This is a genomic window from uncultured Tenacibaculum sp. (genome assembly GCF_947498805.1).
In the GTDB taxonomy this organism is placed as follows: domain Bacteria; phylum Bacteroidota; class Bacteroidia; order Flavobacteriales; family Flavobacteriaceae; genus Polaribacter.
The window spans coordinates 1-57,671 of record NZ_CANMLT010000010.1 but is presented as its reverse complement, the minus strand read 5'-3'; the positions used below and the strand labels follow the sequence as shown (position 1 = coordinate 57,671).

Here is a 57,671-nt window from a genome sequence, read left to right as displayed (position 1 = left end):
AAGAAGTGGAGAAATTAGGTGCAGGAGAAATATTATTAACCTCCATGAATAGTGACGGAACTAAGGATGGGTTTGATCTCGATATAACCAAGGAAGTTAGTGAATTAGTGAACATTCCAGTGATAGCTTCTGGTGGTGCAGGGAAAGTAAAACACTTTGAAGAGGTTTTTACAAAAACTCAAGCCAGTGCGGGATTAGCAGCGAGTATTTTTCACTTTGGAGAGATTCCGATACCAAGATTAAAAGAAGCATTAAAAACAAACAACATACCGGTAAGATGAATATAGATTTTAACAAGGGAAACGAATTGATTCCTTTAGTAAATGGACTTGTTCCTGTAATTGTACAAGATAATACTACACTGCAAGTGTTAATGTTAGGGTACATGAACGAAGAGGCTTTTATAAAGACTCAAAAAGAAGGAAAAGTTACTTTTTATAGTAGAAGTAAAAATAGATTATGGACAAAAGGGGAAACCTCTGGGAACTATTTATTTGTGAAAGACATTTTATTGGATTGTGACAATGATACTCTTTTAATAAAAGCCGATCCGGTAGGACCAACATGTCATAAAGGTTTTACATCGTGTTTTGCTGAAGAAACATCTAAAGGTTTTGTATATAGTTTAGAAAGTACAATACACAATAGAATAGACAATAATATAGAAGATTCATATACCAATAAATTATTTAAGAGGGGAATAAACAAGGTTGCTCAAAAGGTAGGTGAAGAGGCTGTAGAATTAGTTATAGAGGCAAAAGATGATAATGAAGAATTGTTTAAAAATGAAGCAGCAGATTTATTGTACCACTATTTAATATTACTAAAAGCGAAAGGATATACCTTTAGTGATATTGAAGAAGTTTTAAAAAATAGAAGCTAATTAATACTCAACAGAAATTGAAGTATCATGGTACTTTTTAGAATTAATAAAGTAACTATACTCAAATAGCAATATTTTTTTATAGTTACTTTTAAAAACCTTAGAATAATAGTTTAATTCATCAATATTTTTAGCATTGTAAATAATTTCTTCTTTGTTATTATTTACATGACCCGAAATTGAAATTTGATATTGGTTTTTAGATTTAGAGCCTTTAAAACTAGTAGAAAAAGCAATTTCTTTAACTCTAAATACTTGTTCTTTACCATTGTATTTACCAGGAGATCTAAAAAATACATTTTGATACTTAGATTTTACATTTTTTAATTTCAATCCAGTGTTTTGACCGTAGGTAGTAGTAGCACAAATAAAAAAAACAAGTAGTATTAATAAATTTCTCATGACCTTCTAAGTTATTGATACTCTTTAAATTTAAGCATTTTTTTTGAGTTTCTAGGAACGAGAATGCTTGATGAAAAGGTTAAATTAAAAAACTATAGTGTTATTCAGAGAAGGTATTATTAGCTATTTTTGCAATATGAAAGAAGCCTTGGAACAATTATTCTCTGAATTTCAGAACAGTATTCAAAAGAACAATTTCGTAAAACTTACGCTGAGTAAACCAATTCGTAAAAGTGATGAATTGGCAAATGTATATGTTCGTCAGATAGAATTAAAGGGAGAGTTATATTTTCAATTCTTATACCGATACACTACAAATGATCAGGTAAAGAATTATACCTTATCTGAAAGTATGGAAGTTTTAGAAGAATTACTTTCTGAAAAGTTTAGAGCGGCTACCTTATTTACATTACAAAATGATTTGTTGGTATTTATTTCTAAAAAGAAAAAGGTTAGTTATAAGACATCGCACCCTAGCTTTAAGAATAAGTTACCTGAAACGCATGATAAGCAAAAGGTAAAGCGTGCAGAGAACAGTGCGTATTTGTTTCATTTAGGAATTACAGATAAAGAAGGGAAAGTTATTCCTAAAATGGCTGATAAATACAGACAAATCAATAAATATTTAGAAATAATAGAGACACAATTGAAGTCTGTAAAGCTTTCTAAACGTATTAATATTGTTGATATGGGATCTGGAAAAGGATATTTAACCTTTGCTTTATATGATTACTTAGTTAATAAAAAAGAACATAGCGTTCATGTTACTGGAATTGAATTGCGTGAAAGTTTGGTAAACTATTGTAATGATATTGCAAAGAAATGTGATTTTTCTGGATTAAAGTTTGTAGCACAATCTATTCAAGAGTATGACAATGACAAAATAGATATTTTAATAGCTTTACATGCCTGTGATACGGCTACCGATGATGCCATTTTTAAAGGACTATCAGCAAAGGCTGAATTAATCATTTGTGCACCTTGCTGTCATAAGCAAATTCGCCAGCAGGTAAAAGGGAAAGAGCAGGAGAGTCCATTATTAAAATACGGTATTTTTAAAGAACGTCAGTTTGAAATGGTTACGGATACCATTCGTGCTTTAATACTAGAAAGGCATCAATATAATACCAAGGTGTTTGAATTTATAAGTAACGAACATACCCGTAAAAACGTGATGCTAATAGGTACAAAATCTTCAAAAAATACGGATGTTGAAATGGTTGATTCTAAAATTTTAGAATTGAAAAAAGCATATCAAATCGAGGAACATTATTTGGAATCACTTCTTTAATCATTTGAAATATTCGATGATTTCGTTTCAAAAGTAATTTTTTTATCCTAACTTTAGGATAATGAAAGGGGCATTGTTGATAATATTTAAGGGGTTATTATTATCTAATCAAGAACTGGATTACTTAGCTACGATTTTTAAAAGAGAAACCTTTAAAAAAGGAGAACTCATTTTAAATTCAGAACAAGAAGTAAATCATCAGTATTATGTATTAGAGGGATGCTTACGTACTTTTTTTATTGATCCAAAAGGAAAAGAGCACACACTACAATTTGCGGTAAATGATTGGTGGATTAGTGATTATATAAGTTATTTTTTAGATGAGAAATCTCTATTGAATATTGAAGTCATTAAAGAGTCTACTGTGTTAAGAGTTGAAAAAAAAGACTTTGAGGAAGCATTGTTAAAAATACCTGCTATTGAACATCATATAAGAAAAAAGGTAGAGCGATTTATGGCTAAATCACAAAAAAGAACGCTGGCAGTACTCTCTCAAACCGCTAAGGAACGCTATATTAATTTTTCAAAATCATATGCAAATATAGAGCAGCATATCAAAAATTACCACATAGCTTCCTATTTAGGAATTACCACGCAAAGTTTAAGCAGGATTAGAAAAGAAATTTTAAAAGGTTAGTTTTAAATGGTATTATCCTTTTATTTGTTTTGAACCTTATTGATTAACTCTAAAGTTATATCAAATATGGGTTTTTCATACATTTTACTCTTTAACCAAGCATAAAAACTCATTACAAAAATATCTTCATGTTTGGCTCCAATAAAATCAAAAGAACTTTCAACTTTATCAAAAAACTCCGAAGAAATAGCCGTTGTTGGGTTTTTATAAATACTCTCAACTAGGCTTAAGTAATTGATAACACGCAGTTGATTTATGGATTTTAAATAATCGTAGTACTTTCTTTTAAAGCTTAGAAATCTAGATTCAAATAGATCAATATTACTTAATTCTAAATGTAATAAAATTTCAATAAGATTCTTTTTAATAGTCCATTCCATACCATTTTTCTCAATATACCATTGATCAGAATGATAAAATTTAGAGAATAATTGTTGTGCTTTTTTCAGTTGATTATTCTGAAAATAAAACATAATCAAACTTAAACGTATGTCTAACATCGTTTTAGGATCTATATTTTTTATGTTTACTAGACTTTCCAAAATAGCTATACCTTCCTGTTGTTTATTGGTATAGTTTTTATTTAGAGCTACGAGTAATTGATGATTGTATTTAAAATGATTATAGTATTTCTTTTTGTTTTGTAACATACACTCATGCATTAGATCAAGATAATGCATGGATTTAGCAAAGTTTTTATTTCTAAATAAGATGTTAGAAATTAAATATAGTATTCTAATATGATAATAAAGTTGTTTGTCGTTTTCCTTTTTTAAATTTTTATAAGTACTAAGAAGAAAAGATTCAACAGTTATAAAATCTTTATTCATAAATGCAGAAATACTTACTATGGTAATTAGCTGGTATAAAGACTTAAATGACATAGCATTGTCTATGCTAATGTTATGTTCTTTAAAGATCGTGTTGGTTATTTCTTGAAAATCTAAAGAACTACCACCTTCATAGTTAATTGTTTTAAGAGTCTGCCTAATTTTTGCATAGACAATGTTCAACTCTTCTTCAAGTAAATACTTTTTTTGGTTCTCTTTAAAATCATGAACAATAGCATCTATGTTGGCATTGGGAAGGGTATATGCATATTGAATTTTAGTATGGTATATTTCATTGAGTATGGTGTATAGCTGATATTCTTTAGCAATCCCTTCAGCCTTATCTAAAATTTTATAAGCGGTTTTGTAGTTTTTGTTGATCAAAAAGTCCCTCGCCGCAAGAATGTATTTTACAATTTGAATATCGGTAGAATTTTCTCCTTGTAGTTTATTATTTGCTATAAAATCAATTAAAGAATCTAGTAACCGTTGTTTTAGAGTGTAATAAGCGTCTTTTTTTTGACTTTTATATAAAGCATTACAAATAACCTCAGTGGAGCTTTCTCCTTTTGATATAAGCTTAAATAGCTGAATGTTTTTAGCATCTTTTCGTTTGTTTTTTTTCTCTAAGAAAAGAATGAACTTTTGTTGTTCATCTGAAGATAAAGTAGAAATTACTGTTTTTAAATCTATCATTATATCGTTAGCTATTTTTTTAATTTGATTAGTAAAATTAATGATTTATCATGTAATGTGTGTGATTATATCGTTGGTTTTTTTTAAATTTTGTTTTTTGTAAAAGCAATTTGCCTTGCATTTTTGCCATGTAATTAAAAATGAAAATTATGAACTATCAAACAAAAACATTTGAACATAATACAGAAGTTAAAAAGAAAAAAAATAAACCTAGCAAAGCTTTTGATCAAAAGCCAACATCAGCTTTTGTTGGAGCTTCATGGGCGGTATTGTTAATAGGAGTTTCAGCCTATTGTATTGGATTATGGAATGCAGAAATGGAGTTGAATGAAAAAGGATATTATTTTACAGTATTGCTATTTGCATTGTTTTCAGTTATTTCAATACAAAAAACAATTAGAGATAAACTGGAAGGAATACAGGTAACAGAAATTTATTACGGAATGAGTTGGTTTACCACCATAACTTCTATTGTGTTATTAGTAATAGGACTATGGAATGCAGATTTATTATTGAGTGAAAAAGGGTTTTATGGAATGTCTTTTACCTTAAGTCTTTTTGCTGCCATATCTGTACAAAAGAATACAAGAGATATTGCATATTTAAAAGAGAATAAAAACGAAGAAGAATAAATATTACACAAAGATAATAGGCATATGCGCTGTGACATATGCCTATTTAGGCTTTTAAAGAATTAAAATTAGAGCAAAAAATCAACTCTTTTTACGTTCGTAAATTGAAACTATAGTTGTACATTTACTAAAGCAATTTATTCTTATGAAACAGTCAAGAGCATTAGTAATTTCAGCATTTTTTGCCATATATGTTATTTGGGGATCTACCTATTTGTTAAATAAAATTGTAGTTTCAGAAGTGTCACCTTTATTATTAGCGGCAACAAGGTTTACGGCATCGGGAATCTTAATTATGTTAATAGCTAAAATACTAGGAGTATCTATAAGAATAAATAAAAGCGAATTAATGAATTCGGCCATAGCCGGATTTTTATTCTTGGTATATGGGAACGGAGTTTTTGTATGGGCTTTGAAATATTTAGATAGTGGTTTTGCGGCTTTGTTAGCCTCTACGCAGCCCTTATTTGTATTGTTGTTGATGAGACTTTTAGATGGAGAAAAAATGCAAAAACAATCTGTTATAGGTGTGCTTCTTGGTTTTGTAGGAATGTATCTATTGGTAAGTCAAAATGAAATAACAACTTCAGAAGGTACGGTATTGGGAATCTTTATGATTTTTACCTGTTTATTAAGTTGGAGCTACGGAAGTGTTTTTGTAGCCAAAGCAAATTTACCAAAGAATTTTTTCGTAAGTACGGGATATCAAATGCTTATTGCAGGAGTTTTGTTATTTATTAGTTCTATGTTGTTTCATGAAAAATGGACTTCTCCTTTAAGTTGGTCTTTTGAAGCGCAAACTTCTATGATACTGTTAATTATATTTGGAAGTATTGTAGCCTTTACAGCGTTTAATTATTTACTTAAAGTAGTATCTCCTGAAAAGGTTTCTACTTCGGCCTATGTGAATCCGATTGTAGCTTTAGTTTTAGGGTGGTATTTTTTAGGAGAAAAGTTAACTACACAATCTATTGTTGCTTCTATTGTACTATTATCAGGGGTTTATTTTATTACTTCAAGAAAGAGAATTTCTAAACTTAAAACAACGAAACCACAGAAAATATAGTGCCAATAAACTTGTGTTTATCGAATTCTAAATAAGTAGGTACGAATTCTAATTCATTGGGTTTTAATGGATGTTTCATAGCTAATTTTGAAGTAAATGAACTTTAAATATTAGTAAAATGGAACAGCAACCGAGCAAATTTTTAACCTGGATTAAAACATCTACAACTGCCAGAATGATGATGGTAGGTTTTCTAAGTTTTGTTTTAATAATCCCATTAATCTTTATAGAAGATTTAATCAGAGAACGTTCTTATCGGCAAGAAACAGTTGTAAACCAAATAAGTCGACAATGGGGAAATGAAGTGGTTATTTATGGGCCAGTTCTTAAGATACCCTATAGGGTATACACGGAAAAACTTATTACAAATGAGAAAACAAAACAAATAACAAGAGAAAAAGTAGCGCATATCGAATATGGTTATTTCTTTCCAGATAAATTAGACATAAACTCCAATATTAATCCAGAGAAAAAGAAGCGAGGAATTTATACAACTGCTGTTTTTAACAGTACTATATTATTAAATGGGAGATTTGATTCGTTAGATTTTAGTAAAAAAGAGGTTAAGAATAAAGACATATTATGGAACAAAAGTAAGGTGCTATTAAAAACGACTAATGTAAAAGGAGTAAGTAGTACTGTATCTGTGAAAATTAATGATAAAGCATATGATTTATCTTCAAATGGTGAGAATGCTAACAATTATTATAGTTTAGAGAGTAAAACCATACCTATTGAAGAAATTATAAAGCAAGATAAAACCATTGGGTTTTCAGTAGATTTTCAAGTAAGAGGAAGCAAAGAAGTACGTTTTATTCCAATAGGAAAAGAAACGATAGCAAGAATTACTTCAAATTGGAAAACAGCGAATTTTACAGGAGAATTTTTACCGTATAATTCAGATAAAATAAATAAGAATGGTTTTGATGCAAAATGGAAAATTCTTGATATCAATAGACCTTTTTCTCAAGAGCACTTTTCTGGGTTACCAAACTTTAATGAATTCGATTTTGGAGTGAATTTTAAAATCCCTGTAGATGAATATCAAAAAAGTGAACGATCTACTAAATATGGCTTTTTAGTTATTAGTTTAACCTTTCTAGTATTTTTTTTAATTCAAACGATAAGTAAAATTAATATGCATCCATTTCAGTATTTAATGATTGGATTGGCATTGGTCATGTTCTATACCTTATTGGTATCGATATCAGAGCATAGTGATTTCTTAAAAGCTTACGGAATATCAAGTATTGCTGTAATAGGATTGATTACGCTGTACGCAAAAAACATTTTAAAGAGTAACAAATTTATGCTACTTGTAGGAGGTGCATTATCTGTTTTATATGCTTTCATTTTTATCATAATCCAATTAGAAAGCTATGCGCTTTTAGTAGGAAGTGTGGGACTCTTTGCAATATTAGCAGTAGTAATGTATGTGTCGAGAAAGATAGATTGGTCTAACTAAAAGATAGGTAAGTTATTTACCACCAAACTACAAAAAACTTTATAAGCGTACCATTTTGCTTTTTTAACCAGCATAATGGTGCGTTTTGTTCATTTAAAAACACATCAAGTTTAGTATTAAAATTATCAAAATTTAGCCAATCTACATGGGTATAAGGCTCTAATAGCCAATTGTGTTTATTGGGTATATAGAATTTACAATTCGAAAATTGACGGAGCTCTTGGAGATTGATATAAAAACCACAAATACACTCATTATTAATTTGAGGTAATTCTTCCCCATATTTTTTTAAAGGCACAAACAACTGAGCTTTAAAATATACCTGTTGCTCAATGTTCTTTATAGCTAAATTTAAATTGTCAAGATACTTTTTACAATACTCAGAATAGAGTAGTGGTAGCTGCTTATCTTTTAGTTTTGTGAGTTTTTGAACAAAAGAATCACGTCTGTTTGGTCCAATCCAATGTTCAATTTCAGTAGTACCAACAGTGGTATCATATAAATAAAACTTATATATAATTTCTAAGTGAATAGGAGCATTGTTTTGTAATAACAAACAATCCAATTCACCCAAGGTAATTTTGTCATTTTGAATCTGTATGTTTTCCGCTAAAATCTCTATAGATGGATATTGTTGTAACTCATTTGAAACAAACCGTTCAACAAGTTTACCTAGTCGGAGTTTTTGTTTAATAACCGTTGTAAATGGAGCAGTTTCAGATCTAGGAGTTTCAAATTGAGTTAAATCAAAAACACCTTTTCCATGCCATAGAAAAGGTGTTTTTAAAAATCCTTCGTATTGTAATTGTAAGTCTTTTTGTTTTTGATGCATAAAAAGAATTACTCTTTAATTCCTAATTTATCCATTACTAATTTAGTAATATCAAAACGCTCATCAATATATCCAAATTGATTTCCTGTAGTAGTTAAAATTTGAGTATACCCATTAGCTTTTGCCACTTCTTCAATCGTCTCACCTAATTTTTTTAATAAAGGTCTCATATATTCGTCACGTTGAAGTTGCATCATTTTAGTTCCGTTTACTCGAAACTTCTGTAAATCGTCTTCTAGTCCTCTAAGTTCTTGCACTCTTGTTTGTTTATCTGCATCACTCAAAGTTTTTTCGTCAGTTTGAAAAGCCTTAATCTTTGCTTGATATTCTTGTGCTTTGATGTTAAATGATGAATCTAATTTTTTACCAGCAGTTTCAACTCTTCTTAAAACATTTTTCATTTGAGGCATTTTCCCAATAATTAAGTCACTGTTTACTGTACCTACTTTAGTTTGAGAAAAAGACAAAGTTGAAATTAGAATTGCTGCTAATAATATAATTTTTGATTTCATGTTTTTTATTGTTTTTCGCAAATATATAAAAGTGAGGGAGCTAAGCTATTTAAAATTCGTTAAAGTTTTTTTCAAAGTATGACCTTTATCATGTTTTAAAGACTTCTTTCTCAAGAAATTTGTTAGGTAATCTAAAAATAGAGAATTATGAAAATTAACAAGTTTCTTAGTATACTACTGGTTTTAGTAGCAACTACATCTTATGCACAATTAAGTATAGATGCAGAAATACGCCCAAGAGCTGAATATAGACATGGGTTTAAAACTTTAATAGCAGATAATGAAAATGCAGCATTGTTTGTATCGCAAAGAACAAGATTAAACACTACATATTCTATTGATAGATTAAACTTTTTTTTAAGTATTCAAGATGTTAGAGTTTGGGGAGATGTACCTCAGTTGAATATTGCAGATGCCAATGGTTTAGGGTTACATCAAGCATGGGCCGAAATTTTCTTAGATACCAATTACTCTTTAAAATTAGGACGCCAAGAAGTCATATATGACGATAGTAGAATCTTTGGTAATGTTGGGTGGGCACAGCAGGCTAGAAGTCATGATATGGCAATGTTAAAGTATAGAAAAGGAAGTTTTAAAACAGATATAGGTTTAGCCTTCAACCAGTCTAAAGAAAACATTACGGGTACTTTTTTAGAAACTCCAAGAACTTATAAAGCAATGCAATATGCATGGATTCATAAAGATTGGAAAGATTTTTCGGGAAGCTTTTTGTTCTTAAACAATGGTATGCAAACACCTGTGGGATTAAAGTATAGTCAAACAGTAGGAACCCACCTCAAAGCAAAAGTGAACCAATTTAATTTTATATCAAACCTATATTATCAATTTGGAAAAGATGCCGGAAATAGAGATTTAAGTGCTTACCTATTGAGTCTAGAAGCTTATTATAAAGTATCAGATAAAACAAAAGTAGGATTAGGGGCAGAACTAATTAGTGGAAATAAGAATGGTTCACCTGCAAATAATGAAAACAAGGCGTTTACTCCTTTTTATGGTACCAATCACAAGTTTAATGGTTTAATGGATTATTTCTATGTAGGAAACCATGGTAATAACGTGGGATTGCTGGATATCTATGCAAAAGCTAATTTTAAACTGAACCCTAAATCAAGCTTAGGAGCTTCATTACATAGTTTTTCAGCTGCAGAAGACATAAACAGTACGGTTTCAAAACAATTAGGAGCAGAATTAGATATAGTATACGGATATAAGTTTACAAAAGAGATAGGAATTAAGGTCGGTTATTCTCACTTATTCCCTTCAGAAGGAATGGAAGTGTTGAAAGGAAATTCAGATGATAATACAAATAATTGGGCTTGGGTAATGGTAACTATAAAACCAACCTTGTTTTCAACTAAAAAATAAAAAATATGGTATTCTCTAAAGGAAAAACGGTAGCAGATTATGTTACAGAAAACATTAAAACGGCACATGTATTTAAGAAATATGGAATTGACTTTTGTTGTGGAGGAAATGTTTCTGTAGAAGAAGCCTGTGCTCAGAAAAGAATTGATGTAAACCTTATTGAAAAGGAACTTTCCGAAGTGGATGCAGTTAAAGATTTGATTGAAGATTATGATAAATGGGAATTAGATTTCTTAATGATCTATATTGAAAATGTGCATCACACTTATGTAAGAGAAAATTTACCATTACTATCAGAATATGCAAATAAGGTCGCTAAGGTACACGGAAATAGACATCCAGAAGTTGTTGAAATAAATAAACTATTTCATGAGGTAGCAAATGAGTTATCTTCTCATTTGTTAAAAGAAGAACAGGTATTATTTCCATTTATTAAACAATTATTTGAAGCAAAAAAACAGGGTTTAATAGCTAAAACACCTTCATTTAGTACTGTAAATAATCCAATTCGAATGATGGAATATGAACATGAAAATGCAGGCAATATTTTTAAAGAAATAGCTCGATTAACAAATAATTATTTACCACCTGAAGGCGCTTGTAATACACATAAGGCATTGTATTCAAAATTAGAAGAGTTTGAACAAGACTTACATAAGCATATTCACTTAGAGAATAACATTTTACACCCTAAAGCAATCGAATTAGAAAGAAGCTTAAACGCTTCATAAAACAAAAATAAAGGACTTGAATTTTAATCGCGAAATATTACCAAATAGAAAGTCTAGATGGAGAAGAGTTGCGGTTCTGTTAATAGGAATAGTAACGGGTCTAGGTTTTTTTATGGCAAAAGAAGCTTCGTTAGTTTCTTATATGTCAGATGATCCTTTGGCATGTGTAAACTGCCACGTAATGACGCCTATGTACAATAGCTGGATGCATAGTTCGCATAGAGAACAAGCCTCTTGTAATGATTGTCATGTACCACATGATAATGTATTGAATAAATACTATTTCAAGGCTAAAGATGGTTTGTTTCACGCTTCAGTGTTTACCGCTAGAGCAGAACCAGAAGTGATGTTTATGAGAGAAGCATCACAGGAAGTGGTGCAAAACAATTGTATTAGATGTCATATGCAACAAGTGACTCAAGTAAAGTACGATGGGTGGCTTGAAAATCATAAAGAAAATAGAACAGAACGTAAATGTTGGTCTTGTCATCAAGAATTACCACATGGTACCGTACATGGAATTTCAACTATAAGAAATAACATTGCTCCAATTCCTACTGATAATGTAGAAACCGTAATACCAGAATGGCTTAATCAACAAATAAAAAAGTAACAAAACAAATGAAAAACAAAGTATTATTTATAGTAACTGTAGTAGTCGTTTTTCTATTAGGGCTACTAGCTTCAAGCATTGTGAATAGAAAAAATGAAGCTAAGTATAAATATGTACCACAGGTAGAAATTAGTGAAAATGAACCTCGAAATGAAGAATGGGGTAAAAATTTTCCAGCAGAATACCAATCTTTTTTACAAACAGAGAAAAGTGATTTTGAATCTTTTCAAGGAGGTTCAAAAATGAGAGATATGCTAGAGGAGGATACGCGTTTGGTGGTACTTTGGGCAGGATATGGTTTTTCAAAAGATTACAACCAAGGACGTGGGCATCAACATGCGATCACCGATCTGCAAAATACTTTAAGAACAGGTGGACCAAAAGGAAAAGGAGATGGTCCAATGCCAGCTACTTGTTGGACCTGTAAAAGTCCAGATGTTCCTAGAATGATGAATGAAGTAGGAATTACAGAGTTTTATAAAGGAAAATGGGCAGATAAAGGACATGAGGTGGTAAACCCGATTGGTTGTGCTGACTGTCACGATTCTAAAACAATGAAACTTACGATTACCAGACCTGCTTTGGTAGAAGCTTTTGAGGAGATGGGAAGAGACATTAATAAAGCAACCCATCAAGAAATGCGTTCATTGGTATGTGCACAATGTCATGTGGAGTATTATTTTGATAAAACAAAACAAGGAAAAGAAGGAGTTCCATATTTAACTTTTCCATGGAAAAATGGAATGTCTGTTGAAGCAATGGAAAAATACTATGACGATATCAACTTTAAAGATTGGACGCATAAGTTAAGTAAAGCACCAATGTTAAAAGCACAGCATCCTGGATACGAAACCTATTTAACGGGAGTACATGCAGATAGAGGGGTTTCTTGTGCCGATTGTCATATGCCTTATAAGAGTGAAGGAGGACAAAAGTTTACAGATCATCATATTCAATCTCCAATGAATAATGTAGCTAATTCATGTCAGGTTTGTCATAGAGAAGATGCAGATAAGCTAAAAGCAAACGTGTATGAACGTCAACAAAAATCTACAGAAGCAAGACTAAAATTAGAAGATGCTTTGGTAAGAATGCATGTGGAAGCAAAGAAGTGCTGGGATTTAGGTGCTACAGAAGAGCAAATGAAAGATATCTTAATGGATATTCGTCATGCACAATGGCGCTGGGATTATGCAGCTGCAGCTCATGGAGCATCGTTCCATTCACCGGTTGAAACAGGTAGAGTAATTGCTAGCGGTTTAGATAAAGCTACAGAAGGGCGTGTAAAATTAGCACGTTTATTAGCAGAATTAGGGTATAACAAGCCTGTAGAAATGCCAGATATTTCAACAAAAGAAAAGGCGCAAGAGTATATTGGTTTAGATGTAGAAAAGTTACACAAAGAAAAGGAAGAGTTTAAGCAAAACCTATTGCCAAAATGGTTAGAAGAGGCTAAGAAAAGAGAAGCTACTTACGGAAGTAAAAAGGTTTCAATGAATTAATTATTATTTCAGTACTAACACTTAAAAAGATAATTTTTAGAGAGCCTCTTTAAAAATTATCTTTTTTAAATAAGTAACATATGCAAAAACTATATAAAATATTATCATCATCTTCATTAGCGTTACTATTATTGCTCATTTTTGGTGCAGCCATGGGAGTTGCAACCTTTGTAGAAAACGACTATGGAACTGCTGTAGCTTGGGCCAGCATTTATGATGCTTGGTGGTTTGAAATAGTTATGTTGGGATTGGCAATAAGTTTCTTTTTGCATATTTTCAAGTACAATTTACTTGCCAAACGTAAATGGGCAATTTTTCTTTTTCATATAGCTTTTGTAATTGTTTTGTTAGGTGCAGGAATAACACGTTATACTTCCTATAGTGGTATTATGCGTATAAGAGAGGGAGCTACTTCTAATGTGATTATTTCTGATACGAAACTGTTAACAGGAACATTTGTAAAAGATAAAGCGCATATAAATATTCAAAAGAAGTTACAATTTTCACCCTTAGCCGATAATCATTTTGTAATCAATGAAATCTTAGGAAAACTTCCTGTTTCAATTGAATTTAAAGAATATGTAGCAGATGCTTCTCCTGAAGTAATTACAGACAGTATTAATGGAGTTGCATTGCTTAAAATGGTAACAACTACGGGAAATGGAAGGAATACAGTATATTTAAAGAAAGGTGAAATTGAAAGGGTAGGAGAACATCAGCATGAAGTTGGTTTTGAAGCTGATAAAGAAGGAATTATTAATATAATTGAAGAAAACGGAAAGTTTAAAATAAAAGCACCTCATCCAATTGATTTCTTTATCATGTCTAGTCAACAGGCAGGACGTATAAAACAAGATAGTTTGCAAGAAATTGCGTTACGAACCTTATTCAGATCGGGCGATTTTTCCTTTGTTCCAACTTCTTATCACCCTAAGGGAAAGTTTAAACTGATAAGTTCAATAGAAAACAAAACAGACAATGATGCTTCTTTAGATGATGCTTTAATTGTAAATGTAACAGTTGGAAGAGAAACTCAAGAAGTTAATTTGTTATACAGAGAAGGCTTTTTACCTATTAAACATCAAGTAGATTTTAAAGATGGAACAGAGGTAGTATTGTCTTATGGTGCAGGAGCTATACAAACTCCATTTTCAATAAAGTTAAACGATTTTCAATTAGAAAGATACCCTGGATCTTCCAGTCCTTCGGCATATGCTAGTGAAGTAACCGTAATAGACACAGAAGAAACCTTTGATTATAGAATCTTTATGAATAATGTATTAGATTATAAGGGATTCCGATTTTTTCAAGCGAGCTATGATACAGATGAGCGTGGAACGGTACTTTCTGTAAATCATGATTTTTTAGGGACCTGGATAACCTATATAGGGTATTTACTTATGGGAATTGGAATGTTTTTTACATTTTTTGGAAAAGCTTCACGTTTTCAACTCATTAACAAAAAGCTAAAAAAACTTAAAACAAACGTTGCTATAATATTACTTTTCTTTACGGTAAGCGCTTCAGCATTTGCTAACATGGAGCAAGACTCGATTCCAAAGAAAGTAACCATAGAAAAGTTAGTTTCTTCTTTAGAAATAGATAAACAACAATCAGAGGTATTTGGACGCTTATTGGTACAGGATTTAGATGGTCGTATTAAACCTATAAATACCTTAGCTTCTGAATGTATTCGAAAGATTTCACGAAAATCAAGTTTTAAATACCCAATGGGTGATAAAGTGATACAACTTGATGTAAATCAAGTATTCTTAGGAATGCATATGCTACCTCAAATATGGCAACGAATCCCTATTATAAAAGCAGATACAGATAAAGTTGGTAGTATATTGAAGAATATACCCGAAGGTAAAAACGGATTGTATGCTTTTATTAGTTTTTTAGATAAAGAAGGAAACTATTTGTTATCAAACGAAGTTGAAAATGCAAATAAGAAGAAACCTGCTGAACGCAATGAGTTTGATAAAGAAGTTTTAAAGATTGATGAGCGCTTTAATATTTTATACAATCTGTTTACAGGAAACTATTTGAAGATTTTTCCGAAGAAAGGAGATGAGAATAATACTTGGTATAGTTACAATCATCATTTTAATGATTTTACAGAAGAAGATGGACGCTTTGCACAGACTATTTTACAAAGTTATTTTAAGGATTTAGGCCAGAAGGATTTTAAAGAAGCTCTTCAAAAAATAGCATATATCAAAAAGTATCAAGAAGTATTATCAGCTGATATTATTCCCACAACTGGTAGAGTAGAAGCTGAATTATGGTATAATAAGGCGAACATTAACTTTTGGTTGTTTCAAGTGTTTTTTGTGGTAGGGCTGTTACTTTTAGTTTTGGCCATTATAAAGATGTTTATACATAAAAAGTCGATAAACCTCTTTTGGAATGCCTTAATTCTAATCACTTTAGTAGCATTTTTACTTTTTACATTTAATATCATTTTAAGATGGTATGTAGCCCAACATGCACCATGGAGTAATGGGTATGAAATGTTGATTTTTGTAGCTTGGTGTTTGTTGTTAAGTGGATTGATAACTTTTAGAAAATCAGACTTTGCATTGCCTTTAGCTACGCTATTTACAGGAGCCTTACTATTTGTGAGTTATTTAGATTGGTTAAACCCGGAGATTACAAACTTAATGCCTGTACTAAAATCATATTGGTTAAAAATTCACGTAGCCACCATTGTTAGTAGTTATGCTCCATTAGCATTATCGGCAGTTTTAGGAATTATGGCTTTGTTACTCATGCTATTCAAAACAACAAAGAATAAATCTATTATTGAATTAAAAGTTAAGGAGCTTAGTTATATCAATGAATTATCCATGACGATTGGCTTGTTTACACTATCTATTGGTACATTTTTAGGAGGTGTATGGGCAAACGAAAGTTGGGGACGCTATTGGGCTTGGGACCCTAAAGAAACTTGGGCTCTAATTAGTATAATTGTATATGCTATTGTATTGCACTTACGATTTGTACCAAAACTCAATAACTTTCTAGTGTTAAATACCGCAAGTATGTTTGCGTTTGGGTCTATAATAATGACTTCTTTTGGTGTAAATTATTACTTATCTGGACTGCATAGTTATGCTTCCGGTGATCCAATACCTGTGCCCAATTTTGTATATGTAATTTTTTGTAGCATGCTTTTACTAACTATTTTAGTGGTGTACAAACAAAAAATGGTACGTAAAAAAGCATAATGAATATTCTTAAGAAACATAGCGTAATAGCATTGAGTTATTTTTTGCTAATAACTCTTTTAGGAGTGTTGTTACGCTGTTTTTCAGTTATAGAAATTGACTTTAATTATCGTCATATTGTACATGCGCACTCTCATATAGCCCTTTTAGGTTGGGTATATACAGCATTCATGATTTTAATATACAAGCTGTATTTAAAAAAGGCGAACATAGAGAGAAAGTACCTTAGAGTCTTTTGGAGTACACAATTCACTATCATAGGAATGCTAGTTACTTTTCCGTTTACTGGTTATGCATTGTTCTCTATAGTTTTTTCAAGTTTGTTTATTATAGCTTCTTACTTTTTTGGTTACTTAGTTTTTAAGTATACTCCAAAAGAACTGAAAAAGACAAATTCTTATAAATGCATCCAATTGGCATTGTGGTATATGATTATTTCTAGTATTGGACCATGGGCTTTAGGAGCAATAATGAATACATTAGGAGAAAGCTCTAGTTGGTATAGAAACGCGATCTATTTTTATTTACACTTTCAATATAACGGATGGTTTATACTAGGCTTAGTAGGTTTGTTGTTAAGAGTTTTTGAATTAAAAGGACTTTATATTCCACGAAAAGTGTTTAAACCTTTCTTTTTACTTTTTAATATTGGAATTATAGTTACTTTTTTAATATCCATTTTATGGATGAAATTAGGCTATGTAATTAATGTAATTGCAGGTATAGGAGGACTATTTCAAATAATAGCTTTTACAATTCTACTAAAAGAGATACACAAACAAAAAGAACAGTTACTTAATGCTTTTTCGAATGTTTTAGTACTTGTATTTAAAACAGTTGTAATACTATTCGTTATAAAATTAGCAATGCAAATAATTGGGATGATACCTTATTTAGCACAGGTCGTTTCTTCATATATAGATTTTGTTATAGGCTATATACATTGGATATTTTTGGGAATTGTGAGCTTAAGTTTACTTGGGTTTTTAGAACTTTATAAGTATTTACAGCTCACGAAAAGAATGGTGGTAATGTACCTTCTAGTTTTTTTAATTACAGAAGTCTTAATCTTTTATAAAGGAATAGTTGTTTGGAGAAATCTCAATTTGAGTTATTACTTTAACCATTATCTATTGTTTGCAAGTATGTTATTCTTAGTTTTAATTACTTATCTTTTTGTTAAGCAATTAAGATCGTGATTAACATTATCAATATTGAAATAGCCACCCTTGTTTTCTTTTCTTTCTAATGATTGATGAATGATCAAATGAGCAACATTAACCATATTTCTTAATTCACAAAGAGAGGTATTTTTTTTTGAAGTTTTGTATAGTTCTTCAACTTCTTTATGAATAACATGAAGCTTGGTAATTGCTTTTCTTAGTCGGTTATTGCTTCGTACAATACCAACATAATTACGCATTAATGATTGTAATTCTTTTAGGTTATGTTTAATTAGAATATGTTCTTGATTAATTTTAGTTCCTTCATCATTCCAAGCTGGAATTTCAACAGGAAGAAACTGAGCAGTCTGTGTTGAAAGAAACCTAAATATGTTGTGCGCATATACCAGAGCTTCTAATAAAGAATTTGAGGCTAATCTGTTGGCTCCATGTAAGCCAGTTCTGGAAGTTTCTCCGCATGAAAATAAATTTGAAATACTAGTACTACCATTTTCATCAACTATAATTCCTCCACATAAATAATGAGAAGCGGGAACAACTGGAATCCAGTCTTTAGCAATATCAATCTGTAAGCTTTTACATTTTTGATATATAGTAGGGAAGTGTTTTATAAAGTCTTCAGTATTTAGATGTGTGCAATCTAAATAAACATGGGGATCTCCAGATTTTTTTAATTCTTTGTCTATTGATTGAGAAACAATATCTCGAGAAGCCAATTCAGCCCTGGTATCATAGTTAGGCATAAATCGATTTCCTTTTTTATCGCGTAAATAGGCTCCAAAACCTCTGACAGCCTCAGAGATCAAAAAAGAAGAACCATATTCTGAAGTGTATATTGCAGTTGGATGAAATTGAACAAACTCCATGTCTTTAATTGTAGCCTTTGCTCTATATGCCATGGCTATACCATCTCCAGTGGCAATTGTTGGATTAGTTGTGTGTCCATACACACTACCAATTCCTCCTGAAGCTAGTATGGTATTTTGCGCATTTATAGTGATTATTTCTTCTGTTTTTTGATTTAGGACATAGGCACCGTAACATGATAAGTTACGCTTCTTTTTTAATTTAAGGTGGTGTTCGGTAATTAGGTCTACAGCAAAGTGATGTGTTAAAACTGTAATGTTTTTAAGTTGATTTACTCGCTTAACTAAGGCTCTTTCAATTTCATAACCCGTGATATCTTTATGATGTACCACGCGGTACTCAGAATGTCCACCTTCTTTACCTAGGTCAAAGTTTCCATTGCTTTTTACATCAAAATTAGCGCCCCAATGAATCAATTCATGTAAACGTTGAGGCCCTTCTGTAATTACCAATTCTACAACGGCTTTGTCGCATAAACCATCACCAGCAATTAGAGTATCTTCAATATGTTTATGAAAAGAATCCTCTTTATTATCTAATACAACAGCAACACCTCCTTGAGCATATTTTGTATTTGATTCATCTTCATTTCCTTTAGTTACTATGGTAATTATTTTATCAGGGAACTCTTCAGCTATTTTAATAGAGAAAGTTAATCCGGCAACACCTGATCCAATTACTAAATAATTAGTTTTTATCATTTATTTTGAAAGTTCAAGCATTCGCTCAATTGGAGCTAAAGCCTTTGTTCTAATATTTTCAGAAACATTTATTTGCGGATGTTCATTTAGCAAACAATCATATAGTTTTTGTAGTGTGTTTACTTTCATATAAGCACATTCACTACAAGCACATGTATTATCTTCTTTGGCTGGGGCAGGTATTAATTCTGTATTAGGAACTTCTTGTTGCATTTTATGAAGAATACCAGCTTCGGTAGCAACAATAAATTTTTGATCAGAATGCTTTTTAACATAGTTTATCATACCGGCGGTAGAACCAATATAAGTAGCAGTTTTTAAAATATGTTCTTCAGACTCTGGATGCGCTATAATTTTGTAATCTGGGTATTGTTTATGTAGTTCAATAAGTTTATCAATAGAAAAAGCCTCATGTACTATACAACTTCCATCCCAAAGTAGCATATCTCTACCAGTTTCTTTGATTAGGTATTTCCCTAGATTTCTATCTGGAGCAAATATGATTGGCGTTTCCTTAGGAATAGATTCTATGATTTTTAACGCGTTTGATGAGGTACAAACTATATCGGTCAATGCTTTCACTTCAGCACTGCAATTAACATAGGTTACTACGGTATGGTTTGGATGTTTATTTATAAAAGTTTTGAATTCCTTTGGAGGACAAGATTCGGCTAAAGAACATCCCGCTTCTAAATCTGGTAAAACAACCGTTTTAGTCGGATTTAAAATCTTTGCCGTCTCCGCCATAAAATGAACTCCAGCAAAAACAATAATATCCGCGTCGGTTTCAGCAGCTTTTTGAGATAGGCCTAGACTATCTCCAACATAGTCAGCAATGTCTTGTATTTCTGAATCCTGATAGTAGTGTGCTAATATGATTGCGTTCTTTTCCTTTTTTAACCGGTTTATCTTATCAATTAAATTCATTTTGTTCAGTACTATTAAGACTACGAAATTATCAAGCTTGTATCTTCTTAAAAATGATATATATCATGAAAGAAGAGGGAATTAAAAAAACTCCATATCATTAATTTGAATATGGAGTTTTATAAAGGGGTGGGGGTTATAGTGAAAAACGTTTAGCAGCTTCTCGTTCTAGTTCTTCTCTGAAATTGGGATGTGCTATAGATATTAAGGCTTTAGCACGTTGTTTTAAACTTTTACCAAATAGATTTACTACGCCATACTCCGTAGCAACATAATGTACATGTGCTCTTGTGGTAGTAACACCAGCTCCTTCTTTTAAGAAAGGAGTAATTTTAGAAATTCCTTTAGGGGTAATAGATGGCATGGCAATAATAGCTTTTCCTTCTTTAGATAAAGAAGCACCACGAATAAAATCCATTTGACCACCTACACCAGAATATTGATATTTTCCAATGGTATCTGCACAAACTTGTCCTGTTAAATCAATTTCAATAGCGCTATTAATAGCGGTTACCTTTGGATTTAGCTTTATAAGTGATGTGTCGTTTGTATATCCTGCTTCTTTAAAATGTACAAGTGGATTATCATCAATAAAATCATATAGTTTTTGAGAACCTACAGCAAAACAGGTTACAATTTTACCCGTTTTGATTTCTTTTTCCTCACCGGTAATGATTCCTTTTTCTACTAAAGGAAGTATACCATCAGAAAACATTTCTGTATGAATTCCCAATCGTTTATGATTGGTTAAATTATGTAATACTGCATTCGGAATATTACCAATACCCATTTGTAAAGTAGCTCCATCATCTATTAATTCAGCTACGTGCTTTCCTATTTGTGATTCTATTTCTGAAGGGGTTCCTGTAATAGATTCATGAATAGGTGAATTTACTTCAACAGCATAATCAATATTTTTTATGTGAATAATACCATCACCATGTGTTCTTGGAACATTCGGATTTATTTGAGCAACTACCACTTTAGCTGTTTGTATAGCAGGGAGGGTAATATCAACAGAAACTCCTAAAGAGCAATATCCATGTTTATCTGGAGGAGAAACTTGAATAAAAGCAACATCTAAAGGATATATTCCTCTTCTAAAAAGCCAATGTATTTCACTTAAAAAGATAGGAACATAATCTCCATTATTCGTATTTACCCCTTTTCTAACGTTGTTTCCTACAAAACAGCTAATCAGTTTAAAGGAATTAGAATAAGGCGCTTCTAGGTATTTTGCTTGCCCGTGTGTATGAATTTGAATGATTTCAACATTGGTAAGATCTTCGTATCGCTCACATAAATTATCAATTAATACATTAGGAGTCATTGCAGCTCCTTGAAAGAAAATTTTATCGTTAGATTTTACAATTGATACTGCTTCTTTAGCCGAAACAATCTTTAAATCATTTGCCATTACTTCTTGTTTATAATTTTATACAAAGGTCTAGCCTTATCTAAAGTTATTACATGATATAAGTCATGAAACTAAATTTCTGAGAATATTTTCTCTGTTTGTTTATCGAAAAACTTCCAAGACTTATCCGTAATTGTTTCAAAGAGCTGAATGAGTTGTTTTCCATATGAGGTAACAGTGGTACCTCCACCACCAGATCCACCGGTACTTTTAATAACTACAGGCTCTTTGGCTTTTTTATTGACCGAATCAATTAGGTTCCAAGCTTTCTTATATGACATATTAAGTTCTTTAGCCGATTTAGATAAAGACTTGGTTCTTTCTATAGATTTTAAAAGTTGTATTCTTCCTTCTCCTAAAAACATCTGTCCATCAATTTCTACCCAAATTCTACTTTTAATTTTATACATGATCTTCGTATTAATTATTGAAATAAAATTAAAGCTGTAGCGGCTGAAAGATTATGATATTTATCATTTGTGATGCTATTTATAATCAAAATAAATTAGGTTGAATACGATTAAATTTCAAAGGAGATAATCTCTTGAAAATAACGGGATAGAAACAAAAACGTTATTTCTTTAAAAATATAGCGTATTGATTATCAGTGTGTTTTATGATAAATGTCATGTTGGTTGTGTTTCTCATTTCCTTAATTTGATATAAATTATTACATGTATTTATATGCCTATTAAAAGTTACTTAGCACACCCGTATAAAGGAAAAAAGAATGAGCTCATTAATGAGTTGTCTTCAATTAAAGAATGTGAAATAATCCCTGCGGAAAACAAAGACATTCTTGTGGTTGTAACAGAGACCGAAACCAAGGCAGAAGAAGATATTTTAAAACAACGATTAGAAACCGTAAAGAGCTTAAAACTACTAGCGATGGTTTCTGGATTTAATACACCTAAAAAAAACTAGCCCATGTATACTTCAACAACAAATAGAAGAAGCTTTATAAAGAAAATGGCTGTCCTTTCAGCAATGACAGCTGCAGCTACCATGTTTCCAGGTATTATGTTTGCTGGAGAACAGGAAAGAAACTTACCAAAAGGAGGAAATTTAGATTGGAAAAAAGCACCTTGTAGATTTTGTGGAGTAGGGTGCGGTGTTTTGGTAGGTGTAGAAGATGGCAAAGCAGTAGCTGTTAAGGGAGACCCAAAATCTAGTGTAAATAAAGGTTTATGCTGTGTTAAAGGGTACCACTCAGTAATGTCTATGTATGGTAAAGATCGTTTAACAAAACCTTTGGTAAAGAAGAATGGAAGGTACGTTGAAACTTCTATGGAAGAAGCTTTAGATTTAATTGCTTCAAAAATGAAGGAAACGATTAAAGACCATGGTAAAGATGCTGTATCCATTTATGGTTCTGGTCAATGGACTATTCCAGATGGTTATGTAGCTTCTAAACTCTTTAAAGGATGTATTGGAACTAACAACGTAGAGGCAAATGCTCGTTTATGTATGGCAAGTGCTGTAACGGGATTCTTAACATCTTTTGGTATGGATGAGCCTATGGGATGTTATGAAGATATAGATCATGCAGATGTATTCTTTTTATGGGGAAATAATATGGCAGAAATGCACCCAGTATTATTCTCTCGTTTGCTAGATCAACGATTAAAGAGAGGCGTAAAAATTATCGATTTTGCTACACGTACAACACGTACTAGTATGGCGGCCGATAAATCTATCATATTTAAACCTCAAACAGATTTAGCGGTAGCAAATGCTATATGTTATGAGATTATAAAAAATGGTTGGGTAAATCAATCCTTTGTAGAGAAGCATTGTAACTTTAAGAAGGGCTTGACCAATATGGGATATGGTTTAGAAGATAATTATAAATTCAAAGACAAACCATCAGGCATAAGTTTTGACGAGTTTAAAAACTTCTTAGAAGATTATACACCAGAGAAAGTAGAACAGATATCAGGAGTTTCTGCTAAGGATATTAAATACATGGCAGCCTATTATGGGGATCCGAATAAGAAAGTAATGTCTTTGTGGTGTATGGGAGTAAATCAGCATTCAAGAGGAACTTGGATGAACAACTTAATTTATAATATCCACTTATTAACTGGAAAAATTTCAACACCAGGAAATAGTCCATTCTCTTTAACAGGACAACCATCAGCTTGTGGTACCGTAAGAGAAGTAGGAACATTAACACACAAATTACCAAAAGGAGTGGTAATGAATCCTAAACATCGTGAGTTTGCAGCAAAAATTTGGGATGTTCCTGTAGAGAATATTGCACCAAAACCAACCTATCATACGGTAGAAATGTTTAGAGCATTAGATCGTGGAGATATCAAATTTATGTGGATTCAAGTAACCAATCCAATGGTAACAATGCCAAAGTTGAAACGTTACCGAGATGGAGCAAAGAAAGAAGGACGTTTTATAGTAGTTTCAGATATTTACCCAACACCAACTACTGATATCGCCGATGTTATTTTACCATCAGCCATGTGGGTAGAACGTGAGGGAATGTATGGAAACTCTGAAAGAAGAACACAATACTTTGAACAAATGGTACAACCTCCGGGGGAAGCTATGAGTGATACTTGGCAATTGATAGAAGTAGCAAAACGTATGGGATTTGAAAAACAGTTTTATTACAAGCCAGAGACTCATATTGAAGAAATCTATACAGAGTATCGTAAGTTCCATAAAGGGAAAAAACATAATATGGCTCCATTAGAGGTGTTAAAAGAGCAGTCTGGAGCTATTTGGCCTTATGTAGAAGGAAAATCTACTCAATGGCGATTTAATGCTAAATATGATCCAGCTTGTAGTAATGGAGAAGAGTTTCATTTCTATGGAAAGCCTGATGGAAAAGCTATTATTTGGGAACGTCCTTATGAACCAGCGGCTGAAGAACCAGATAAAGAATATCCATATTGGTTAAATACAGGACGTGTAGTAGAACACTGGCATACAGGATCTATGACTAGAAGAATCCCTGTATTGCATAGAGCCATGCCACATGCCTATGTTGAGTTAAATCCGGAAGATGCAAAACGTATGCAAATTAGAAACGGAGACAAAGTGAAATTAACTACACGTAGGGGAGAGATTGTTTTACCAGCATCTGTAAATGAAAGAGGGGTGCCAGAACCTATGCAAGTGTTTGTTCCTTTCTTTGATGAGAATATGTTGATTAATGATATCACGTTAGATTCTTTTTGTCCTATATCAAAAGAACCTGATTACAAGAAGTGTGCAGTTAAAGTTGAAAAAGCCTAGGTTATGAGAAAACGATTAGGTATAATATCACTGTTTATAGTCTTGTTTATAGCATTTATTACCATATGGAATTATAGCTATTATGCAGGACAAGAGGAAGCATATGTTCCGATAGAAAATAATAGACCAATTCCAATTATTCCTTCAGAGTCTGGAGTATTTGAACGTTCAAAACATGCCTTAGATTATACAAAGATGCCCATTGATGAGCAGCATCAACGTACCATGAAAAACTATTATGATAATAGAGCTTTTCACGGGGCACCACCTAGTATTCCGCATGCGGTAAATAGCGAACGAGATATGGGAGATAATAGTTGTTTAAAATGTCATGAAAATGGTGGATATGTAGAAAAATACAAAGCATATACTCCCGTTACCCCACATCCAGAAAAGATTAATTGTCGCCAGTGTCATGTTCCAGAGAAAACAAATTCTTTATTCAAGGAAACGAATTTTAAGAGGGGTACAACTCCTGTTGCAGGAATAAACAATGCATTGGCAGGGAGTCCACCTGTAATTCCGCATCAATTACAATTGAGAGAAAACTGTCTGGCTTGTCATGCAGGACCGAGTGCACCTAAAGAAATTAGGGTTTCACATCCAGAACGAGTTAATTGTCGTCAATGTCACGTACCTAATAACAAGGTTACTGTAGATGTTGGAGATTTCATGAGAAAAATTGGGAACTAATGAAGAATACTACAACTATTAAACAAGCAGGCTACCTTATTCTATTATTGCTACTTAGTATTTCTTGTAAGCATAAGGAACATGAATATCATAGTATAACAGATAAAATAGAAGCAGAAAGTAAACATTATAAAGGAACTTCCATTTCATCAGATAAATACATTGATGGGATGAATATGATTGAAGTAACCGAAAATGAAATCACTTTTTTAATTCCAACAAGAAAAGATAAAATAAAATCTTATAAGTGTACAGAATGTCATACACAGCCTTTGGCTAAAATGCAAACAAAAGATATAAAGAAGGCACATTGGAATATTAAACTAAATCATGCTGAATCTACAACAATGAATTGTATCACTTGTCATAATAGTGCTAATATGGATGAGTTAAGAAGTATTACTGGGCATGGAGTGGATTTTAATAAGAGTTACAAGCTGTGTAGTCAATGTCATCAACAACAATATAAAGATTGGACAGGAGGAGCACATGGAAAACGTATTGAAAGTTGGGCACCACCACGAGCTTCTTTGACCTGTGTGAATTGCCATAATCCGCATTCACCAAGTTTTGAAACAAAATGGCCAGCAAGATTCAATACACAAAAAATTAAGGAACGTAAATAATTTAGGCATGAGCAATAACAGTAAAAAATGGTTTACTCTAAACCTAAATAGTAAACATAAACAAAAGAATAACTCTTGTGGTTGCGGAAAAACATCAGGAGGATGTAATTCTCATAGTCAAAAAGAAGAACTAACAGAACAAGAGTTTTATGAAGCTGCAGTAAACGCATCTATTGGAGAAGAACGACGTAAAGATGGATTTGATCAAGTGTTTGATGTAAAAATGGACAGGCGTTCAGCTTTTAAAAAGCTAACAGCAAGTTTATTAATAGGAGCAGGAGCGGTATCATCTTGTACAAGTGTAGTTTCGAGTGATACATCTAAAGAAAAAGCACAAATAGATTGGGAAGAACAGTTTAAAGGAAACTATAAACTAATGACTGATGAGGAGAAGCAAGCAACGGTAGATAGGTTGGTGCGTTCATACCAACTAAGAACTGGTAAAACCATTAATATGTCTTCTAAAAATGCTGAAGACGATGTATTGTTTGGGTATGCTTTTAACATTTCTAAATGTCAAGGGTATATGGATTGTGTAAGTGCATGTGTTGAGGAAAATAACCAAGACAGAAATTCGCAAATGCAATACATCCGTATCCATGAAATGAAAGATGGTAAAGGATTTAATTTTAATGAAGCTGATGATAATTACTACCATGAAGTACCGGCAGAAGGACATTTTTACATGGGAACTCAATGTTTCCATTGTGATAACCCACCATGTGTTGAGGTATGTCCAGTACAAGCAACATGGAGAGAAAATGACGGACTGGTAGTCGTTGATTATGATTGGTGTGTTGGATGTAGGTATTGTATGGCAGCGTGTCCATATGATGGTCGTAGGTTTAATTGGAGCAAACCTGAAGTTCCAGAAGAAGAAATTAATAAGAATCAGCACTATTTAGGAAACCGTCTTCGTAAAAAAGGTGTAATGGAGAAATGTACTTTTTGTGTGCAACGCTCTAGGGCTGGTAAAAATCCAGCATGTGTAGAAGCTTGTCCTACAGGAGCAAGGATTTTTGGTAACCTATTAGACCCAAATAGTACGATTAGATGGGTTTTAGAGAACAAAAAAGTATTTCGATTAAAAGAAGATTTAGGAACAGAACCTAAGTTCTGGTACTTCATGGATTAAAAAATATAGAGATGAAACAACTTAAAGTTTTTAAAAGTTTAATTATAGATAGTTTCGATACCATTACTAAAGGCTCAAAAACCTATCATTTATGGATGGCATTTTTGACTTTTGTAATGTTAATTGGAATGTATTGTTACTCTATTCAATTAGAACATGGATTAAGTGTTACTGGAATGACAGATAGAGTTAGTTGGGGATTGTACATTTCTAACTTTACATTTTTGGTAGGAGTTGCAGCCGCAGCGGTAATGTTGGTAATGCCTACATATGTATTAAAAGATATTGATTTTAAACAAGCCGTATTGATAGGTGAGGGGCTTGCAGTAGCAGCGCTAATTATGTGTTTGGCTTTTGTAATTGCAGATATGGGTGGACCTTCTGTATTATGGCATATGTTACCAGGAATTGGAGTGTTTAACTTTCCTAACTCAATGCTTACTTGGGATGTAATTGTTTTAAATGGGTACTTGTTTTTAAATATAACCATACCGTTTTATATTTTATTTAGACATTATCAAGGAAAAGAGTCTAAAAAAAGTGTGTATGTACCAGGAGCTATTTTATCAGTATTCTGGGCAGTAGGAATTCACTTAGTAACAGCATTTTTATATCAAGGGTTACAAGCACGTCCGTTTTGGAACAATGCGTTATTAGGACCTCGCTTTTTAGCTTCTGCATTTGCTGCTGGACCTGCACTGATTATTTTGGTGCTAGCAATTATTAGAACATTTACGGCATTTAAGATTCAAGATAAAACCATTAAGAAAATAGCAATGGTAGTTACGGTGGCGGCTCAGATTAATATAATTATGTTGATATCTGAGTTATTCAAAGAGTTTTATGCACCTACGCATCATAGTGAAAGTGCTTATTACTTGTTTTTTGGATTAGATGGTAAAACAGCTTTGTTACCTTGGATATGGACCGCTATTTCTTTAAATGTATTAGCTACGGTTATATTAACTTTTCATAAACTTCGAAACAATTTAAAGGTCTTATACTTTGCATGTTTCATTTTGTTTATTGCAATATGGATTGAAAAAGGTTTTGGATTAATTGTTCCTGGTTTTATTCCAGGACCATATGGTAAAATAGCTGAATATACACCAACGGGTATTGAAATAGGTGTAACACTTGGTATTTGGGCGCTAGGTGCTTTAATATTTACCATTTTAGCAAAAACAGCTATAGGAATAGAAACGGGTAAATTGAGGTATAAGGGATAATTAGGGACGGTGATAGGTTTCTTTAAAAAAGTGGGCTAACTTAGAGTAGCCTGCTTTTTATTTTTTCTATAATATGTTGTACGTTGTCTTGAAAATCAAACCATAAAATATCCTGGTCTTTTCGAAACCAAGTTCCTTGTCGTTTGGCAAACCTTCTAGTGTTTTTTTTGATCTCAGCAATAGCAAAATCCTTAGTGAAATTCCCGTCAAAAAACTCAAACAATTCTCTATACCCAACAGTTTGTAGCGCATTTAAGCTTTTATGCGGATACACAGCTTTGGCTTCTGCTAACAAACCATTGTTCATCATAATATCAACACGACGATTAATACGATCGTACATAATTTCTCTATCTGCTGTCAATCCAATTTTAATAGAGTTAAACTTACGAGGAGCTTTTGGTTTGTTTTTATAAGAAGAATAGGTATTACCAGTGCCAATACAAATTTCTAAAGCCCTTATCAATCGATGTGGATTGTCTATAGCAATACTTTCATAGCTTTCTATATCCAATTCTTTTAACCTATTCTGAAGGTGTTCAATGCCTTTTTCTTCAAGTTCAGAAGTTAGTTGTACTCTAATTTCTGGAGCAACATCAGGAAAATAATCCAATCCTTTTAAAACAGCATCTACATACAAACCACTTCCTCCAACCATAATTTGAACAGGATTTTTTTCAAACAATTCTTCCAATTTAACCAGAGCATCTTTCTCAAATTGACCAACAGAATAATCTTCAAAAATACTTCTATTTTGTATAAAGTGATGAGGTGCTGCGGCAAGTTCTTCAGCATCAGGAACAGCAGTTCCAATAGTAGTTTCTTTATAAAACTGACGTGAATCACAAGAAATGATATCGCAGCCAAAATGCTGTGCTAGTTTAATACTTAGTGCCGTTTTACCAATGGCTGTGGCACCTACAATTGTAATCAGAGTATTTTCTTGCGACATTTAATTCAGTTTTGTTCCGCAATTATAACAAAATTCTGCATCATCTTTATGCCCATCATGTAAACAATTTGGACAAGATTGCGTATTTGTATCAATGCTAGCTTTTGTCATTTCTGAAGTTACAATTCCGGTAGGTACTGCAATAATACCATAACCAAGAATCATAATAATACTTGCTACAAATTGCCCGAAAGGAGTATGTGGTGCAATGTCACCATATCCAACGGTAGTAAGCGTTACAATAGCCCAGTATACACTTCTTGGGATACTTGTAAAACCATTATCTCCTCCTTCAATTAAATACATTACCGTTCCTAAAATGATGCACAGTATTAAAACAAAAAATAAGAAGACTCCAATTTTAGCTCTACTTGCTTTTAAGGCTCTTATAAAGTTATTAGACTCTCCAATAAAACGAGCTAATTTTAAGATTCTGAATACCCTTAATAATCGTAAGGCTCTCAAAGCAACTAAACTATGAGTTCCTGTAAAGATAATAGCTAAATACTTAGGTAAGGTAGATAGTAAATCTATAATTCCGTAAAAACTAAAAATATATCTAGAAGGTCTTTTTATAGAGATGATTCTAGCAAAATATTCAATAGTGAATAAAATAGTAATAATCCATTCTGAAATATCTAAAAATGCGTCATACTTAGTATGGATTGAGTCCACACTTTCTAGCATTACTAGTATAATACTAGCCACAATGGCAATTAGAAGAACAATGTCAAATAATTTACCAGCAGGAGTATCGGCTTCATAAATGATTTCATGAAGTTTGTTTTTCCAGTCTTTGTTTTTTTGTTGTTTCAACAAGAAAAATTTAGGAATTTAAACAATATTACAAATTATTTTCAACTTCTAATCTAATGATTTTTGAAACCTTATTTTTTAGTAAGTAGTTCTTAATAATAGTCTTAGAAAGCTGTTTATGCTCAACAGGAGTAAGCATAGACCTTAATACATCTAACTTGTTTTCTTGGTATGCTAGATTGGTGAAAGCGTATCCCATAACTTCGTTGTTTTCAATTAAAATAACAGCGTTTTCTTCTGGGATTCTACCTTTATCTACGATAATCATATCGCTATGATTAAAACCATTTAAATTGTGCTTGCGCTTTCGTATAATATTATACTTAGGTTTCAACCTTTCTAATTCTAAATAATATTTAAGTCTTGTAAATAAAAGGTTACCAGTTTCATCAAAGGTAATATCATGTAACCTTTTTAATATTTTTTCTGCCTTTCGAGTAGTTTTCAAGAAAAGCTTGTTGGCTTCATATTTTAAGTTGGTTCCTCTACCTATAAAAATGATATTTCCTTCTTCGTTATGAACGTAAAAAAGTCCTTGTCTTTCAGGAAGTTTGTCTAAGATTTTATCTATTTTTTGCTTAACCTCTCTTTTGTCAAAATACTTAATAGACTCTTGAACAATCTCTTTATTAGTATCTTTTTCTAAAAGTAACTTGAAAAGTTTCACAGTAGCCATGGCATCACCATTTGCTCTATGACGATCTGCCACAGGAATGCCTAAGTGTCTACATAATTTTCCTAAACTATGTGAAGGAGCATCAGGAATTAATTTTTTACTAAGGGTAACTGTACATAAAGTATTACGCTTAAATTCATATCCTAGTTTGCTAAATTCGTTTTTTAAAACTCTGTAATCAAAACTGGCATTATGCGCAACAATGATACAATCTGTTGTAATTTCAACAATACGTTTAGCTACTTCATAAAACTTTGGAGCATTACGAAGCATTTTGTTATTTATTCCGGTAAGTTTTACAACAAATTCTTGAATTTCTTTCTCAGGGTTAATTAGTCCTATAAACTGGTCAACTACTTGATGACCATCAAATTTATATATGGCTATTTCTGTTATTCCCTCTTCATTAAATTTTCCACCTGTCGTTTCAATATCTAAAATTGCGTACAATTCTTTCTCTTTTTTATTTATTTAAGTTAGCTGATTAGGGTAAATCTAAGCAATATAATTCCTAACTCCAAAAATAGAACTACCTATTCTAACCATATTGCTACCATTTTCGATGGCTAGCGGATAGTCACCGCTCATTCCCATTGATAAAGTAGTTAGATTAGAGTATTTTCCCTTATTTGAACTAAAGAAGTTAGCTAAAGAAGAAAACTCCTCTTGTAATTGAGCTTGATCATCTGTAAAAGTTGCCATTCCCATAAGCCCTACAACTTTTATATTTTTTAGTTCCTGAAATTCTTCTGAAGCTAAAATAGTTTCAATTTCAGAAAAAGTAAGTCCAAATTTGGTGTCTTCTTTCGCAATTCTCGCTTGTAATAAGCAATGAATTACTCTGTCGTGCTTTTTAGCTTGCTTATTTATCTCTACCAAGGTTTTAAAGCTATCAACACCATGAATTAAACTCACAAAGTGAGCCATGTATTTTACCTTATTTCTTTGTAAATGTCCAATCATATGCCATTCAATATCTTTTGGTAAAGCTTCATACTTGCCTACCATTTCTTGAATTTTATTTTCTCCGAACACTCGCTGCCCAGCATCATAAGCCTCTTGGATATCTGCATTGGGCTTTGTTTTAGAAACGGCAACCAAGGTTACATTTTCAGGCAATGATTCTTTTATCTTTTGAAGATTTTCTTTAATTCCAGTAATCATATATTTCTTTGTGTGCTATGAAAACTCATAAATAGTTAAAGCACTTCTTAATTTAGGTTCTATATAAGTAGTTTTTGGCGGCATTATTAAGCCAGCATCCACAATACCTTTTAGTTCTTCGATTGTAGTAGGAAGCATCCCAAAAGAGACTTTAAAGTCACCCTTATCTACTTTAGTTTTAAGTTCTAATCCATCAGATTTATCTTGAGAATAAATGATCTTAGAATCATCTCTAATATCATCAATTCCTAAAATAGGTTTTAAAACGGTTGTATATAAGATATGTGCATCTAAATCACTTAAAGCATTTGTAAATTCATAGGCAGATTTACGCAAATGAAGTGCATAAAACTCTCCATTTAAGTACATGCTAAATTGATGCTTCTCTTTGGGTTTGTATAATTCTTGACCTCTATTTTCTATTCTAAAATAAGTATCTAATTCAATAAGAAACTCATCTGGAGTTAATCCATTTAAATCTTTAATAAATCGATTAAACTCATATATACTCAACTGACTTTCAGGTAATAAATAACTCATAAAGAAATTATAATTTTCATTACCTGTATGGTCTGGATTCTCTTTAGCTAAATTTTGAGCTAACAAACATGAAGAAGTAGAACGATGATGTCCATCTGCAATATAAAGGGTATTTATAGCTTGAAAAGCTTCATTAATCTTCTTTATATCTTGTTCATCGTCAATAACCCAAAGCAAATGAAAATCTTTATCTGTGGTTGAGAATTCATACTCAGCTCTATTTTTTTTATACTTCTGAATAATTTCTTCTACGGAAGTATTGTCAGGGTAGGTAAGCAGTACTGGTTCTGCATTGAATCCTGTATTCTTTAAATAATTTTCAAAAAGAAGCTCACGTTTTTTTAAAGTACTCTCATGCTTTTTTATGGTATCATTGTGATAATCTTCTACGGAAGTAGCAGCAATAATTCCACAAAATGTATGAGTAGGAGTTACTTTTTGATACAAATAATACGCAGGTTTTTCATCTTGGGTGAAGATACCATCCTCTTTAAATTCTAAATAGCGATTGTGAACCAGTTTAAAACGTTGTTCTCCAGTAACATCTTGCTTGTGGTATTTATAACCAGGATTAATTACATGTAAAAACGTATACGGATTAAAGTCAAGTTTAGCATTTAGGTTCTCCGTATCATAAATTTCATATGATTTTGAAGATACTAATGCCACTTTATCTCTGGTAGCTCTAACAGCTTTAAAGGGTTTAACAATAGCCATATATAATTATGAAAGTAATTCTACTATTTGTTTTGCAAGTTCAACACCAATTCGTTCTTGAGCTTCTAGAGTAGATGCACCAATATGCGGTGTTAATGAAATATCAGGATTCATTAACAATTGAATTTCTGGTGTAGGTTCGTTTTCATAAACGTCTAAACCAGCATATTTCACTTTTCCGCTGTCGATAGCACTTACCAATGCTACTTCATCTATAACGCCACCTCGTGCAGTATTAATAATTCCAACACCGTCTTTCATCATTTCAAAATGATCCGCTGCTAACAAATAATCTTCTTGAGCAGGAATATGTAAACTAATGAAGTCAGCCTCTTTTAATACTTCTTCTGTAGGAACCGTATCAATGGTAACATCAATAGATTGTCCGTTGAAAAAAGGAACTGTTACAGAAGTCGTTTCAACATTGATATCTGAAGCAACCACATTCATACCAACACCTAAGGCTATTCTTGCCACCTCATGTCCGATATTTCCCATTCCTATAATACCCAAAGTTTTTCCACGTAATTCAATTCCTGAGGCATATTGTTTTTTAAGTGCTTTAAAACGAAGTTCACCTTCTAAAGGCATATCTCTATTGGCTTGGTGTAAAAAACGTACCATTCCGAAAAGATGAGCAAATACTAATTCTGCAACTGAATTGGCTGATGCTTCTGGAGTATTAATTACAAATACACCATTATCTTGTGCGTACTCTACATCGATATTGTCCATACCAACACCACCACGTCCAATTAACTTAATGCTTGGACAAGCTTCAATTAATTCTTGACGTATTTGCGTTGTACTACGAACTAAAACGGCATCAATGCCATGATCATTTATATAGTTTTCTAATTGCTCTTGAGCAACTTTAGTGTTTATTACTTCAAAACCTGACTTTTCTAAAACTTCTATTCCTTTTTTAGAAATCCCGTCGTTTGCTAATACTTTCATTTTGTTTCTAATATTGGTCTTTATAAACCCTTAACTTTATAAAGACAACTAGTTTATGCGATTCTTTCTAACTCTTGCATTACATCTACCAAAGCTTGTACGCTATATAAAGGTAATGCATTATACATACTGGCTCTATAGCCTCCAACACTTCTATGTCCGTTTAAACCATTAATATTGGCTTCTTTCCATAAAGTGTCAAACTTCTCTTTTAAATTTTCATTGGTTAAGGTAAACGTAGCATTCATATGACTACGATCTTCCTTATTTACAACTCCATTAAATAATGGATTTCGATCTATTTCATTATATAATAATGCCGATTTTTGCTCATTTACTTTTTCTATAAACTCAATACCTCCTAAATCTTTTAACCATTCTAAAGTTAACATAGAAACATATATCGAAAATACAGGAGGTGTATTAAACATACTCTCTTTTTCAATATATAATTGATAGTTTAACATAGAAGGAATTTGACGTTCTACTTTTCCTAAAATATCTTCTTTTACCACAACTAAAGTCGCCCCAGCTGGTCCCATGTTTTTTTGTGCTCCAGCATAGATTAAATCAAACTTAGAAAAGTCTAACTGGCGTGAAAAAATATCTGAACTCATATCACATATCAAAGGAACTGAAGTTTCTGGAAAACTTTTCATTTGAGTTCCATAGATAGTATTGTTACTAGTACAGTGAAAATAATCGATATCACTTGGTACTTCATAATTTTTAGGAATATAGCTAAAGCCTTTATCTTTAGAAGAGGCAACTTCAATCAATTCTCCAAATAAGGTTGCTTCTTTGATAGCTTTAGAACTCCAAGTACCTGTATTTAAATAGGCTGCTTTTTTGTTTAATAAATTATAAGCAGTCATTAAAAACTGCATGCTAGCACCACCTTGTAAAAACAATGCTTTATAACCTTTATTTTCTAATCCTAATAACTCTAAGGCTAAGCTTCTTGCTTTTTCAATAACATCTACAAAAGGTTGACTTCTGTGAGAAATTTCAATTAACGATAAGTTATCATTGTTAAAATCAATAACTGCTTCAGAAGCTTTTTGAAGTACGCTTTCTGGTAAAATACAAGGACCTGCGCTAAAATTATGTTTTTTCATATTGTTGAGTTGTTGAAAGGCAAAGATGCAAATTATCCTATGAGGATTCGCTTAAATTTTAGCTAAAAATTCTAAGGTGTTTACCCCATCTGCATAATCCCAAAGTTTTGGATGCTGTGTTTGTCCGAAAGCAATTTCATTTTCAATAAAATCTTTAGAAACTACACATTGTATTTGCTCTCTTTCTTCCCAAAGTTTTATTTTTAAATCATCTGCATTATCATAATATTCATAAAAAATAGATGCAATAGGAGAGGCGTAACTATTATCTTCTTTGATCATTAAGAAACCATTTTCTAAAATGTCAAATTCGCTCATTAAATAAACCGCTTTGTTATAGTCATAATTATTAGCGTATTTAACATTATCAATAATTTCCTTTCGGTTATACATACCTCTAAAGAAATTATCAAAATCATAGTTCTTAGGAACAAATAATTTTGAAACAGAACGACAACCTAAACCAAAATAACGAAACACATCTTCACTTAAGTTCTTAAAATCTTCTTCTGTTTCATTTCCTGTTAAAATAGCAATAGAGTTTCTATTCTTTCGAATGATGCTTGGTTTATCTTTAAAGTAGTGTTCAAAATAACGAGCAGTGTTGTTACTTCCTGTAGCAATAACAGCATCAAAAGCTTCTAGTTTCCCTTCAGTAAAAACGATTTTACCTTTCAATTCAGAAGAAACATACTCTAAATATTTGGCTAAAAAAGGAAGTAAATGTTTATCGTTAGAAGATTGTTTTACAACTACAGAATGTCCAGCAATTAACACAGAAGTAAAGTCATGAAAACCAACTAGTGGAATGTTTCCAGCCATAATAATGGCTACATTCTTAGCCTCATTATTTCCCAAGGATTCATTTGCTACCCAAGAAGAAAGGTTAGAAAGTGTTAAAGCTTTTGACCAATTTTCTATTGAAAACAATAAGTTTTCTTTGGTAAACCATGTATTGTTCTCTTCTGCTAGTTTTAATTGATGTTTGAATCCATCAAAAAACAAATCATTATGCTCTATAGCATCTTTTTTTTCAATCTTCTCCTGAGAAAATTGACTTAAGAAATCACCTAACTTGACAAAAGCGTTTATTCTGCTCTGTGTTACCTCCATTTATTTTGGTTCTAAATTAAATTGGCGTTATTTTTGCGCTGCAAAGATACATAAACCGATATAGAAATACTATGGCAATTATAATAACTGACGAGTGTATAAATTGTGGAGCATGTGAACCAGAATGCCCAAATACTGCTATTTACGAAGGAGCAGATGAGTGGAAGTATGCAGATGGTACCGATTTAGAAGGAAATATAGTATTACCAAATGGAACAAACGCGAATGCAGAAGAAGAGCAAGAGCCAGTTTCTGATGAGATATACTACATTGTAGCTGATAAATGTACAGAGTGTAAAGGATTCCATGAAGAACCTCAGTGTGCGGCTGTATGTCCAGTAGACTGTTGTGTACCAGATGAAGATAATGTAGAAACGGATGAAGAGCTATTAGCGAAGCAACGTTTTATGCATAACGAATAATATATATATTCATTGAATAATAAAAAAACCGAGCAAATTGCTCGGTTTTTTTATTGGCGATTGTTTTTTATAATTTAAATCCTAGTCTTGCAAAGAAATAAGCACCATCAGAACCCATTTGAACAGAGTCAGCCAAACCACCTTGATCTGTCCATCCATCAAACTGAGGAGTAGGATATCTATTAAATATATTGTTTCCACCCATTGTAAACGTTAACTTATCAGTAAAGTTATAACTAAAACTTAGGTCAGCAGTAATAGCTCCTTCATATACATCTGTAGCGGTAGCAAATAAAGCTTCAGCTTCAGCAGCATTGGTAGGAGGAGAATCTACCCATTGAAAATCTTGTAATATAACTTCACTAAATCTCGTAAGAGAAAGGTTAACACCAAACTTCTTATAGTTATATCCTAAGTTCAATCCAAATTTATGATCTGGCGCGGCAGCTTTTAAATAAGCTTCTGAAAAAGGACTAAAGAAAGTATATCTGTTAAGGTTTCCGTTGTTGATTTTTTTAATTTCTAATTCATTAAAATTACCCGTTAAACCTGCTGTTATTTTATGATCTCCAAAAGATTTTTTATAGGTAAGAACAATATCTACCCCTTGATTCTTAGTGTCTACACCATTAGCAAAGAATTGAGCTGCATCTACACCTAAATTTAATCCAGATGCATCAAAGTTGTCGGTAAGTATAATACGATCATCTACTGTAATAGAATATGCATCAATGGTTGCAGTAAATCCGCCTACTTTATAAGTAAACCCTAAACTAGCATTAAATGCTGTTTCTTCTTTTAATTGACTAATACCAAACGCTTTGGTTACAGTACTATTGTTAGCTGATAAAAGAGATGGTACAGATGCTCCGTTTACGATGTTTGTGAATTTTAGATTGTAATATAATTGTGCTAAAGAAGGTGCTCTAAATCCAGAAGAAATAGAACCTCTAAAAGACAGATTATCGTTAACTTTATATCTTGAGGCTAGTTTGAAGTTAAAGGTACTTCCAAAATCACTGTAATTTTCAAAACGAACAGCAGCTCCTAATAATAGTTGTTTCGTAAAGTTAAATTCTGAGTCGAAATATAAACTAACATTTGTTCTGCTTCGATCTACTTCATTGTCTGGACTATACCCTGGGAATCCCTGAGAACCTCCCGATCTAGGGATTACATTTCCATTATCTAAAATAGGATTACCATTGGCATCTCTAAATATTACTAAGTCTGAAGCTGGTGTATTATTATTAACAGGTTCTCCATTGATGTCATAGGTAGCATATGAAGCTTCTTCTCCTGCGAATATGGTAAAGTTTTCTGTTCTAAACTCTAAACCAAAAGCTAAACTAATACCATCTAATTCATTCTCTAAGTATTTATTAAAGTCTAAACTAGTAGTATTTTGAGATAAATTATGTCCTCCAGCATTAAAGTCAGTAGGAGATGCATCTACCAAAGTAGCATTGTTGGTATCTTTTATATAATAGTGAAAGTTATTTTTACCATAGGTATTATTAAAGTCTAAAGTCCAACCATTATTTAGCTCATGTTTGATTCCAGCTGATACAGAGATATCTGTAATATTAGAAGTAATTCTTGGGGTAAAACCATTTGGATATAAACTGGCAACAGTTCTTTGATCTTCGTAAGCAGCACCTCTAGTAAAAGCATAGGCATCAGTATCTCTATAATTTCTTCCTCCAAAGGCGTAAACTTCTGTTTTATCTGAAATAGGTAAACTAGCATTAACCATAAAGTTGAATCCGTCTAAGGCAGCACTACCATATCCTTTTCTCCATGAAAATCCTGGTCTTAAGGTGCGTTCTCTAGATAGAAGTTCTGTGGTGAAGTTAACAAATCCACCGTTGTCATTTAATTTTACTCCGTAGTTCAAATCTAATTTAGTAGTTCCTCCGTCAAAACTTCTATCTCTACCATCAAGTCTATTTTTACCTTCAACATTATAAAGAGTTTCTCCAGTAGCTTCAGCCCATCCGTCACCAACAGCTGTGCTATACATTCCGTATCCAATACTACCTGAAACGCCGTCTGTATTATCTTTTAAAACAATATTTATAACACCGGCAATGGCATCAGAACCATATTGAGCGGAAGCTCCATCTCTTAGTACTTCAATTCTTTTAATAGCTGCGGCAGGTATAGCATTTAAATCGGTACCAGAATTTCCACGTCCTCTTGTACCAAAAATATTAACTAAAGAAGATTGATGTCTTCTTTTACCATTAATTAAAACAAGTGTTTGATCTGGTCCTAGACCACGTAATGAGGCAGGTACTATATGATCTGCACCGTCTGATCCAGATTGTCTTGTAGCATTAAAAGAAGGTGCAGCATATTGTAAAATGTCGTTAACTTCTACCTTTCCATTTATGGTAGCTAATTCTTGAACATCAATTACATCAATTGGTACAGCCGTGTCTAAAGCAGTTCTTTTAGGGTTTCTAGATCCAACGATAACTACTTCATCAAGTTCAAGACCTTCTTGGAGCGTTATAGCAAAGTTTGTTTTTCCATTAACAGGAATCTCTTGAGTGTCAAATCCTGCAAAGCTAATTACTAAAATAGCATTCTCATTCACCGTTAGATTAAATGCTCCGTTTAAGTCGGAGTTGGTGCCATTGGTTGTTCCTTTTTCAATAATATTTGCGCCTGGTAATGCTTGGTTATTAGCATCTTTAATAGTACCAGTAATTTTAGTTTGTGAAAAAATAAAACTACTATATACCAATGCGAAAAGTAATAATGTAAGTTTTTTCATGTGTAAGTTTTTGGTTAGTATAAAAAGTTTGGATTAAAAAATATTATTCATACGCAATAAGACTATTTAAAGAAGTTAATACTCTTTTATTTTGATTTTTATAAATATACAATTTTTCTAAAAGGAAGTAAATTTAGTTTAATTGTTTTGTTATGAGTAAGTTATTTATGATGTTATAATAGAAAATAGGAGCTAAGAATCTCGAGTATAAAAATCATAAACATGGTACGAGTCTTCATTTAAGAAAGCCTTTTTAGGAGGTAAACAAAAAGTAAAAAACGCCTTAACATTTGTATTGTTAAGACGTTCTAAACGAAACATTAATTCAAACTATAAATTGTGTTTTCTAGAATTGAACATTAACACCAATACTAAAATTGGTACCTAATTGTCCTAATTGTTGTACTTCTGATGAATAAATAAACCTAGAACCAGCTTGAGCAGTGTTTGTTGAAGCTAATGTTACATCTGGATATACATCAAAAATGTTGTTTATGTTTCCATTGATACTAACCTTATCTGTAATCTTGTATACTAACCCTAGGTCAGTTGATATTTTTGCTGATAAAGGTTGGTCAATTCCACCAGACTCTGGAGCAGTGACAATTACTTCTCCAAAACGTGTATTATTTAAAGTTACATCCCATTTTTCACCTACATAGGTAAGTCCTAAAATATACTTAGATTTTGGACGAGAATTTGTAATTAAACCTTGTTCTTGTCTATCAAATATATTGTAACCAGAATTAGCTAACACGGTTGGAGTTGCAATAGCATCAATAGTAGTTTTGTTAAAATTGGCAGCTAAACTTGCATTTATTTTTCCGTTACCAAACTCAAATAAATTTCTATAGTTTAAAACAATATCTCCACCAACGGTTTTTGTATCACCGGCGTTGATAAAAAATTGTACTGCGGTTACATTATTGTCTTCTAGTATTTGTTCTACAGGATTGGTTGTTGTGTTGTCTCCATCAGAACCAATTTGAGAAGAAAATAAGACTCTGTCAGATACTTTAATTTGATAGAAATCTACAGAAGCAGAAAAATCTTTATTAAATTTATATGTAATTCCAGCAGAGATGTTTTTTGAAATCTCATGAGTTAATTTAGGTACACCTAATGCTTGTACCGCAGGATTATTATTTGCTAATGTACCTTGTAATAAAGGCTCAGAAGATCCTGCAACAATAATATATTGACTTAATGTAATATGTGTTTGGTGTAGAGTAGGAGCTCTAAATCCAGTACTGTATGAAGCTCTAATAGCTCCTTTATCTCCAATTTTATATCGTCCATTAACTTTCCAAGAGAAGTTATCACCTGCATCTGTAAAATCTTCGTATCTCAATGCAGCACCTAATAAAAAGTCTTTGGTAATGTCGTAGTCTACTTGTCCGTACATAGCAAAGTTACTTCTACTCCAAAATCCAGCTTCTTCTGGCTTGATACCTGCAAAAGAATCTGAATTTCCTGGCACACCTGAAGCGATTACTGCAGGATCACTAGATAAATAGTATGAAAAAGGATCTCCTTCAAAAGCTCTATAACTTTCTCTTTTGTATTCAATACCAGTAGCAACACTAACTTGTTCTGATAAAATTCCAGAAATATCTAAGTTTCCAATAACATTGGTAAGTCTATAACCTCCTGGCTTAAATGTTCTAGGTGAAGTACCATGATCAGCTAAATATTGTCTGTTTACCGAATTGTTTACAGTATAAAATACATCATTAGATCCAAAGGTAACACTACCATCTGCTTTCCATTTATCACTTAAATCATATTTAATTCCGGCTGAATTTATATGATCATTAATTTCTGTTTCAAATGTAGGTTGGTATCCATCGAAATTATCTGGATTTCCAGTAATAAAGTTTGCATTTGCTACATCATTTCTCCAATATGGAGCTCTATAGTAAGCAAAACTTTTTCCTGTTCTCGTTGTATATCCATGAAAAGAATATAATAAAGCATTGTCTCCTAACGGATGCTCTAGGTTTACAAATAAATCTGCTTTTTCCATTTCGGGCTGACCAACGGTCATTTTAGCAGTTGGATTTGCTGCTAACCATGCAATATCTCTTGGAGTAGTCCCTACATCAGTAACTTTACCAGCTCTATTGGTAATGTCTTGTTTAAAATAACCTAAAGTTACATTTACAAAACCACCTTCACCAAAATCAAAAGCGGTATTATAATCGGCAGAAAAATTAAATCCATCTTTTTCAGAAGTAATACCTGCTTTAGAAGTAAACGTAGAGTGTTTAACGTTTTTCTTTAAGATGATGTTTAAAACTCCTGCAATAGCATCAGAACCATATTGAGCAGAAGCACCATCTCTAAGTACTTCAATACGTTCAATAGCAGCAGTTGGAATACTTTTAAGGTCAACACCAACTTCTCCTTTTCCTGGAGTACGATTTAAATATACCTGAGCACTTTGATTTTTACGTTTACCATTAATAAGAACTAAGGTTCTACTTGGACCTAAACCTCTTAAATCAGCTGGATCGTAATGGGCAGTCGCATCTGAAATAGCTTGGTTTTGAGAATTGAAAGATGGAACTTTAAACACTAACATCCTATCAAAAGTTGGTTTACCACTGCTTTGTAGATCTGCAATATCAATATTGTCAATTGGTACTGGTGAATCTAAAATAGTTCTTGGTTTAGCCCTGTTTCCAGTAATTACTACTTCTTCAAGTTGTAATCCTTCTTTAAGTACAATAGCAAAGTTTGTTTTTCCATTTACAGGAATTTCCTGCGTATCAAATCCCGCAAAACTGATCACTAAGATTGCATCTTCTTTAACAGTCAAACTAAATTCACCATTAAAATCGGTATTGGTACCATTTGTGGTACCTTTTTCGATAACATTTGCACCGGGTAGTGCTTCGTTGTTACTATCTTTTACAGTTCCTGATATGTTGGTTTGTGCAAGCATAAAACCACTACAAAGAACTGAAAAAATGAACAATGTAAGTTTTTTCATAAGTAAGTATTAAATTAGTAATAAGAAGGCTTTAATCCCTTCGTTGTATATTACCAATAAGAAAGTGTTTGAAGTTGTATACTCATTTATTTTTATTTTTTTTAGAAAAAAACAAATAAGTGTGTAGTTTTTTAACTAAAAAGTATAATTAATCCCAAAGTTAAAGTTAGCACCTAACTGTCCTAGTTGCTGTACTTCTGAAGAATACATAAAACGATTTGCAGCTTGGTTGGTGTTTGTAGATCTTAAAGTTTTATCTGGGTAAACATCAAAAATATTATTTAGACTTGTATGTAGTTGGATGTGTTTAGAAAACTTATAGATGATACCTACGTCTGTAGCTATTTTTGAAGACAAATCCTGATCGATTCCCCCAGATTCTGGTGCTGTAATAGTAACTTGACCAAAGCGGGTATTATTAAATAAAATATCCCATTTATCGCAGTTGTAGTTAATTCCCAACAGTATTTTTGATTTAGGTCTGGAGTTGGTAATTAACCCTCTTTCCTGTCGATCAAAAATATTATATCCATTCTCTGCTAATTTTTGCGGGGTTTTGACAGATTTGAATGTAGTTTCATTAATATTTGAAGCAAAACTAAAATTTAGTTTTCCTTTACCTAGAGGAATATTTTTGTAATTAACAATTATATCAGCACCGGTGGTTCTAGTATCTCCAGCATTGATAAAAAACTGCATTGCATTTACATTATTATCTATTAAGATTTGTTCAACAGAATCAGAACCATCAAGAACTCCATCGATACTAGCTATTTGAGAAGAAAATAAGACTCTGTCATGTATTTTAATTTGATAAAAATCGAGAGAAGCGGAAAACTTAGAGTTAAATTTATAAGTGATTCCAGCAGATAGGTTTTCAGAAGTTTCTGCAAACAGACCAGAAACGCCCAATTCTGCTGAAATAACATCGTTTGCTAAGGTTCTTTGAAGAAGTGGTGTAGGAGAGTTTCCAACAGGAATGTACTGGCTGTTGGTTAAATATCTTTGATGTAAAGAAGGTGCTCTAAAACCTGTATTGTACGATGCTCTAAGTACACCTTGGTCACCTAGTTTGTATCGACTGTTTATTTTCCAGGAGAAATTACTTCCAAAATCTGAAAAATGTTCATATCTACCAGCAAAACCAATTAAAAAATTTTTGCTAGTGTCATAATCAAGTTGGGCATAACCCGCAATATTGCTCCTAGACCATGTACCTGCTTCACTAGGTTTAATACCAGCAAATGAATCTGAACCTCTTTTGTAATAAGAGAATGGATCTCCTTGAGTACTTGTAAAGAATTCTTTTTTGTACTCAATCCCCGAAGCAAAACTTATTTTTTTTGAAAGAATTCCATTGAAATCAAGGTTACCTATTAGGTTTCTCAACATATACCCGCCTGGTTTAAATAATCTGGGAGAGCTTCCGTGATCAAGTAAATAATCAATATTCACTGAGTTGTCTACAGTGTATTCAATACTATTTAACCCGTGCGTAATACTTATATCTGCTTTAAGATCATTTTTTATTTGGAAATTAACTCCAAGAACATTGGTGAAATCCTTGATTTTTGATTCGAAAGTAGGTCGGTAACCTATAAACTCATCAGGATCCGACAAAAAACCTGAATTACCAACATTGTCTTGTCTCCAATATGGAGCTCTATAGTATGCAAAGCTTTTTCCGTTTTTTAAATTAAAACCATGAAAGGAATAAAGGGTTTTGTTTTGACCAATTGGTTGTTCAAGATTTACGAATAAATCTTTTTTGATCATATTTGGTTGTCCAACAATCATTCCTAAGTCTGGATTCTCTTGTGCCCAAGATACCCAGTGGTCTAAAGGAGTGTCTGGAAGATCAGAAATACCTGGAGTACCCGCTCTATTTGTATGTTTTTGGTTGAAATAACTTAATGTTAAGTTGATAATTCCTTTATTCTTTAAGTTGAAAGAACGATTGAAATCTATAGAATAATTCAATCCATCACCTTGAGAAGTTATTCCTGTAATGGCATTAAAAGTAGTGCTTGAAGTATTTTTTTTCAAGATAATATTTAGTACTCCAGCTATGGCATCTGACCCATATTGAGCAGAGGCTCCATCTCTTAAAACTTCAATTCTCTCAATAGCTGCTATAGGAATACTATTTAAATCAATACCTACTTCACCTTTTCCTGGAGTACGGTTTAAGTATACTTGAGCACTCTTGTTTTTTCTTTTCCCATTGATTAATACTAGCATTCTACTAGGACCTAATGCTCTAATGTCTGAAGGATCATAATGAGCAGTAGCGTCGGAAATAGCTTGATTTTGTGAGTTAAAAGATGGTACTGTAAACGTAAGCATCCTATCTAGGGTGATTTTTCCACTGTTTCTTAGTTCTTTTATATTAAAGTTATCTACAGGAACTGGAGAGTTTAATATCGTTCGAGGTTTAGCTCTGTTTCCTGTAATTAACACTTCATTTAATGAAAGTTCTAAGGGACGGGTAAGTACTTGTTGTTTTTTTGGAGATAAGGAAGGTTGTTTCGTTTTTTGATCGGAATACATTACAAAATAATTATTTCCTAAATCATCGAACGAGTAAGAAGTCTTTTTTTCTATGATAGAAAGGCTTTCTTCAAGAGAAGTATTTTTAAAAAGAGCAGCATTTATAAATTTTCCTTGTAAAAGTGTTGAGTTATAGGTAAAAAATACCTTGTGTTTTTTACTAAGCTCCTCTAATAGTTTAACTAATTTAATATTGTTCTTTTTCTTTTGGGAAAAAGAGGGTTCAACATGTATGAATAATACCGCTAAGAAAATAATAAATATGCGCGCGTATTTTTTATACATCTATCTATTAAAAGTATAATTAATTAAATTTTACAAATTGTAAATCAGTAATTTATTGCCTTCTTTTTCAATTTTGATATTAGCAGATTTTTGAATAGCCTGGATGCAGATATCGATATTAGTGGTAGGAATAGTACCGGTAATAAATATATTCTTATCAAAATTAGTGTTGTAAATAACTTTATACCCGTAGGTTTCGGTTACTTTGTCCATAGCTTCTTCTAAGGGTAAATTAGAAAATATCAATTTTCCATCTTTCCATGAGGTTTTATTAATAGGAGAAATATATTCTTTATCCTCAAGAATTCTATTTTCTTTAAAAGAATACGAAATATAATTTCCTGGAATCATTTTTCTTGTACTACCATTTTTAAGAGCCAACCATATATTTCCTTCTTGTAAATATACTTGTGTCTTTTCTTTTCTAGTATTTACATTAAAAACAGTTCCATAAACCTCTACGTCTAAATCATTGGTCATTACCCAAAATTTAGCATTCGTACTATGTTTTTTATCTACCTCAAAAAATGCTTCTCCGTTTAACCATACTTTTCGTGGATTGTTTCTTGAATAGCGAATAGAAGAATTTGCATTTAAAGTAACAGTACTACCGTCTTGTAATTTTAGGTCTAAGGTTTCACCAAAACCAGTATTGTGTACAATATGATCATTTTTTGAAAATAAGTAAAAACTTAATATTGAGACTAAAATAAAAGACGCGGCAATTCCTGCCCATTGAGCTAATTTATTTTTACGAGTCTTTTCGTTTTTTTGATGTTCTTTACTATCTATTTTAGCAGAAAGTTTATCCCACGCAAAATCTATTTTCTCTTTGGAAATTAAATAAGGATGAAACTTTATACCTAATATGATGTCTTTAGCTTCAAGCGCTAAAAATTTTTTATCGGGGTTATTCTCTATCCAATTTTCCCAAAACGTTGCATCTGAAAGCTTTTGGTTTCTTGCCCAGTTTTTAAAAGAATCATCTTCTAGAAAATCAGATATGGTATTAAATTTTTTATTGGTCATTTTAATGTAAATAAGAGGGCTTGTAATGTATAAAGTATTAAAAACTAAATTTATACTCTTTACCTCAGAACAAATTTATGAATTAAGTAATTGAAAAACCATAGCATCTTCCCTTAAATTTTTAATGGCTCTATGTAGCGTGTTTACTACACTTTGGTAGTTGATATCCATAGTTTTAGAAATCTCTGTTGTATTAAGATTACAATAATATCTTAAAAAGATTACCTCTCTTTGTCTTTTAGGGAGTTTATTTAACAATGCAGATAGATTTTTATTTTGAAATGATTTAGCTTCTTGAGTCGTAATTATTTCTTCTGGAGTGAATTGAATGTCTACCAAGTTTTCATTCAAATCTCTTACCATTCTATGTTTTTGTTTCTTTTGTAACATTTTAATGATAAATCTTCTATATGAAGAAAACAAATAGGGAGCAATAGTATCTAAATCACTGAGGTTTTGTCTGTGTTCATATATATAAATAAAAAAATCCTGAAGAGAATCTTCAGTTAATACAGTGTTTTTTGAAATTTTCAATCCATAGGAAAAAAGACGTGCATAGAAAGTTTTAAATAAAACTTCGAATGCTTCTTTATTTCCTTCTTTTAAGGATTTCCATACGAGTTTATCAGACAAGTTTTTCATAAAGAAAAATTTTCTCAACGTATTATTACGCTAATTTTGACCGAAAAGTTAGTAAAAAAAAGTTAAAAGGACTTTTATGTAATAAAGTTAAGTCTATAAAATCAAATGAAAACGACTATATTTGCACTCGCAAAATTTTCAATAAAAGAATTATAATGAAAGCTGGAATTGTAGGATTACCAAATGTAGGGAAATCAACTTTATTTAACTGTTTGTCTAACGCTAAGGCACAGAGTGCTAATTTTCCATTTTGTACAATCGAACCTAATTTAGGTGTTGTAAATGTACCAGATTCAAGATTAGAGAAATTAGAAGAACTAGTAGATCCTGAAAAGGTGATTCCAGCAACAGTAGAAATTGTTGATATTGCTGGTTTAGTTAGAGGGGCAAGTAAAGGAGAAGGATTAGGAAATCAGTTTTTAGCAAATATTAGAGAAACAGATGCAATCTTACATGTATTACGTTGTTTTGATAACGATAATATTGTACACGTAGATGGTTCTGTAGATCCAATTAGAGATAAAGAGACTATTGATATAGAACTTCAATTAAAAGATTTAGAAGCTGTAGAAAAGCGTTTAGAAAAGGTAAAAAGAGCTGCTAAAACTGGAAGTAAAGAAGCAAAGTTAGAATTAGAAATTCTAGAAAATATTCAAGCTACTTTATTAGAAGGGAGATCTGTTCGTACAATTGAATTTTCTGAAAAAGAAGAGGAGTTAGTAAAATCGATGCAATTTATTACTGCCAAGCCAGTATTATATGTATGTAATGTAGATGAGTCTTCTGCGAAAGATGGAAATGCATATGTAGAGAAAGTACGTGAGGCTGTAAAAGATGAAGATGCTGAAATTATAGTATTAGCAGTAGGTACTGAAGCAGATATTGCTGAATTAGATGATTATGAAGAGCGTCAAATGTTCTTATCTGATATTGGTTTAGAAGAACCAGGAGTATCACGTTTAATTCGTTCAGCTTATACCTTATTAGATTTACAAACATATTTTACAGCGGGTGTAAAAGAGGTTAGAGCTTGGACAATCCCTGTAGGGTCAACCGCACCACAGGCTGCTGGAGTTATTCATACAGATTTTGAAAAAGGATTTATCCGTGCTGAGACTATTAGTTATGCAGATTATGTTGAATATGGAAGCGAGGCTAAAGTAAAAGAAGCTGGTAAAGTAAGAGTAGAAGGTAAGGAGTATGTTGTAGCTGATGGAGATGTAATGCACTTCAGGTTCAACGTATAACAAAATACTTAAAGATATTCTAAAACTCCATGGAAATAGTTCCATGGAGTTTTTGTATTTTAGGGCTTCAAATTTCTAGAACAATGCAAATAGAAAAATCAACATTTCAATTTTTAAAAGACTTAAGCGAAAACAATAACAGAGATTGGTTTACAGACAATAAAAGTGACTTTACCAATGCACAAAACAATGCAAAAGCATTTTATGCAGCTATTCAAGATAACTTGAATGCTCACGATGAAATTGATAAGTTTAAGTTGTTTAGAATTTATAGAGATGTTCGATTTTCAAAAGATAAAACTCCTTATAAAACACATTTCGGTGGTTCATTTCATAGAAAGAAACCAGAATTAAGAGGAGGCTATTATTTGCATATCGCTCCAGGAGATAGTTTTTTAGCAGGTGGGTTTTGGGAACCTAATAAAGAAGATTTGTTTAGAATTCGTAAAGAATTTGAAATGGATGCTTCTGAGGTTAGAGAAATTTTAGCTGAAGAAAACTATGTAAAACATTTTGGAGGGGTATTCGAAGGAGAAGAACTAAAAACTGCACCTAAAGGATTCGATAAAACACATCCAGATATTGACCTAATACGTAAAAAGGGATACATCGCAATGAAGCGGTTTTCAGATAAGGAAGTGTTAGCAAAAGACTTTTTATCAAATGTAGATGAAGCCTTTGTAGCATTACGCCCTTTCTTTAATTATATGAGTGATGTACTTACCACAAATTTAAATGGAGAATCACTAATTTAGTTGGTAGGATCTGAATCAGGATCGTCTTTATCACTTTGTGTAATTTTAGCCATATTTACTATAATTCCCGATGAATCAATGGTTGCAGTTATTTGTAGTTCTGCAAACTCAGTAGGAAGTATAGAGATGGAAGTTAAATCCCAAGTATTTGTTGCTGTACTATAGGTAGTTCCAGAAGTACTGGTATAACTAACAAAAGTTAAACCACTAGGTAACGCATCTTCAACATTAATTCCTGTACCACAAAGAGGACCCGCATTGTTAACTCTGATGGTATAGGTAATATTATCACCTACTTTTGGTAAAGCATTACTAACTCTTTTGGTTAATTTTAAATCGGCAGTACCATCTTCTGCGCCAATAGTAGCACCAATAGTACCACAAGAACTTTTGGCTACAGCCATAAAATCTATATGGAAATTATGCCCTCCGCGTACTGTAACTCTATCGAAATTACAATAGTTACGATTGTTAGGCATGGTTGAAGAAACCAAGCCTCCAATAGCATTTCTATTATCATCATATAACTGTGCAGTAACCGTATTTGAAGAACAACATCTTGTTAATTCTGTTCTAAACCAAGTGTCAATAGGTTGATTTCTGTTGGGTCTATTTGCGTTATTTCCACTACCATTGGTTCTAGCTTCAAGACCAAAAACACGATTTCCACCTCGAGCATCTCTATTAATATTGTATCCATTAAATCCAGAGTTTTCAACTCCATATCTGTTTAATCCGCAACTAGCATTATTACCAGTGGTTGTTCTTACTTCTCGAGTAATTAATCGAAAGTTTGTAATAGTTTGCCCTATAGATTTCCATCCTCCATTTGGATCACAGTTAGTAATTTTTGACAATGTAGAACTTCCTAATGTGGTGGTAGCGCTTACGGCTCCTGAACCATATGCATTCCATCCTGCTGTAGAAGTCATATCATCATAAAAAATAAAAGTATTAGTTGCGTTACTTGTATTAGAGGAAGTACAACCATCATAATACATATATATCGTTTTGGTGCCATTTGGAATGGAAGGAATGTTTACCCAAACGGTTGCATCATCACTGGCTGTAAACTCTTCAATCCAAAAAGAGATTTCGGTAGCACCATCAGAATCTGTAAAACGAATATCAGAAAAATCCGTACTCATCCCAGTAACAAAACTCACATCAAGCATTATTTGATAATCTGTTTCAGCAGAAGTAGAAGTAATGGTAATAGGCCTTCGTTTATCGCAATCGCATAGAGCAGCACTCGCATTAAAAACTGCAGAAATTCTATCATTTTCAATAGCAATAGTATTTAAATCCTTGTTAGAAAAGGAATAAGGTATAGAAGTTTTTGGAGTAAAATTTAACAATGCCAAAAACACAAACGATAGGAGGACATACGTTTTTTTTATCATAGTAATTGTACAATAATCATTAATTAACAGATAAGTAGCAGTTAGTTAGTACACTAAGAATGTTAATTAAGATATTAATTCCGAGGACTACTAAATTAAGCTTTTCCTTTAAAACACGAAAAAATAAAAGAATATAAATTACTAAGGAATGCCTAAGTTAGATTTTTAGCAATTTCCTTTTTTAAATAAATGTAAGTAACTAAGGTAGATAGTATATCAGCAATAGGAAAAGACATCCATACACCATTTACACCAAAAAACTTAGGTAGAATATAAACTAAAGGGATTAAGAAGAATCCTTGTTTTAATAAAGTTAATAGTAAGGCGGGTAAAGCTTTTCCTGCGGCTTGAAAATAAGCAGAACCAATAAGTTGTGTAGTAATTACAGGTGTTGCTAAAAAAGCAATAATCAATGCATTTGGAGTTAAGCTTAATAACTCTTGGTCATTGGTAAATACACTTACCAATTCAGAAGGGAAAAGCATGATCACAATAAAAATAAATGTGGCCACTCCAGTTCCGAACAAAATAGAAGTTTTAATCGTTTCCTTAACACGAATGGCATCCTGTGCACCATAATTATAACCGGCAATAGGTAAGAAGCCTTGAGTAACACCAAGAACAGGGAACAATGCAAACATCATTACTCTATTAATAATACCATATACGGCAATTGATATTTCTCCACCATATTTAAACAATGTATAATTAAGTACAATAATAAGTAAACTAATAGTTCCTTGGCGAATTACGGTAATTCCTCCTAATGAAATGATTTCTTTTACTATAGAAAGATTCAATTTAAAATACTCTGGAACAATTTTTAACTCGGTGTTTTTAGATAAGAAAAACCATAATACAAATAATCCACTTACCGCATAAGAAATGGAAGTTGCTAGTCCAGCACCAAACATTCCCAAGTCCATAAACTTAATAAAGATAATATCTAGAATTATATTAGCAATCGCGGGTAAAATCAAGGTAAACATAGCATAATTGGGTTTACCAACAGCTCTAATAACAGGATTCCCCATCATAGCAAAAGCCAAAAACGGAACTCCCCAAATAATTACATGAAAATACTCGGTAGCGGGATCTAAAATTTGTCCATTTGCTCCAAATAATCGTAGTAAAGGAGCACAAAAATATTCTCCAACAAGAATAAAAAGGAAAGCTAGTATAACAGTAAGACTTATTTGGTTCCCAAAAACTTCAAAAGCCTTTTTAATTTCATTTCGACCAAATGCTCTGGAGATAATAGAACTTCCTCCAATACCAATTCCCATTCCTACAGAAGAAATGAAAAAAGCAATAGGTAAAACTACTGTAATTGCAGCGATGGCAAGAACACCAATCCATTTACCAACAAAAATGGTATCTACAATCATATTCATAGACATCACAAGGATACCGATTGAAGCAGGAATTGCTTGTTTGAGTAAAAGTTTACTTATTTTTTCGGTTCCAAATTTGTTAGTCAAAGTCTTATTGGTTTATTGTTGCATTCGAATATCTAAAAATATTATCAGCTACAATAAAAACACTGTTAGTTTTAAGTAATAATTAACACCAATCGTTGTAAGTTTGTTAAATGAATATTTTTGAAAAGAAGCATAAAGTAGTTTTAGAAGAAATAGATGAATACAATCATGTGAATAATGTAGTTTATGTGCAATGGATTCAAGATGTAGCCGATGCGCATTGGAAATTGTTAATCAAAGATGTACCTAAACCTGACTATGTATGGTTTGTTGTTCGACATGAAATAGATTATAAAGGACAAGCAAAATTAGATGATGAAGTAACTATTACTACTTGGGTTGGTAAAACAGAAGGTGTTAAATCGGTCAGGCATGTTGAAATTAAGAAGGGAACAAGCTTATTAGTGAAATCAGAAACTACCTTTTGTTTATTAGATGGAAATACTCAAAGACCAAGAAGAATAACAAAAGAGGTAACTAATTTATTATTACCAAAGAATAAGCAATAACTTTGCAACCTTAAAAGAACGGTATGACAACATTTAAAACCTTAGGGGTTAAAAAAGAATATATAAAAGGCTTAAAAGAATTAGGTATTGTTACTCCAACAGAAATTCAACAGGAAGTAATACCATATCTATTACAAAACAATACTGATTTTATTGGGTTGGCACAAACAGGAACAGGTAAAACTGCTGCATACGGATTACCTATTTTAGATAAAATAAACACCTCTAAAAATGGAGTTCAAGCATTGATTTTATCACCTACCAGAGAATTAGTTCAACAAATTAAAAAGCAACTATTTAAATATACGAAGTATGTAGATGATAGAATTTTTGTAGAAGCAGTATATGGAGGTGAAAAAATAGACAGACAAATAAAAAATCTAAAAAGAACAACGCATATAATTGTAGCCACTCCGGGAAGATTGATTGATTTAATTGAAAGAGGAGAGGTAGATATAAAACAATTAAAAACATTAGTTTTAGACGAAGCAGATGAGATGTTAAGTATGGGGTTTAAGGAAGAATTAAACCGTATATTAAAATATACTTCTGGAGAAAGAAAAACATGGTTGTTTTCTGCAACAATGCCAAACGAAATACGAAGTATCATTAAAAAATACATGAATGCTTCTGCTAAACAAGTTGAAATAGATAAAAATACCTTGGTAAATGCAAATATTTCACATCAGTTTATTCAAACAACTATAGGAGAAAAAACAGATGTAATTGTAGCCTTTTTAGAAAAAAGAAATCATGAAAGGGGAATTGTATTTACAAGAACCAAAGCTGGAGCTCAAAAATTAACTAAAGAATTAAAAGCAGAAGGATTTTCTGCAGAAGCTTTAGAAGGAGATATGCAGCAAAAGGAAAGAGACAAGGTAATGAGAGCTTTTAAAAAAGAAAACTTACAAGTTTTAGTCTCTACGGATGTTTCTGCTAGAGGAATTGATGTACAAAATTTAGGTTTTGTAGTACATCATCAGCTTCCAGAAAAAATGGAATATTATACGCATAGAAGTGGAAGAACTGCTAGAGCAGGTAAAAAAGGAACTTCATTGGTGTTAATTTTGCAAAATGAAAGACAACGAATTGTAGAAGTAGAAAGAGATTTACAAATACAAATTTCAGAAATACATATGTAATGAGTATTATTTATGCTATTGACATTGCGGGAACCTTTGCTTTCGCTATTAGTGGAGCTCTGGTAGCATTAAAAAAAGACTTTGATGTTTTTGGTGTAATTATTATCGCTTTTGTTACAGCAGTAGGAGGAGGGATGTTAAGAGATGTATTAATTAATGCACATCCTATCAATTGGATTGGAGATATTAACTATATCTGGACAATCTTAACAGCTGTAATAATAACCTTTCTTTTTAGAAGTAAAATTGCACCTTTACGTAAAACAATGTTTTTATTTGATACCATTGGTATTAGTGTGTTTACTTTATTAGGATTACAAAAAGGCTTAAACTTTAACTTACATCCATTTATAGCATTAATTATGGGAATGGTATCTGCGGTATTCGGAGGAGTAATAAGAGATGTTTTAACAAGAAAAGTTCCATTAATATTTAAAAAGGAAATTTATGCTTCGGCATGTTTATCTGGAGGAGTGGTATACTTGTTATTAAGTAAGTTAAAAATTAATGCAGATGTTCAATTTATTCTTTCTGCAGCTATCATCATTTTAATACGAACGATTGCTGTAAAATATGAATTGGAATTACCGAGAATAAAAAGAGATATATTTAAAAAATAGAGCGCGTATTAACGCGCTCTTGTTTTTTTATGAAAGCCATCCTTTTTCGATACTCTTTTTAGAATACAGGAGTAAAAATACTCCGATAATAATGACCATAATAGGCATAATCATACCACCTGGTCCATACACCTCCGAAGCTTTACTCATAAAAAGGTTGTACGTCATTTGAACGATAATAGCTATTAAAGAAATTAAAAAAAGAAGTTTAGCTGTTTTCTTTCTTAAAAGTAAAAGGATACAACCAAGTGCACCTCCAAAAACAGCAATAGCAAAAGCTGCCGTTACCCAAGCAGGTACGTTTTCGTATAAAGCACGTTCTGCTTCTGGTAGAGCTGCAAGCATTTCATCGGTCATGTAAGCCTGACCAATATATGCCATAACTCCCATAGCATTCCATATTAACGCAAAAATACCGATTACCCAAAACAACGTAGTTGGTTTGTTAGATTCTGAAGACATAAGAATAGTTTTTAAGTTAGTTACAGCTAAAAGTACAGATTGTATTAGTAAAAACAAAATTTTGGAACAGCATTAAGCTGTTTCAAAATCTATATAATCTTAAAATACTGTTAAACTGATAAGATTACTGTAACTAAGAAGAGTTATGAACGTCTTATAAGTGATTGCTTAACAAATAAGTTGGTGATTAGTTAGTTTTTAATAGTTGATTGAAGAAGGCTTGAAAGAATATTTCAAGCCTTTTTTTCTAGTTATTAGTTACTTAATTAAGTGAATTTTCAATTTGATAAACTGTTAAAAAAGCACTATTTTCGCACCCTGAATAACAAAAGTAATTATGGTTAAAGATTTATTTGAGAGAATTAAAGGAGATAAGGGGCCGTTAGGTAAATGGGCAGATAAAGCAGAAGGATATTATGTGTTTCCTAAATTAGAAGGACCAATATCTAACCGTATGCAGTTCAATGGTAAGTCGGTAATTACTTGGAGTATAAACGATTACTTAGGATTAGCAAATCATCCAGAAGTGTTAAAAGTAGACGGAGAATCTGCCGCTACAGATGGTATGGCATATCCAATGGGAGCAAGAATGATGTCTGGTCATACCAAATATCATGAGCAGTTAGAAAGAGAATGCGCTGAGTTCGTAGGAAAAGAAGCTTCTTATTTGGTAAACTTTGGTTATCAAGGAATGGTATCAGCAATTGATGCTTTAGTATCTAAAGATGATATTATTGTTTATGATATGGATACTCATGCTTGTATTATTGATGGAGTACGTTTACACGCAGGAAAAAGATTTGTATATCGTCATAATGATATTGAAAGTTGCGAGAAAAACTTAAAAAGAGCAACTAAAATGGCTGAGAAAACTGGAGGAGGAATTTTATTAGTTTCTGAAGGTGTTTTCGGTATGAGAGGAGAGCAAGGACGTTTAGCAGAAATCGTTGCTTTAAAAGAAAAATACAACTTTAGATTATTAGTTGATGATGCACATGGTTTCGGAACTCTTGGAGAAGGAGGTAGAGGAACTGGTTTTGAGCAAGGAGTTCAAGATGGAATTGATGTGTATTTTGCAACGTTTGCAAAATCTATGGCGGGTATCGGAGCATTTTTTGCTGGAGATGCAGATGTAGTTCAATATTTACAATATAACATGCGTTCGCAAATGTTTGCAAAGTCTTTACCAATGCCAATGGTAAAGGGAGCATTAAAACGTTTAGACTTAATGCGTACGCAACCTGAATTAAAAGACAAGTTATGGGAAGTAACGAATGCTTTACAATCTGGGTTAAGAGAAGCAGGTTTTGATTTAGGAACAACACAAACTTGTATTACTCCAGTATATTTAAAAGGAGAAATTCCAGAAGCAATGGCAATGGTGCAAGATTTACGTGAAAACCACGGAGTATTCTGTTCTATAGTTGTATATCCTGTAATACCAAAAGGATTAATCATTTTAAGATTAATACCAACAGCAAGACATAATATGGATGATGTAAAAGAAACAATTGAAGCTTTTACAGCCATTAGAGAAAAACTTGAAAACGGTACATATAAGAAACTTGCCGAAGCAATAATGGCAGAGTAATTATAAAATTAACTTTAAAAACTCATGAATTAACTTTCATGAGTTTTTTGTTTATAAGAATATGCTATTTTTGGAATCCTTTTTGATGTATTAAACTATGAAGAAAATTCTTTTACTTCTTATAATAATAGCTCCGTATTTTTTACAAGCTCAAATTAAAGACTCATTGCCAAGTTTTGACGATGAGTATTATTTGGTAAAAAGAGGAGATTCTTTAATGATAGAATTACCTGAAGTTGAAGTATTGCCAAAACATAAATTTTCGAATAGAAATGATATACATTATTACTATTGGTTTAAGAAAAAAGTGTTCAAAGCATATCCATATGCAATTTTAGCATCGAAAAGAATAGATAGTCTTAGACTACGACTGTCAAAAATACCTTCAAAGAGTAAAAGAAGGAAATACACAAAAAAAATTCAAAAATACTTAGAAAGCGAATTAACAGATCAGTTAAAGAAAATGACGAGAACTGAGGGTAGGGTATTGATTAAGTTAATTCATCGCCAAACAGGAAAGACTGCTTTTGATAATATTAAAGAATTTAGAAGTGGTTGGAAAGCATTTTGGTATAATGCGACAGCCAATTTGTTTAAGCTATCTTTAAAGACGGAGTATAAACCATCGGAAGAAAATGAAGACTATTTAATAGAAGATATATTGCAAAGAGCATATATTAATGAAGAATTAGAGTTTCAAAAACCAAAATTAGAGATTGAATCTATTGCCATATTACAAAAAGAAAAGGGGAGAGTGAATGTTGAAGAGTATAAAAAGATGTTTGCTAAAATGAGGAAGAAACGAGATAGAAAGAAAAAGAAATCAAAATAACTATATAAGTTCAAAAATATTTTAAGCTTGTTGTTGTTGGTTTTTAGGGAGTTACTTTTTTGTTTAGAAAAAAGGTTTAAAAAGGTGTTGCGGGATTAAAAAAAGGTCGTATGTTTGCACCCGCAA

At 32.1% G+C, this 57,671-nt stretch carries 51 protein-coding genes (1 of these 51 running past the window's edge); 27 read left to right on the top strand and 24 right to left on the bottom strand.

Annotated elements, in window-relative coordinates:
* Both hisF and hisIE read left to right on the top strand, forming a co-directional pair.
* A protein-coding gene (gene hisF / locus Q0873_RS16900) for an imidazole glycerol phosphate synthase subunit HisF (protein ID WP_299109592.1) crosses the window boundary here: on the top strand, positions 1-281 show its end. The gene continues 472 nt to the left of window position 1, outside the view; 281 of the gene's 753 nt are visible here — the last part of the coding sequence; its start codon lies off the left edge, out of view; its stop codon occupies positions 279-281.
* A complete protein-coding gene (hisIE, locus tag Q0873_RS16895) occupies positions 278-883 on the top strand; it encodes a bifunctional phosphoribosyl-AMP cyclohydrolase/phosphoribosyl-ATP diphosphatase HisIE (protein WP_299109590.1) in 606 nt (201 codons plus the stop codon). Before hisF ends, hisIE begins: the two co-directional genes overlap by 4 nt.
* On the opposite strand, the gene Q0873_RS16890 is transcribed toward hisIE, so the two are convergent.
* Positions 884-1,285: a hypothetical protein gene (locus Q0873_RS16890; RefSeq protein ID WP_299109588.1), complete on the bottom strand. Its 402-nt coding sequence runs from the start codon at positions 1,283-1,285 to the stop codon at positions 884-886.
* A gap of 136 nt (positions 1,286-1,421) precedes the next feature.
* Between Q0873_RS16890 and Q0873_RS16885 the strand changes: the two genes are divergently transcribed.
* Both Q0873_RS16885 and Q0873_RS16880 read left to right on the top strand, forming a co-directional pair.
* On the top strand, positions 1,422-2,576 hold the full coding sequence (locus Q0873_RS16885) for an SAM-dependent methyltransferase (protein WP_299109586.1): 1,155 nt from the start codon (positions 1,422-1,424) through the stop codon (positions 2,574-2,576).
* Positions 2,577-2,637: 61 nt separating this feature from the next.
* On the top strand, positions 2,638-3,213 hold the full coding sequence (locus Q0873_RS16880) for a Crp/Fnr family transcriptional regulator (protein ID WP_299109584.1): 576 nt from the start codon (positions 2,638-2,640) through the stop codon (positions 3,211-3,213).
* 20 nt (positions 3,214-3,233) lie between these two features.
* Here Q0873_RS16880 and Q0873_RS16875 read toward each other — a convergent pair whose 3' ends face one another.
* On the bottom strand, positions 3,234-4,739 hold the full coding sequence (locus Q0873_RS16875) for a hypothetical protein (protein WP_299109582.1): 1,506 nt from the start codon (positions 4,737-4,739) through the stop codon (positions 3,234-3,236).
* Positions 4,740-4,888: 149 nt separating this feature from the next.
* Here Q0873_RS16875 and yiaA point away from each other — a divergent pair, with 149 nt between their 5' ends.
* The 3 genes from yiaA to creD all read left to right on the top strand — a co-directional run bounded on the left by yiaA (position 4,889) and on the right by creD (position 7,902).
* Positions 4,889-5,371, top strand: coding sequence for an inner membrane protein YiaA (gene yiaA / locus Q0873_RS16870; protein ID WP_299109580.1), 483 nt, complete (start codon positions 4,889-4,891; stop codon positions 5,369-5,371).
* Between the two features lie 145 nt (positions 5,372-5,516).
* A complete protein-coding gene (locus Q0873_RS16865) occupies positions 5,517-6,437 on the top strand; it encodes an EamA family transporter (RefSeq protein WP_299109578.1) in 921 nt (306 codons plus the stop codon).
* Between the two features lie 118 nt (positions 6,438-6,555).
* Positions 6,556-7,902 carry a cell envelope integrity protein CreD gene (creD, locus tag Q0873_RS16860; RefSeq protein ID WP_299109576.1) on the top strand — a complete coding sequence of 449 codons (1,347 nt, stop codon included), beginning with the start codon at positions 6,556-6,558 and terminating at the stop codon, positions 7,900-7,902.
* A 16-nt stretch (positions 7,903-7,918) separates the two neighbouring features.
* Here the strand turns inward: creD and Q0873_RS16855 are convergent, their stop codons facing one another.
* Both Q0873_RS16855 and Q0873_RS16850 read right to left on the bottom strand, forming a co-directional pair.
* Positions 7,919-8,734: a DUF1853 family protein gene (locus Q0873_RS16855; RefSeq protein ID WP_299109574.1), complete on the bottom strand. Its 816-nt coding sequence runs from the start codon at positions 8,732-8,734 to the stop codon at positions 7,919-7,921.
* An 8-nt stretch (positions 8,735-8,742) separates the two neighbouring features.
* Complete coding sequence (locus Q0873_RS16850) at positions 8,743-9,246, bottom strand: OmpH family outer membrane protein (RefSeq protein WP_299109572.1); 504 nt, start codon at positions 9,244-9,246, stop codon at positions 8,743-8,745.
* Between the two features lie 147 nt (positions 9,247-9,393).
* Between Q0873_RS16850 and Q0873_RS16845 the strand changes: the two genes are divergently transcribed.
* The 6 genes from Q0873_RS16845 (at position 9,394) to Q0873_RS16820 (ending at position 17,910) form a co-directional block, all read left to right on the top strand.
* Complete coding sequence (locus Q0873_RS16845; protein ID WP_299109570.1) at positions 9,394-10,632, top strand: alginate export family protein; 1,239 nt, start codon at positions 9,394-9,396, stop codon at positions 10,630-10,632.
* A gap of 5 nt (positions 10,633-10,637) precedes the next feature.
* Positions 10,638-11,363 (top strand): iron-sulfur cluster repair di-iron protein, encoded by a 726-nt coding sequence (gene ric, locus Q0873_RS16840; RefSeq protein ID WP_299109568.1) that lies wholly within the window; start codon positions 10,638-10,640, stop codon positions 11,361-11,363.
* 16 nt (positions 11,364-11,379) lie between these two features.
* Positions 11,380-11,976 (top strand): cytochrome c nitrite reductase small subunit, encoded by a 597-nt coding sequence (nrfH, locus tag Q0873_RS16835; RefSeq protein WP_299109567.1) that lies wholly within the window; start codon positions 11,380-11,382, stop codon positions 11,974-11,976.
* Positions 11,977-11,984: 8 nt separating this feature from the next.
* The gene (gene nrfA, locus Q0873_RS16830; RefSeq protein ID WP_299109565.1) at positions 11,985-13,478 is read left to right on the top strand and encodes an ammonia-forming cytochrome c nitrite reductase; all 1,494 of its coding nucleotides are present in this window, start codon (positions 11,985-11,987) and stop codon (positions 13,476-13,478) included.
* Positions 13,479-13,558: 80 nt separating this feature from the next.
* Positions 13,559-16,711 carry a cytochrome c biogenesis protein CcsA gene (gene ccsA, locus Q0873_RS16825; protein WP_299109563.1) on the top strand — a complete coding sequence of 1,051 codons (3,153 nt, stop codon included), beginning with the start codon at positions 13,559-13,561 and terminating at the stop codon, positions 16,709-16,711.
* Positions 16,711-17,910, top strand: a complete 1,200-nt coding sequence (locus tag Q0873_RS16820; protein ID WP_299109561.1) for a hypothetical protein — start codon at positions 16,711-16,713, stop codon at positions 17,908-17,910. The genes ccsA and Q0873_RS16820 overlap by 1 nt, the downstream gene beginning before the upstream one ends.
* On the opposite strand, the gene nadB is transcribed toward Q0873_RS16820, so the two are convergent.
* The 4 genes from nadB to Q0873_RS16800 all read right to left on the bottom strand — a co-directional run bounded on the left by nadB (position 17,880) and on the right by Q0873_RS16800 (position 22,217).
* Complete coding sequence (nadB, locus tag Q0873_RS16815) at positions 17,880-19,463, bottom strand: L-aspartate oxidase (protein WP_299109559.1); 1,584 nt, start codon at positions 19,461-19,463, stop codon at positions 17,880-17,882. The two genes, Q0873_RS16820 and nadB, sit on opposite strands and share 31 nt — an antisense overlap.
* Positions 19,464-20,390: a quinolinate synthase NadA gene (nadA, locus tag Q0873_RS16810; RefSeq protein WP_299109557.1), complete on the bottom strand. Its 927-nt coding sequence runs from the start codon at positions 20,388-20,390 to the stop codon at positions 19,464-19,466.
* Positions 20,391-20,526: 136 nt separating this feature from the next.
* Positions 20,527-21,807 (bottom strand): acetyl-CoA hydrolase/transferase C-terminal domain-containing protein, encoded by a 1,281-nt coding sequence (locus tag Q0873_RS16805; protein ID WP_299109554.1) that lies wholly within the window; start codon positions 21,805-21,807, stop codon positions 20,527-20,529.
* Between the two features lie 71 nt (positions 21,808-21,878).
* On the bottom strand, positions 21,879-22,217 hold the full coding sequence (locus Q0873_RS16800) for a LysR family transcriptional regulator (protein WP_299109551.1): 339 nt from the start codon (positions 22,215-22,217) through the stop codon (positions 21,879-21,881).
* 274 nt (positions 22,218-22,491) lie between these two features.
* Here Q0873_RS16800 and Q0873_RS16795 point away from each other — a divergent pair, with 274 nt between their 5' ends.
* The 6 genes from Q0873_RS16795 to dsrP are packed head-to-tail and all read left to right on the top strand — an operon-like array spanning position 22,492 to position 28,745.
* Entirely contained in the window at positions 22,492-22,731 is a 240-nt protein-coding gene (locus Q0873_RS16795) for a hypothetical protein (RefSeq protein WP_299109549.1), read from the top strand.
* Between the two features lie 3 nt (positions 22,732-22,734).
* Complete coding sequence (locus tag Q0873_RS16790; protein WP_299109547.1) at positions 22,735-25,062, top strand: molybdopterin-dependent oxidoreductase; 2,328 nt, start codon at positions 22,735-22,737, stop codon at positions 25,060-25,062.
* A 3-nt stretch (positions 25,063-25,065) separates the two neighbouring features.
* Positions 25,066-25,755, top strand: a complete 690-nt coding sequence (locus Q0873_RS16785; protein ID WP_299109546.1) for a nitrate reductase cytochrome c-type subunit — start codon at positions 25,066-25,068, stop codon at positions 25,753-25,755.
* The gene (locus Q0873_RS16780; protein ID WP_299109544.1) at positions 25,755-26,381 is read left to right on the top strand and encodes a multiheme c-type cytochrome; all 627 of its coding nucleotides are present in this window, start codon (positions 25,755-25,757) and stop codon (positions 26,379-26,381) included. Before Q0873_RS16785 ends, Q0873_RS16780 begins: the two co-directional genes overlap by 1 nt.
* Positions 26,382-26,388: 7 nt before the next feature.
* Positions 26,389-27,516: a 4Fe-4S dicluster domain-containing protein gene (locus Q0873_RS16775; protein ID WP_299109543.1), complete on the top strand. Its 1,128-nt coding sequence runs from the start codon at positions 26,389-26,391 to the stop codon at positions 27,514-27,516.
* 11 nt (positions 27,517-27,527) lie between these two features.
* Positions 27,528-28,745: a sulfate reduction electron transfer complex DsrMKJOP subunit DsrP gene (gene dsrP / locus Q0873_RS16770; protein WP_299109542.1), complete on the top strand. Its 1,218-nt coding sequence runs from the start codon at positions 27,528-27,530 to the stop codon at positions 28,743-28,745.
* A 40-nt stretch (positions 28,746-28,785) separates the two neighbouring features.
* Here dsrP and miaA read toward each other — a convergent pair whose 3' ends face one another.
* From miaA to Q0873_RS16730, 8 genes are read right to left on the bottom strand one after another with little or no spacing between them, the layout of a single operon-like run.
* Complete coding sequence (gene miaA / locus Q0873_RS16765) at positions 28,786-29,697, bottom strand: tRNA (adenosine(37)-N6)-dimethylallyltransferase MiaA (protein WP_299109541.1); 912 nt, start codon at positions 29,695-29,697, stop codon at positions 28,786-28,788.
* Positions 29,698-30,513, bottom strand: coding sequence for an ion transporter (locus Q0873_RS16760; RefSeq protein ID WP_299109540.1), 816 nt, complete (start codon positions 30,511-30,513; stop codon positions 29,698-29,700). It lies immediately after the preceding gene.
* 28 nt (positions 30,514-30,541) lie between these two features.
* Positions 30,542-31,639 (bottom strand): exonuclease domain-containing protein, encoded by a 1,098-nt coding sequence (locus Q0873_RS16755; protein WP_299109539.1) that lies wholly within the window; start codon positions 31,637-31,639, stop codon positions 30,542-30,544.
* Between the two features lie 45 nt (positions 31,640-31,684).
* Positions 31,685-32,353 carry a YggS family pyridoxal phosphate-dependent enzyme gene (locus tag Q0873_RS16750; protein ID WP_299109537.1) on the bottom strand — a complete coding sequence of 223 codons (669 nt, stop codon included), beginning with the start codon at positions 32,351-32,353 and terminating at the stop codon, positions 31,685-31,687.
* Between the two features lie 15 nt (positions 32,354-32,368).
* Positions 32,369-33,610: a DUF1015 domain-containing protein gene (locus tag Q0873_RS16745; protein WP_299109535.1), complete on the bottom strand. Its 1,242-nt coding sequence runs from the start codon at positions 33,608-33,610 to the stop codon at positions 32,369-32,371.
* A gap of 6 nt (positions 33,611-33,616) precedes the next feature.
* Complete coding sequence (locus Q0873_RS16740) at positions 33,617-34,567, bottom strand: D-2-hydroxyacid dehydrogenase (RefSeq protein ID WP_299109533.1); 951 nt, start codon at positions 34,565-34,567, stop codon at positions 33,617-33,619.
* Positions 34,568-34,620: 53 nt separating this feature from the next.
* Positions 34,621-35,685 (bottom strand): 3-phosphoserine/phosphohydroxythreonine transaminase, encoded by a 1,065-nt coding sequence (serC, locus tag Q0873_RS16735; RefSeq protein ID WP_299109531.1) that lies wholly within the window; start codon positions 35,683-35,685, stop codon positions 34,621-34,623.
* Positions 35,686-35,736: 51 nt separating this feature from the next.
* Positions 35,737-36,798 carry an acyl-CoA reductase gene (locus tag Q0873_RS16730; RefSeq protein WP_299109529.1) on the bottom strand — a complete coding sequence of 354 codons (1,062 nt, stop codon included), beginning with the start codon at positions 36,796-36,798 and terminating at the stop codon, positions 35,737-35,739.
* 71 nt (positions 36,799-36,869) lie between these two features.
* Between Q0873_RS16730 and Q0873_RS16725 the strand changes: the two genes are divergently transcribed.
* Positions 36,870-37,220 (top strand): 4Fe-4S dicluster domain-containing protein, encoded by a 351-nt coding sequence (locus Q0873_RS16725; protein ID WP_299109527.1) that lies wholly within the window; start codon positions 36,870-36,872, stop codon positions 37,218-37,220.
* 67 nt (positions 37,221-37,287) lie between these two features.
* Here Q0873_RS16725 and Q0873_RS16720 read toward each other — a convergent pair whose 3' ends face one another.
* From Q0873_RS16720 to Q0873_RS16700, 5 genes are all read right to left on the bottom strand, one after another.
* Positions 37,288-40,002 carry a TonB-dependent receptor gene (locus tag Q0873_RS16720; protein ID WP_299109524.1) on the bottom strand — a complete coding sequence of 905 codons (2,715 nt, stop codon included), beginning with the start codon at positions 40,000-40,002 and terminating at the stop codon, positions 37,288-37,290.
* 346 nt (positions 40,003-40,348) lie between these two features.
* Positions 40,349-42,997, bottom strand: a complete 2,649-nt coding sequence (locus Q0873_RS16715) for a TonB-dependent receptor (RefSeq protein ID WP_299109521.1) — start codon at positions 42,995-42,997, stop codon at positions 40,349-40,351.
* A gap of 135 nt (positions 42,998-43,132) precedes the next feature.
* Positions 43,133-45,832, bottom strand: a complete 2,700-nt coding sequence (locus Q0873_RS16710) for a TonB-dependent receptor (RefSeq protein WP_299109518.1) — start codon at positions 45,830-45,832, stop codon at positions 43,133-43,135.
* Between the two features lie 30 nt (positions 45,833-45,862).
* Complete coding sequence (locus Q0873_RS16705; protein ID WP_299109515.1) at positions 45,863-46,861, bottom strand: FecR domain-containing protein; 999 nt, start codon at positions 46,859-46,861, stop codon at positions 45,863-45,865.
* Positions 46,862-46,936: 75 nt separating this feature from the next.
* Complete coding sequence (locus tag Q0873_RS16700; RefSeq protein ID WP_299109512.1) at positions 46,937-47,503, bottom strand: sigma-70 family RNA polymerase sigma factor; 567 nt, start codon at positions 47,501-47,503, stop codon at positions 46,937-46,939.
* Between the two features lie 155 nt (positions 47,504-47,658).
* Here Q0873_RS16700 and ychF point away from each other — a divergent pair, with 155 nt between their 5' ends.
* Both ychF and Q0873_RS16690 read left to right on the top strand, forming a co-directional pair.
* Positions 47,659-48,750: a redox-regulated ATPase YchF gene (gene ychF, locus Q0873_RS16695; RefSeq protein WP_299109509.1), complete on the top strand. Its 1,092-nt coding sequence runs from the start codon at positions 47,659-47,661 to the stop codon at positions 48,748-48,750.
* Between the two features lie 83 nt (positions 48,751-48,833).
* Entirely contained in the window at positions 48,834-49,505 is a 672-nt protein-coding gene (locus tag Q0873_RS16690) for a DUF2461 domain-containing protein (RefSeq protein WP_299109758.1), read from the top strand.
* Here the strand turns inward: Q0873_RS16690 and Q0873_RS16685 are convergent.
* Together Q0873_RS16685 and Q0873_RS16680 are read right to left on the bottom strand one after the other, a co-directional pair.
* Complete coding sequence (locus Q0873_RS16685; protein WP_299109506.1) at positions 49,502-50,908, bottom strand: DUF2341 domain-containing protein; 1,407 nt, start codon at positions 50,906-50,908, stop codon at positions 49,502-49,504. The two genes, Q0873_RS16690 and Q0873_RS16685, sit on opposite strands and share 4 nt — an antisense overlap.
* A 152-nt stretch (positions 50,909-51,060) precedes the next feature.
* A complete protein-coding gene (locus Q0873_RS16680) occupies positions 51,061-52,389 on the bottom strand; it encodes an MATE family efflux transporter (protein WP_299109503.1) in 1,329 nt (442 codons plus the stop codon).
* Positions 52,390-52,499: 110 nt separating this feature from the next.
* Here Q0873_RS16680 and Q0873_RS16675 point away from each other — a divergent pair, with 110 nt between their 5' ends.
* From Q0873_RS16675 to Q0873_RS16665, 3 genes are read left to right on the top strand one after another with little or no spacing between them, the layout of a single operon-like run.
* Positions 52,500-52,898 carry a thioesterase family protein gene (locus tag Q0873_RS16675; RefSeq protein ID WP_299109500.1) on the top strand — a complete coding sequence of 133 codons (399 nt, stop codon included), beginning with the start codon at positions 52,500-52,502 and terminating at the stop codon, positions 52,896-52,898.
* Positions 52,899-52,921: 23 nt separating this feature from the next.
* A complete protein-coding gene (locus tag Q0873_RS16670; RefSeq protein WP_299109497.1) occupies positions 52,922-54,040 on the top strand; it encodes a DEAD/DEAH box helicase in 1,119 nt (372 codons plus the stop codon).
* The gene (locus Q0873_RS16665) at positions 54,040-54,660 is read left to right on the top strand and encodes a trimeric intracellular cation channel family protein (protein WP_299109494.1); all 621 of its coding nucleotides are present in this window, start codon (positions 54,040-54,042) and stop codon (positions 54,658-54,660) included. Before Q0873_RS16670 ends, Q0873_RS16665 begins: the two co-directional genes overlap by 1 nt.
* A 27-nt stretch (positions 54,661-54,687) precedes the next feature.
* On the opposite strand, the gene Q0873_RS16660 is transcribed toward Q0873_RS16665, so the two are convergent.
* Positions 54,688-55,122 carry a hypothetical protein gene (locus Q0873_RS16660; protein ID WP_299109490.1) on the bottom strand — a complete coding sequence of 145 codons (435 nt, stop codon included), beginning with the start codon at positions 55,120-55,122 and terminating at the stop codon, positions 54,688-54,690.
* A 337-nt stretch (positions 55,123-55,459) separates the two neighbouring features.
* Here Q0873_RS16660 and Q0873_RS16655 point away from each other — a divergent pair, with 337 nt between their 5' ends.
* Positions 55,460-56,713: an aminotransferase class I/II-fold pyridoxal phosphate-dependent enzyme gene (locus Q0873_RS16655; RefSeq protein WP_299109487.1), complete on the top strand. Its 1,254-nt coding sequence runs from the start codon at positions 55,460-55,462 to the stop codon at positions 56,711-56,713.
* Positions 56,714-56,810: 97 nt separating this feature from the next.
* A complete protein-coding gene (locus tag Q0873_RS16650; RefSeq protein WP_299109484.1) occupies positions 56,811-57,545 on the top strand; it encodes a DUF4294 domain-containing protein in 735 nt (244 codons plus the stop codon).
* Positions 57,546-57,671 lie beyond the last annotated feature (126 nt).

Coding starts and splice junctions, on each gene's coding strand:
- hisIE (WP_299109590.1), top strand. CDS start 278: ATGAATATAGATTTTAACAAGGGAAACGAATTGATTCCTTTAGTAAAT.
- Q0873_RS16890 (WP_299109588.1), bottom strand. CDS start 1,285: ATGAGAAATTTATTAATACTACTTGTTTTTTTTATTTGTGCTACTACT.
- Q0873_RS16885 (WP_299109586.1), top strand. CDS start 1,422: ATGAAAGAAGCCTTGGAACAATTATTCTCTGAATTTCAGAACAGTATT.
- Q0873_RS16880 (WP_299109584.1), top strand. CDS start 2,638: ATGAAAGGGGCATTGTTGATAATATTTAAGGGGTTATTATTATCTAAT.
- Q0873_RS16875 (WP_299109582.1), bottom strand. CDS start 4,739: ATGATAGATTTAAAAACAGTAATTTCTACTTTATCTTCAGATGAACAA.
- yiaA (WP_299109580.1), top strand. CDS start 4,889: ATGAACTATCAAACAAAAACATTTGAACATAATACAGAAGTTAAAAAG.
- Q0873_RS16865 (WP_299109578.1), top strand. CDS start 5,517: ATGAAACAGTCAAGAGCATTAGTAATTTCAGCATTTTTTGCCATATAT.
- creD (WP_299109576.1), top strand. CDS start 6,556: ATGGAACAGCAACCGAGCAAATTTTTAACCTGGATTAAAACATCTACA.
- Q0873_RS16855 (WP_299109574.1), bottom strand. CDS start 8,734: ATGCATCAAAAACAAAAAGACTTACAATTACAATACGAAGGATTTTTA.
- Q0873_RS16850 (WP_299109572.1), bottom strand. CDS start 9,246: ATGAAATCAAAAATTATATTATTAGCAGCAATTCTAATTTCAACTTTG.
- Q0873_RS16845 (WP_299109570.1), top strand. CDS start 9,394: ATGAAAATTAACAAGTTTCTTAGTATACTACTGGTTTTAGTAGCAACT.
- ric (WP_299109568.1), top strand. CDS start 10,638: ATGGTATTCTCTAAAGGAAAAACGGTAGCAGATTATGTTACAGAAAAC.
- nrfA (WP_299109565.1), top strand. CDS start 11,985: ATGAAAAACAAAGTATTATTTATAGTAACTGTAGTAGTCGTTTTTCTA.
- ccsA (WP_299109563.1), top strand. CDS start 13,559: ATGCAAAAACTATATAAAATATTATCATCATCTTCATTAGCGTTACTA.
- Q0873_RS16820 (WP_299109561.1), top strand. CDS start 16,711: ATGAATATTCTTAAGAAACATAGCGTAATAGCATTGAGTTATTTTTTG.
- nadB (WP_299109559.1), bottom strand. CDS start 19,463: ATGATAAAAACTAATTATTTAGTAATTGGATCAGGTGTTGCCGGATTA.
- nadA (WP_299109557.1), bottom strand. CDS start 20,390: ATGAATTTAATTGATAAGATAAACCGGTTAAAAAAGGAAAAGAACGCA.
- Q0873_RS16805 (WP_299109554.1), bottom strand. CDS start 21,807: ATGGCAAATGATTTAAAGATTGTTTCGGCTAAAGAAGCAGTATCAATT.
- Q0873_RS16800 (WP_299109551.1), bottom strand. CDS start 22,217: ATGTATAAAATTAAAAGTAGAATTTGGGTAGAAATTGATGGACAGATG.
- Q0873_RS16795 (WP_299109549.1), top strand. CDS start 22,492: ATGCCTATTAAAAGTTACTTAGCACACCCGTATAAAGGAAAAAAGAAT.
- Q0873_RS16790 (WP_299109547.1), top strand. CDS start 22,735: ATGTATACTTCAACAACAAATAGAAGAAGCTTTATAAAGAAAATGGCT.
- Q0873_RS16785 (WP_299109546.1), top strand. CDS start 25,066: ATGAGAAAACGATTAGGTATAATATCACTGTTTATAGTCTTGTTTATA.
- Q0873_RS16780 (WP_299109544.1), top strand. CDS start 25,755: ATGAAGAATACTACAACTATTAAACAAGCAGGCTACCTTATTCTATTA.
- Q0873_RS16775 (WP_299109543.1), top strand. CDS start 26,389: ATGAGCAATAACAGTAAAAAATGGTTTACTCTAAACCTAAATAGTAAA.
- dsrP (WP_299109542.1), top strand. CDS start 27,528: ATGAAACAACTTAAAGTTTTTAAAAGTTTAATTATAGATAGTTTCGAT.
- miaA (WP_299109541.1), bottom strand. CDS start 29,697: ATGTCGCAAGAAAATACTCTGATTACAATTGTAGGTGCCACAGCCATT.
- Q0873_RS16750 (WP_299109537.1), bottom strand. CDS start 32,353: ATGATTACTGGAATTAAAGAAAATCTTCAAAAGATAAAAGAATCATTG.
- Q0873_RS16745 (WP_299109535.1), bottom strand. CDS start 33,610: ATGGCTATTGTTAAACCCTTTAAAGCTGTTAGAGCTACCAGAGATAAA.
- Q0873_RS16740 (WP_299109533.1), bottom strand. CDS start 34,567: ATGAAAGTATTAGCAAACGACGGGATTTCTAAAAAAGGAATAGAAGTT.
- serC (WP_299109531.1), bottom strand. CDS start 35,685: ATGAAAAAACATAATTTTAGCGCAGGTCCTTGTATTTTACCAGAAAGC.
- Q0873_RS16730 (WP_299109529.1), bottom strand. CDS start 36,798: ATGGAGGTAACACAGAGCAGAATAAACGCTTTTGTCAAGTTAGGTGAT.
- Q0873_RS16725 (WP_299109527.1), top strand. CDS start 36,870: ATGGCAATTATAATAACTGACGAGTGTATAAATTGTGGAGCATGTGAA.
- Q0873_RS16720 (WP_299109524.1), bottom strand. CDS start 40,002: ATGAAAAAACTTACATTATTACTTTTCGCATTGGTATATAGTAGTTTT.
- Q0873_RS16715 (WP_299109521.1), bottom strand. CDS start 42,997: ATGAAAAAACTTACATTGTTCATTTTTTCAGTTCTTTGTAGTGGTTTT.
- Q0873_RS16710 (WP_299109518.1), bottom strand. CDS start 45,832: ATGTATAAAAAATACGCGCGCATATTTATTATTTTCTTAGCGGTATTA.
- Q0873_RS16705 (WP_299109515.1), bottom strand. CDS start 46,861: ATGACCAATAAAAAATTTAATACCATATCTGATTTTCTAGAAGATGAT.
- Q0873_RS16700 (WP_299109512.1), bottom strand. CDS start 47,503: ATGAAAAACTTGTCTGATAAACTCGTATGGAAATCCTTAAAAGAAGGA.
- ychF (WP_299109509.1), top strand. CDS start 47,659: ATGAAAGCTGGAATTGTAGGATTACCAAATGTAGGGAAATCAACTTTA.
- Q0873_RS16690 (WP_299109758.1), top strand. CDS start 48,834: ATGCAAATAGAAAAATCAACATTTCAATTTTTAAAAGACTTAAGCGAA.
- Q0873_RS16685 (WP_299109506.1), bottom strand. CDS start 50,908: ATGATAAAAAAAACGTATGTCCTCCTATCGTTTGTGTTTTTGGCATTG.
- Q0873_RS16675 (WP_299109500.1), top strand. CDS start 52,500: ATGAATATTTTTGAAAAGAAGCATAAAGTAGTTTTAGAAGAAATAGAT.
- Q0873_RS16670 (WP_299109497.1), top strand. CDS start 52,922: ATGACAACATTTAAAACCTTAGGGGTTAAAAAAGAATATATAAAAGGC.
- Q0873_RS16665 (WP_299109494.1), top strand. CDS start 54,040: ATGAGTATTATTTATGCTATTGACATTGCGGGAACCTTTGCTTTCGCT.
- Q0873_RS16660 (WP_299109490.1), bottom strand. CDS start 55,122: ATGTCTTCAGAATCTAACAAACCAACTACGTTGTTTTGGGTAATCGGT.
- Q0873_RS16655 (WP_299109487.1), top strand. CDS start 55,460: ATGGTTAAAGATTTATTTGAGAGAATTAAAGGAGATAAGGGGCCGTTA.
- Q0873_RS16650 (WP_299109484.1), top strand. CDS start 56,811: ATGAAGAAAATTCTTTTACTTCTTATAATAATAGCTCCGTATTTTTTA.